General features: G+C 55.1%; 42 protein-coding genes, 3 tRNA genes, 2 rRNA genes and 1 pseudogene (2 of these 48 running past the window's edge). 21 read left to right on the forward strand and 27 right to left on the reverse strand.

Features of this window, described 5'->3' with window-relative positions; translation table 11 throughout:
* From K3729_14925 to K3729_14970, 10 genes and pseudogenes are all read left to right on the forward strand, one after another.
* Positions 1–2,260, forward strand: partial view of a hypothetical protein gene (locus tag K3729_14925; GenBank protein UWQ98706.1) — the 3' portion only. Its footprint begins 1,289 nt before the window's first position; the window shows 2,260 of its 3,549 coding nt (coding positions 1,290–3,549); the start codon falls outside the window, past its left edge; it ends in the stop codon at positions 2,258–2,260.
* 12 nt (positions 2,261–2,272) lie between these two features.
* Complete coding sequence (locus tag K3729_14930) at positions 2,273–3,007, forward strand: hypothetical protein (GenBank protein ID UWQ98707.1); 735 nt, start codon at positions 2,273–2,275, stop codon at positions 3,005–3,007.
* A gap of 176 nt (positions 3,008–3,183) precedes the next feature.
* A pseudogene (locus K3729_14935) lies at positions 3,184–4,567 on the forward strand (IS3 family transposase).
* 622 nt (positions 4,568–5,189) lie between these two features.
* A complete protein-coding gene (locus K3729_14940) occupies positions 5,190–6,704 on the forward strand; it encodes a choice-of-anchor L domain-containing protein (GenBank protein UWR01082.1) in 1,515 nt (504 codons plus the stop codon).
* Positions 6,705–6,864: 160 nt separating this feature from the next.
* Positions 6,865–7,713: a phosphate/phosphite/phosphonate ABC transporter substrate-binding protein gene (locus K3729_14945; protein ID UWQ98708.1), complete on the forward strand. Its 849-nt coding sequence runs from the start codon at positions 6,865–6,867 to the stop codon at positions 7,711–7,713.
* Positions 7,714–7,760: 47 nt separating this feature from the next.
* Positions 7,761–9,944, forward strand: coding sequence for a response regulator (locus tag K3729_14950; protein UWQ98709.1), 2,184 nt, complete (start codon positions 7,761–7,763; stop codon positions 9,942–9,944).
* Between the two features lie 234 nt (positions 9,945–10,178).
* On the forward strand, positions 10,179–10,868 hold the full coding sequence (locus tag K3729_14955; protein UWQ98710.1) for an SGNH/GDSL hydrolase family protein: 690 nt from the start codon (positions 10,179–10,181) through the stop codon (positions 10,866–10,868).
* Positions 10,869–12,079: 1,211 nt separating this feature from the next.
* On the forward strand, positions 12,080–14,440 hold the full coding sequence (locus tag K3729_14960) for a Hint domain-containing protein (protein ID UWR01083.1): 2,361 nt from the start codon (positions 12,080–12,082) through the stop codon (positions 14,438–14,440).
* 314 nt (positions 14,441–14,754) lie between these two features.
* The gene (locus tag K3729_14965; GenBank protein UWQ98711.1) at positions 14,755–16,050 is read left to right on the forward strand and encodes an ammonium transporter; all 1,296 of its coding nucleotides are present in this window, start codon (positions 14,755–14,757) and stop codon (positions 16,048–16,050) included.
* Between the two features lie 152 nt (positions 16,051–16,202).
* A complete protein-coding gene (locus tag K3729_14970) occupies positions 16,203–16,907 on the forward strand; it encodes a hypothetical protein (protein ID UWQ98712.1) in 705 nt (234 codons plus the stop codon).
* A 75-nt stretch (positions 16,908–16,982) separates the two neighbouring features.
* Here K3729_14970 and K3729_14975 read toward each other — a convergent pair whose 3' ends face one another.
* The 3 genes from K3729_14975 to K3729_14985 are packed head-to-tail and all read right to left on the reverse strand — an operon-like array spanning position 16,983 to position 19,553.
* On the reverse strand, positions 16,983–17,894 hold the full coding sequence (locus K3729_14975; GenBank protein UWQ98713.1) for a 2OG-Fe(II) oxygenase: 912 nt from the start codon (positions 17,892–17,894) through the stop codon (positions 16,983–16,985).
* Positions 17,895–17,910: 16 nt separating this feature from the next.
* Positions 17,911–18,714 (reverse strand): SDR family NAD(P)-dependent oxidoreductase, encoded by an 804-nt coding sequence (locus K3729_14980; protein UWQ98714.1) that lies wholly within the window; start codon positions 18,712–18,714, stop codon positions 17,911–17,913.
* A gap of 59 nt (positions 18,715–18,773) precedes the next feature.
* On the reverse strand, positions 18,774–19,553 hold the full coding sequence (locus K3729_14985; GenBank protein ID UWQ98715.1) for a hypothetical protein: 780 nt from the start codon (positions 19,551–19,553) through the stop codon (positions 18,774–18,776).
* Between the two features lie 96 nt (positions 19,554–19,649).
* Here K3729_14985 and K3729_14990 point away from each other — a divergent pair, with 96 nt between their 5' ends.
* The 5 genes from K3729_14990 (at position 19,650) to arsJ (ending at position 24,610) form a co-directional block, all read left to right on the forward strand.
* On the forward strand, positions 19,650–20,561 hold the full coding sequence (locus K3729_14990; protein UWQ98716.1) for a LysR family transcriptional regulator: 912 nt from the start codon (positions 19,650–19,652) through the stop codon (positions 20,559–20,561).
* A gap of 87 nt (positions 20,562–20,648) precedes the next feature.
* Positions 20,649–21,422, forward strand: a complete 774-nt coding sequence (locus K3729_14995; GenBank protein ID UWQ98717.1) for an L-iditol 2-dehydrogenase — start codon at positions 20,649–20,651, stop codon at positions 21,420–21,422.
* 88 nt (positions 21,423–21,510) lie between these two features.
* On the forward strand, positions 21,511–22,362 hold the full coding sequence (locus tag K3729_15000) for a helix-turn-helix domain-containing protein (protein ID UWQ98718.1): 852 nt from the start codon (positions 21,511–21,513) through the stop codon (positions 22,360–22,362).
* A complete protein-coding gene (locus K3729_15005) occupies positions 22,359–23,357 on the forward strand; it encodes an ArsJ-associated glyceraldehyde-3-phosphate dehydrogenase (protein ID UWQ98719.1) in 999 nt (332 codons plus the stop codon). Before K3729_15000 ends, K3729_15005 begins: the two co-directional genes overlap by 4 nt.
* Positions 23,354–24,610 (forward strand): organoarsenical effux MFS transporter ArsJ, encoded by a 1,257-nt coding sequence (gene arsJ / locus K3729_15010; protein UWQ98720.1) that lies wholly within the window; start codon positions 23,354–23,356, stop codon positions 24,608–24,610. The genes K3729_15005 and arsJ overlap by 4 nt, the downstream gene beginning before the upstream one ends.
* Here the strand turns inward: arsJ and K3729_15015 are convergent.
* The 17 genes from K3729_15015 to murA all read right to left on the reverse strand — a co-directional run bounded on the left by K3729_15015 (position 24,607) and on the right by murA (position 37,868).
* Positions 24,607–25,278 (reverse strand): aspartate/glutamate racemase family protein, encoded by a 672-nt coding sequence (locus K3729_15015; protein UWQ98721.1) that lies wholly within the window; start codon positions 25,276–25,278, stop codon positions 24,607–24,609. The genes arsJ and K3729_15015 overlap by 4 nt on opposite strands.
* Before the next feature lie 2 nt (positions 25,279–25,280).
* Complete coding sequence (locus K3729_15020; protein UWQ98722.1) at positions 25,281–26,582, reverse strand: TRAP transporter large permease subunit; 1,302 nt, start codon at positions 26,580–26,582, stop codon at positions 25,281–25,283.
* Positions 26,579–27,271: a TRAP transporter small permease gene (locus K3729_15025; GenBank protein UWQ98723.1), complete on the reverse strand. Its 693-nt coding sequence runs from the start codon at positions 27,269–27,271 to the stop codon at positions 26,579–26,581. Before K3729_15025 ends, K3729_15020 begins: the two co-directional genes overlap by 4 nt.
* Before the next feature lie 126 nt (positions 27,272–27,397).
* Positions 27,398–28,384 carry a TRAP transporter substrate-binding protein gene (locus K3729_15030; protein ID UWQ98724.1) on the reverse strand — a complete coding sequence of 329 codons (987 nt, stop codon included), beginning with the start codon at positions 28,382–28,384 and terminating at the stop codon, positions 27,398–27,400.
* A gap of 24 nt (positions 28,385–28,408) precedes the next feature.
* Positions 28,409–29,650, reverse strand: coding sequence for an FAD-dependent oxidoreductase (locus K3729_15035; GenBank protein UWQ98725.1), 1,242 nt, complete (start codon positions 29,648–29,650; stop codon positions 28,409–28,411).
* A gap of 182 nt (positions 29,651–29,832) precedes the next feature.
* Positions 29,833–30,213 (reverse strand): VOC family protein, encoded by a 381-nt coding sequence (locus K3729_15040; protein UWQ98726.1) that lies wholly within the window; start codon positions 30,211–30,213, stop codon positions 29,833–29,835.
* A gap of 73 nt (positions 30,214–30,286) precedes the next feature.
* The gene (locus K3729_15045) at positions 30,287–31,033 is read right to left on the reverse strand and encodes a helix-turn-helix transcriptional regulator (protein ID UWQ98727.1); all 747 of its coding nucleotides are present in this window, start codon (positions 31,031–31,033) and stop codon (positions 30,287–30,289) included.
* A gap of 277 nt (positions 31,034–31,310) precedes the next feature.
* A tRNA-Phe gene (locus K3729_15050) sits at positions 31,311–31,385 on the reverse strand.
* Positions 31,386–31,464: 79 nt separating this feature from the next.
* Positions 31,465–31,659, reverse strand: coding sequence for a DNA gyrase inhibitor YacG (yacG, locus tag K3729_15055; GenBank protein ID UWQ98728.1), 195 nt, complete (start codon positions 31,657–31,659; stop codon positions 31,465–31,467).
* Between the two features lies 1 nt (position 31,660).
* Positions 31,661–32,692, reverse strand: a complete 1,032-nt coding sequence (locus tag K3729_15060; GenBank protein UWQ98729.1) for a ribonuclease E/G — start codon at positions 32,690–32,692, stop codon at positions 31,661–31,663.
* Positions 32,689–33,285 carry a Maf family protein gene (locus K3729_15065; protein UWQ98730.1) on the reverse strand — a complete coding sequence of 199 codons (597 nt, stop codon included), beginning with the start codon at positions 33,283–33,285 and terminating at the stop codon, positions 32,689–32,691. The genes K3729_15060 and K3729_15065 overlap by 4 nt, the downstream gene beginning before the upstream one ends.
* A 5-nt stretch (positions 33,286–33,290) precedes the next feature.
* Positions 33,291–33,509, reverse strand: coding sequence for a translation initiation factor IF-1 (gene infA, locus K3729_15070; protein ID UWQ98731.1), 219 nt, complete (start codon positions 33,507–33,509; stop codon positions 33,291–33,293).
* Between the two features lie 222 nt (positions 33,510–33,731).
* Positions 33,732–34,208, reverse strand: coding sequence for a low molecular weight phosphatase family protein (locus K3729_15075; protein UWQ98732.1), 477 nt, complete (start codon positions 34,206–34,208; stop codon positions 33,732–33,734).
* Between the two features lies 1 nt (position 34,209).
* Entirely contained in the window at positions 34,210–34,689 is a 480-nt protein-coding gene (locus tag K3729_15080; protein UWQ98733.1) for a UPF0262 family protein, read from the reverse strand.
* Complete coding sequence (hisD, locus tag K3729_15085) at positions 34,686–35,996, reverse strand: histidinol dehydrogenase (GenBank protein ID UWQ98734.1); 1,311 nt, start codon at positions 35,994–35,996, stop codon at positions 34,686–34,688. Before hisD ends, K3729_15080 begins: the two co-directional genes overlap by 4 nt.
* Positions 35,997–36,120: 124 nt before the next feature.
* Positions 36,121–36,600 (reverse strand): DUF2948 family protein, encoded by a 480-nt coding sequence (locus tag K3729_15090; protein ID UWQ98735.1) that lies wholly within the window; start codon positions 36,598–36,600, stop codon positions 36,121–36,123.
* Complete coding sequence (gene murA / locus K3729_15095) at positions 36,597–37,868, reverse strand: UDP-N-acetylglucosamine 1-carboxyvinyltransferase (GenBank protein UWQ98736.1); 1,272 nt, start codon at positions 37,866–37,868, stop codon at positions 36,597–36,599. Before murA ends, K3729_15090 begins: the two co-directional genes overlap by 4 nt.
* A 239-nt stretch (positions 37,869–38,107) precedes the next feature.
* Here murA and K3729_15100 point away from each other — a divergent pair.
* A tRNA-Thr gene (locus K3729_15100) sits at positions 38,108–38,182 on the forward strand.
* A gap of 146 nt (positions 38,183–38,328) precedes the next feature.
* On the opposite strand, the gene K3729_15105 is transcribed toward K3729_15100, so the two are convergent.
* Positions 38,329–40,638, reverse strand: coding sequence for an RNA-binding transcriptional accessory protein (locus K3729_15105; protein ID UWQ98737.1), 2,310 nt, complete (start codon positions 40,636–40,638; stop codon positions 38,329–38,331).
* 185 nt (positions 40,639–40,823) lie between these two features.
* On the opposite strand from K3729_15105, the gene K3729_15110 reads away from it, so the two are divergent.
* Complete coding sequence (locus tag K3729_15110) at positions 40,824–42,035, forward strand: sodium:proton antiporter (protein UWQ98738.1); 1,212 nt, start codon at positions 40,824–40,826, stop codon at positions 42,033–42,035.
* A gap of 67 nt (positions 42,036–42,102) precedes the next feature.
* Here the strand turns inward: K3729_15110 and K3729_15115 are convergent.
* The 3 genes from K3729_15115 to K3729_15125 all read right to left on the reverse strand — a co-directional run bounded on the left by K3729_15115 (position 42,103) and on the right by K3729_15125 (position 44,474).
* Positions 42,103–42,179 (reverse strand) — tRNA-Met (locus K3729_15115).
* Positions 42,180–42,339: 160 nt separating this feature from the next.
* The gene (locus K3729_15120; protein ID UWQ98739.1) at positions 42,340–43,986 is read right to left on the reverse strand and encodes a sulfatase-like hydrolase/transferase; all 1,647 of its coding nucleotides are present in this window, start codon (positions 43,984–43,986) and stop codon (positions 42,340–42,342) included.
* Positions 43,983–44,474, reverse strand: coding sequence for a MarR family transcriptional regulator (locus K3729_15125; protein UWQ98740.1), 492 nt, complete (start codon positions 44,472–44,474; stop codon positions 43,983–43,985). Before K3729_15125 ends, K3729_15120 begins: the two co-directional genes overlap by 4 nt.
* 137 nt (positions 44,475–44,611) lie before the next feature.
* Between K3729_15125 and K3729_15130 the strand changes: the two genes are divergently transcribed.
* Positions 44,612–45,667: a C4-dicarboxylate ABC transporter substrate-binding protein gene (locus K3729_15130; protein ID UWQ98741.1), complete on the forward strand. Its 1,056-nt coding sequence runs from the start codon at positions 44,612–44,614 to the stop codon at positions 45,665–45,667.
* A 78-nt stretch (positions 45,668–45,745) separates the two neighbouring features.
* The gene (locus tag K3729_15135) at positions 45,746–48,028 is read left to right on the forward strand and encodes a TRAP transporter fused permease subunit (GenBank protein UWQ98742.1); all 2,283 of its coding nucleotides are present in this window, start codon (positions 45,746–45,748) and stop codon (positions 48,026–48,028) included.
* A 73-nt stretch (positions 48,029–48,101) separates the two neighbouring features.
* Here the strand turns inward: K3729_15135 and K3729_15140 are convergent, their stop codons facing one another.
* The gene (locus K3729_15140; protein ID UWQ98743.1) at positions 48,102–48,989 is read right to left on the reverse strand and encodes a MurR/RpiR family transcriptional regulator; all 888 of its coding nucleotides are present in this window, start codon (positions 48,987–48,989) and stop codon (positions 48,102–48,104) included.
* A gap of 340 nt (positions 48,990–49,329) precedes the next feature.
* On the opposite strand from K3729_15140, the gene K3729_15145 reads away from it, so the two are divergent.
* Both K3729_15145 and K3729_15150 read left to right on the forward strand, forming a co-directional pair.
* Positions 49,330–50,085 carry a 3-keto-5-aminohexanoate cleavage protein gene (locus tag K3729_15145; protein UWQ98744.1) on the forward strand — a complete coding sequence of 252 codons (756 nt, stop codon included), beginning with the start codon at positions 49,330–49,332 and terminating at the stop codon, positions 50,083–50,085.
* Positions 50,086–50,198: 113 nt separating this feature from the next.
* On the forward strand, positions 50,199–51,518 hold the full coding sequence (locus K3729_15150; GenBank protein UWQ98745.1) for an aspartate aminotransferase family protein: 1,320 nt from the start codon (positions 50,199–50,201) through the stop codon (positions 51,516–51,518).
* A 765-nt stretch (positions 51,519–52,283) separates the two neighbouring features.
* Here the strand turns inward: K3729_15150 and rrf are convergent.
* Positions 52,284–52,398: ribosomal RNA gene (gene rrf / locus K3729_15155) — 5S ribosomal RNA — on the reverse strand.
* Positions 52,399–52,527: 129 nt separating this feature from the next.
* Positions 52,528–54,486 (reverse strand): 23S ribosomal RNA (locus tag K3729_15160); it runs 881 nt beyond the window's last position.

Genomic DNA, 54,486 nt, shown 5'->3' on the forward strand with positions numbered 1-54,486 from the left:
CAGGGCAGAAGGCACCGCAACGGTGGATGATGAAATAATCACAGCGGATCGCGTGAACCCATCAACCGCAACGCCAGTAGACCTCTCTGAACTCGATTTCGAGAGCGAAGCAGAAACCGAAGCAGAGGCAGAAGCCGAGGTCGAAGCGGAGGTTGGTAACAATGCTGCCGCGGTAGCCGTCGTTGCAACGGGTGGCAGTGGCGCTGCAGGTATCGGTTCGGACGCCCGCGCCGCCGCAAGTACATCCGGGTCGGCGTCTACCTACGGACACAGCGGCTTTTTTCAACAGAACAACGATCTGACACAGATTGCAGGCCAATTGTCCGATCCAGATTTTGACCGCGCCGAAGAGGTCATTGCTGCCCGCGCGCTAGGTGACCTGAGCGAGGCCGAAGCAGAGGCAGAAGCGGAGGTTGAAAGTGAAGCAGAAGCGAGTGCGCCGGAGCTGGCATTTGGTAACAGCATCGCAGGGGCCGCAACAACGACCGGCGCGACCGGCGACAGCACCGCTGAAGCACAGGTCCAATTAGTGTCTGCCAGCGGACCCGATCAGCAAACGAGCGGGATCCAAATTGATGAGCGCGCCATTGATAATTTGACGCCAGATTTTGTTGGGCCGACCGCAAACAAATCGGCTGATGATGTCGAACCTGTCGAACTCGAGATTGAGGCAGAGGCAGAGGTTGAGGCAGAGGCAGAGGTCGGCGCAAACGCAGCCGCCGCAGGTGTTGCCGCAATCGCGACGCTTGGCCACACCTACGGGAATGAGACGAATCTCGGGGCCGCATCATCTTCTGCAACAAGCACGAGCGTGTTTGACGCACCCTCCGATAATTTCAACAATGCGGTCATTAGCGAACCTTCAGGCAGCGCAAATGGTCGCGTGTTTGAAGTCGAGGTTGAAGCAGAAGCCGAGGCAGAGGTCGGTATCGGCGCAGGTGCAGCCGCCGCATCAGCAGGCGCCGCAGGTTACGAGGGAATCAAAGCCGATAGCGCCGTTGGCGCCACGAAGAACGCAGCCGCCGCCGCCTCCGCCGCAGGTGCACGGGTCATGACCTACGTTGTTTTGCCGGAAAGCGGGTATGCAGGCACGATCGAGGCTTATGCCGCTGCATGGGACACGCAGGGTCGTGGAGTTTCTGCCGCAGTCGCTCTTGCTGGAACACCGCTGGGTGATGGTGAAGATAACGAATTTGAAATCGAGGCTGATGGTGATTTCTCGGTCGTGCTTGACTACACGCTCGAAACCGCCAGCTTTGACGCTGATGCAGTCCCGACGTTCCTGTTGTCGCCTGAGGCAGAGACATCTGAGGCCGGTGAAATGAGCGGTGGCGGTCAGGAAACTGGTGCGTCGGGTAGCGAGAAATCGGAAGCCGTGAGCGGTGTTGACGGCGAGGCAGAAGTCGAAGTCGAGGCAGAGGCAGAAGCCGGACTCGGTGTTGCAGCTGCGGCAGCAGGTGCCGCTGCAACTGGATTTGCCGCCACGACAAGCAGCAGCGCAGTGACATCGACCGACAAGCCCGCGATTATCGAAGCGGTCGCGATTGAGGGTGATGACGCCGCCAATACACTTGCCGGTACCGAGATCGCCGAGGTGTTCCTCGCGGGCGCAGGAGATGACGTAATTGATGCCAGCGCTGGTGATGACCTTGTTCTGGCAGGAGCTGGTAATGACACCATCACGGGTGGTGAAGGTAATGACGTTCTGCGCGGTGGCGACGGGAACGATCAAATCACGGATGCCTCCGGCTCGAACCTGCAAGCGGGCGAAGCCGGTGACGATATCATTGCAGCATACGGCACAGACGGTGTCCTGTCGGGCGGCGTTGGCAACGATTTGTTGTCTGGCGGAATTGGGTCTGACGCATTGCAGGGTGGCGCTGGTCAGGACATCTTGGTCGGTGATCTTAGTGGCCTTGTTGGTGGTAACGATGTGCTACTTGGAGGCACCGGGGACGACTTTATGGAAGGGGGGCTCGGCGCGGATACATTCGTGTTTACAACTGATGCCGGCAACGACGTAATTGCAAAACTTGATATTGATTTCGATGGGACCACCGCGAGCGCTGATGGTCGGGACTTCGATGTGAGCTCTGATGTTATTCAACTCGTCGGCTTCGATATTGCCACCGCCCAAGATGCATTGGATTTCGTAACAGACAGCGCTGATGGTGCCGTCTTTGCCGACGCCGACGCCAACGTGCTGTTGGTCGGGGTGCAAGCGGACCAACTGACAGCTGACAACTTTGACATTGTTTAAGGGAAAAAGATAATGAAAACCGTATACGCACTTACAACCCTCGGCTTTGTCGCGGCATGTTCCGATAGTGACCCGAAAACTTACACGCCATTAGACGGCGCGGGTACAACCACTCTGGCATCGACGGCCGCAGGAGCAACTCTCACGCTGGACCGAGACGCTGACTTGCTCACCGTCAACGGTGACGAAGGCCAAATTAGCGCAGACGGCGAAACGGTCCTTTTTGCATCGGGCGAAACGATGTCGCTCTTAGGAACCGACAACGATTACTCGCGTGGTTTCGCTCTAAGCGGCGCTGAGGCGAGCTTTGGCGCATTTGGAGAAAGCACGGCCCGCGCCGATGTACCGAGCGGAACCGCGTCATACAGCGGGGAAACGATTATAGTTGCCACATCGACGGACGGGGTTTTTGATCTCACCGGCACAGTTAGTGCAAATGTCGACTTTAGCGATGGTGACGCCACGATGATGTTCGAGGATTTAAATGGATCACGCGCGACGGGACTTTCTGCCCCCGATACAATCGATGATTTCGGAAGCATCGTAATCTCGGACATAAGTGTCGAAAATGCCGTACTTACCGGCGGTAGCTCAATGGTCATGTCTGGCGAGACCGATACATTTGATGATCTTGAAGGCGGCGTCAACGCATTGTTGTTCGGCCCTGAGGGTGAAGAATTGGGCGGGAGCATCGCGCTGTCCGGCAATGCAGCTACAGTCAGGGGCAGTTTTATAGCCGCACAGTAATCCTTGGATCTGTTGAAAAAAACGCCGTTACTCTATGTACCGCTTGCTCTTGCTTGCGAGGCGGGGCTCGTCGTGGAATTCAAAACCAAGTGTCTGACGTCAGCTCTTATGGGGCCAAATAGGGCGGTTTGCTAAGAGAGGGTTTGTTGCTCATCGTAACTACTGAGGAGTGGACGATGAGAAAGACAACGAAGACACTCGGCGAGAAGATCGTCAAAGACATCAAACGCGCCACGCGCAAGCATTATTCATCCGAAGAGAAGATCAGGATCGTGCTGGATGGCCTGCGCGGCGAGGACAGCATTGCCGAGCTGTGTCGTCGCGAAGGCATATCGCAGGGCATCTATTACAAGTGGTCGAAAGACTTCATGGAGGCCGGTAAGAAGCGGCTGGCTGGGGACACGGCGCGTACGGCAAATACTGACGAGGTGAAGGAACTGCGTCGCGAGGCAAAGGACCTCAAAGAGGTGGTTGCGGAGCAAACGCTCGAACTCCGCTTGCTCAAAAAAAGCATGTTCGGGGATGGGGACGACCGCGAATGAGGTATGCTGCATCAGAGAAGTTGGAGATCATCCGTTTGGTCGAGGAAAGCCATCTGTCGGCCCGCAGGACATTGGCCAAGCTGGGTATCCCCCGGACCACATTCTATCGCTGGTACGACCGGTATCTGCAGCGTGGCGAAGCTGGGCTGCAGGATCGATCTCCCAAGCCACAACACGTCTGGAACCGCGTGCCCGATGAAGTGAAGCGCAAGGTTGTCGACTTCGCCCTGAAGGAGACGGAGCTGTCACCACGCGAGTTGGCGGTGTCGCTTACGGATCAAGAAAGGTATTTTGTCTCGGAATCCACGGTGTATCGCGTGCTGAAAGCCCATGATCTGATCACCAGCCCTGCATTTATCGTGCTCAAGGCAGCCAGCGAGTTCAAAGACAAAACAACTGCGATCAACCAGCTTTGGCAAACAGACTTCACCTACATCAAGGTATTGGGCTGGGGCTGGTTCTACCTCAGCACGGTCCTCGACGATTACAGCCGCTACATCGTCTCCACTGCCCGGCAGGGTATTGCGCAGCAATGTCCCGAGAGGGATGGAAGCTTTGCACGAACATGCGGGCTGAAGACGTGACGGATACACTGGACCTCGCATTGCAGGCATCCGGCTGCGATCAGGTTCACGTCGTTCACAAGCCACGGCTACTGAGTGACAATGGCTCAAGTTATGTCTCAGGTGATCTGGCTGAATGGCTGCAGGACAAGGGCATGAAGCACTCGCGCGGTGCGCCGTATCATCCGCAAACCCAAGGCAAAATCGAACGCTGGCACCAAACCCTCAAGAACCGCATCTTGCTGGAAAACTACTTCTTGCCCGGCGATCTCGAACGCCAAATCGAAGCCTTCGTCGAACACTACAATCACCAGCGCTATCACGAGAGCATCAACAACGTCACACCTGCCGACGTCTACTTTGGCCGTGACAAAGCCATTCTAAAACAAAGGGAAAGGATCAAACGAAAGACGCTCGAAACGCGGCGCTTGCATCACCGCCAGCATGCCGCATAATCAAACAAACCAGATGAGCCAAACTCTCTCTTAGATTAGGCCGCCATTGGTTCCAAAAACTCTGACGACGGACACTTTGTCCGCACAGCAGACATTAATCAACTGACCACCTGGAACCAGTGGTGGCCTCCGACGAGGTGCAGTTCAGAGGCAGCGGCTGGCTGTAGGTGATGCCCCGGAACTAGATGGCGAACCCAGCGTACCGAACGATCAGGTGGTGTGTTGATCAAAATGCCCCGAAAAGTGCCCCGCGGGTTCAACGGGTGCCTGTGGGCGGGCCTCTGCCACTGTCCTAGAGCAACGCGTGGTCAGTCCCGTTCGCCCAGTGGTCTCGATCGTCTCGCTTGTTGTCCGCCCGCGTTCCGTCGGTCAGGTGGTCGAGGTTCATGCACAGGCGATGGCGCACGACCGAACGGGCATAGTCCACTTTCACACTGGATATCCATAAGGATAGCCGGGCCCTTCATTTGGGCCCCGCTCTCTCGAATGCGTGCTCGCACTATTCCTCCCATTGCTCGAAACGACGTGTTGGCTAGGGCAACATGGTAACCCGAGTATTAACGAGGAAAAGACATTGGCAGCTTCAGAATTGAATATTGATACCACCGCAACTGCGCTTGAGATGGCTGACACGATGTTTGGATCAGGTGTCACGGTCGTTTCGGCGACATACACTGGGGCGAACACAGCGTCGGGAATTTACACCGGTGGTGACGTGACCGCGCCAGTTCTTACTCCATCAGACAGCGGCGTCATTCTGTCGACTGGTTTGGCGACCGACATAACAAATAGCACCGGCGCTGAGAACGTATCGCCATCGACAAGTACCGACCACGCCTTGCCAGGAGATGCAGGGCTGACCTCAATTTCTGGTATCACCACTTTTGACGCTGCAATTCTCGAAAGCACGTTTATCCCAGATGGGGATGTTTTGACGATGCAGATAGTCTTCTCGTCTGAGGAGTATCTGGAGTACGTCAACTCTGGCGTCAATGACGCTGTCGGGATCTGGGTCAACGGCGTTAAAGCGGAATTGTCGATTACAGATGGCAACATTTCGATCGATGAGATCAACGATACTATGACGTCGAACCTGTTCTTGGACAACACGGGCGTCACGCCAGTTGCGAATACCGAAATGGACGGTTTGACGATCACGCTTTCCCTCAAAGCCCCAGTCAATCCGGACGAAGAAAACACTATCCGTATTGGGATCGCAGACGGTGGCGACGGCGTCTATGACAGTAATTTGCTCATTGTAGCGGATTCGTTGCAGACCAGCCTGATCGCGAATGACGATACTATTGAATTGTTTGGGACTAATTCAGGTACGATAGATGCGCTGGCAAATGACGAATCCGGAGATCCGTCTCTTACGATTACCGAAATCAATGGCCAGCCAATCGTACCGGGTGGGAGCATCGTGCTGGCCACCGGCGAAACTATTACCTTGAATGCCAACGGTACGCTCACTTTGGAGAGCGACGGCGCACTGGGCAGCGACAGCTTTTCGTACACAATTGCTGACTCAGCAGGCAACACTGACGTTGGATACATCACTGCCACAACCTCTGTTGCATGTTTTGTGGCGGGATCGCTGATTGATACGCCCTCTGGGCCTGTCAAGATTGAGCAGTTGGAAGTTGGTGACGAAGTACTGACCTCCGACAATGGTCCACAAGTTCTGCGATGGATCGGGTCGACGACGCGGTTGGCCAAAGGCAAAGACGCCCCAATTCGGTTCCGGAAAGGGGCACTTGGAAACCATAAGGAGATCGAGGTGTCCCCTAATCATCGGGTTTTGGTTCGTGATGGCTTTGCAGAACTGCTGTTTGGCAGTCTGGAAGTCTTTGTAAAAGCGAAACATCTCGTGAATGACGCAACCATCTGTCGGCGGGTTGATGACGCTTCGGTGACCTATGTGCATCTGCTCTTTGATCAGCATGAGATCGTCACTGTGAACGGGTTAGAAAGCGAGAGTTTTCACCCCGGTGCCGTTGGTATGGCGGGCTTTGATCCAGAAACTGCAGAAGAACTTCACCGCTTCTTTCCATGCTTAGATGCAATTAAAGGATACGGAAGCACTGCGCGTATGGACTTGCGAGCCCATGAAGCGCTGACACTCCTAAGCGCTTGAGCCAAAGAGGAAGCCCCGAGAACCTGCGTTCCTGATCCATATTCGATTGGCGTGATGCCTATACGGAAGAGAGTGTGATATACCCTAAATAAATACGAATTACCTCAAATTCTACGTTATCCCTGATCGGCACGTAGTTCGAATTGAATGGTGACGCAAAATGTTAAAGTTTACGAAATTACTCCAAAGCCTCGGCTTGGCTGCTTTCCTTGGCACGTTCGCGGTATCGAACGCGACCGCCCAAGAAACGTATACGTTCGGCGTTGTTCCTCAATTTGAAGCGCTACGGCTGAACATGATCTGGGCACCAATCCTAGAAGAATTGTCAGCAGAGACAGGCCACAATTTTGAAATGGTCGGAGCGCCGAGTATCCCTGAATTTGAAACAGGCTTCACCGATGGTGACTATGATTTTGCCTACATGAATCCTTTCCATTCCATCATGGCGATGGATTCCCAAGGCTACACGCCGCTGGTCAATGACGCTGGTCGTCGGCTTTTTGGTATTCTGACCGTCCCTGTCGATAGTCCGATCCAGTCGGTCGAAGATTTGAATGGGAAAGCAATCGCATTCCCTGCCCCGAATGCGCTTGGCGCATCGCTGTTAATGCGGTCGGAGTTGGACATTGTGTACGACATCGACTTTGAGGCGAGCTTTGTCGCGACGCATACATCTGCCTATTTGAACGCCATTTTACATGAAACAGACGCAGCGTCCGGTGTTATGGGAACATTTAACCGGCAGGAAGACGAAATTAAGGATAAGCTGAGAATACTGCACCGCACACAAGAAGTTGCCCCGCATCCTGTTGTTGCTCATCCACGTGTGCCGCTCGATGTGCAAGAGGCAGTGCGTGCCGCTTTTTTGAAGCTGGGTGAAAGTGAAGAAGGTCAATCGCTACTTGCTCAGATTCCGATCCGGCAAATTGCGGTTGCAACAGAGATTGACTTTGAACCGCTGCGCGATTTGAATTTGAACGATTATGTGGTGCTCGTGAGGGAAGATTAATGCCAAAAAAGTTTCGGCTGAATCTACGGGCCACAATTTTAGGGTCCATGTTTTTAGTTGGAGTGGCGTCAGGGCTGATATTTGCAAAGGTTTGGGTGCCGCGTTTGAATGCTTTGAGCGTCGCGGCCTTATCGCGTGAAGTTGACCGCCAATTAGACGTGATCGCTGACAGCTTAAAACCATTTGTACTAAACAACCAATTTGCCGCAATTCATGAAACCCTTAACTCGCTTTTGAAAAACAACGAAAATTGGATCGACATCACGTTACACGAATCCAATGGCCGTCAAATTTTTCCAATCGACGTTACCAGCGCACCCGAAAGTGATCAGTTTTGGTCCTCGTCAAAGGCCATCATGTTGCAAGACAAGGAGATTGGCGAACTTCATTTGACCGTGGACTTTTCGTCTGATCTGGAAATCTTGACGACAGAGGTGCGGAACATCGGGCTTATTGGCCTGACGCTTTTCTTGTTCACGATGTTGACGATCTGGATGCTGATCGAAAGCCTTGTGATCCGCCGGCTGAAAATTCTGGCAGATGCGTCACGTGAGCTTTCCGATGGCAATTATGCCGCTGTATTGCCACCCGAGGGTAAAGACGAAGTTGGGGCTCTTACTTCTGACTTTCGAAAGATGCGGGAAAATATTCATGCCAACGAAATTGAACTAAAAAATGCAATGCAAAAGGCACAGGACGCGACGATTGCCAAATCTCAGTTCCTTGCCACGATGTCGCACGAAATTCGGACGCCTTTGAACGGCGTTATTCCGGTGGTTGAACTGTTGTCCGCAACTGATCTAGATGAAAATCAAAAGCGATTGACCGATACAATCGAGATTTCCGGATCGGCACTTAAATCCATCATTGATGATATCCTGGACTTTTCCCGCCTAGATGCTGGTCGTATGTCTTTACGGTCAGAACCCTACGTCCTGACCGATCTGATCGAGAACGTCTGCGATATCTTGGGTCCAAGCACGTTAAAGCGGAACATTTCGATCCAAAGTTTTATTGACCCTGCCCTGAACGGTAAGTTGTTGGGAGATGGTGAACGCCTTCGTCAAGTTATTCTCAACCTTGCTGGGAATGCATCGAAATTCACCGAAATGGGCGGGATTGGTATTACGGCCGAGCAATTGATCCGCGCAGACGGCACAGAGCAGTTACATGTCGAAATTACCGATTCCGGGATTGGTATTTCCGCCGAAGATTTGGTGAATATTTTTGATCGGTTCACGCAGGTCGAAACCGGCGCTACCAAAAAATTTGGCGGTAGCGGTCTTGGCCTTTCCATCAGTCACATGTTGATCGACCAAATGGGCGGTGAAATCGGCGTAAACAGTCAGGTTGGTGTCGGCAGCACGTTTTGGTTCACGATCCCGATCGTCCATGTCAGCGACGTCGATGAAGTGCGTCCGATCAAGACCCTTGCAGCAAAATCCATTGCCCTGATTGACGCAGGAGCAAACAGCAATGAAGGGGAATTGATCGGGCGGACGTTATCTGCATTCGGCCATGACGTTTGCACCTTCGGTAGCGTTCAAGAGATGCACGCGCAGTGTTCGGTTGAGGCGCGCCAGCTAAACTACATCGTCTTAAATACCCCTGTCGGTGGTCATGACGTTCTTGCGTTGTGGATGGATGAACTGGCGAAGGGACCGTTTGCCACTATCGAAAAAATCGTGCTGTCCGCCCAGTCAGACCAAGACAAAAGTGCTGATAAGTCTGTTGCGCACAACAAATGGCTGATCAAACCGATCCATAGTTACGATTTGCTTGATTGCTTTGAGACGCATCACAAGAAGCCTGATCAGTGTCAGCGAACAAAGCAGATGCAATCGCCTGACAATACCTCTGATCATCGTCAGCTTCATATTCTGATCGCCGACGACAACACCATCAATCAGGAAGTTGCAGCCGCGATTCTGAAAACGTTTGGTCATCAGTGTGTCGTTGCGAACAATGGCCAAGAGGCGGTTGATAAAGTGATGCAAGACCAGTTCGACCTCGTCTTGATGGATATTCAGATGCCAACGATGGACGGGCTTGAGGCCACAAGTCTGATACGGGCGAGCGTAGAAAAGCCAGACGAAATTAACATTGTCGGCTTAAGCGCAAGTGCGACCGAAGATGACGCGCAACAGTGTTATGACGCCGGTATGGACAGCTTCATTTCGAAACCGCTGACGCGGGCGAAAATTAAGACTTTGGTCGATTCCATACCGTAAATTCAAGCCGTCGCGCAGTGCAGACAACACCGACAGATTTCAGATTCCAAACAGGCATTCCTTTAACCTCATGCTTTTCGTTTCAATTACTTGCAAGAACGCACTGGCGGGCATTAGCGTAAGGGCTAGGATTATGTACATTACACGTTTCCTGATCACATTAAGCATCAGGAAACTTGGCGTTCGTTTGAGTTAGTCGTTTTAGTGCCTCTTTTTCCATATCGGAGATTTCCAATGAAGCGTTCTATATTTCTGTTCGGCATTTTATTTATCGCATTGGTGGCGTGCACAGAAACCGTCACGCGCAATTCTAAATCGCGCATTTTGGCTATGGGAGATTCACTGCTTGCGACCAATTCATTGTCGGGCCAATCAGTCGCACAGGTGATCGAGGCCGCACTTGGTGAAGAAGTCATTGATCGTTCCGTTCGCGGTGCACGATTTCTATATGACTTACCAATCACCGGTGGGTTGGGGCTGAATGTGTCAAAGCAATATCAATCCGGCCCTTGGGATTGGGTCGTTCTAAACGGCGGCGGCAATGACCTTTGGTTGGGATGTGGATGCAACCGCTGTGAAGCAACGATGGCGCGGTTGATCGCGCCTTACGGGCCGCATGGTGAAATCCCGCGTGTTGTGAACAATCTCAGACGGAGCGGCATGCGCGTGATTTATGTCGGGTATTTACGGACACCGGGCGTCGAAACCCCGATTGATCACTGCCGTGATGAAGGCGCTGAGCTTGAACGGCGCATACGGAACATGGCGGCCGCTGACCCGGGGTTCTACTTTTTGTCGCTGGAAGATCTCGTGCCGAACGGGGATCGTACATTCCACACTCAAGATATGATCCACCCTTCTGCGAAAGCGAGTACAGCGATTGGCCGGCGAATTGCAGAGTTGATCAGAAGCGACGGGGCATGACGGCGGCAATCATTGCATCATCTCGAATTGCACACTGCAAATCGGAATAAAATGGCCGCTTTGCCAACCGACTTTTGGGCGCAAAGTCCACAAATCCGATCATGATCCGCTTGCGAATCTGACCCCGCGCCGCTGCGGTGGGAATGGTCTAGCCTAGCGTCCTAGCAGCGCCCCTACTCCCCGAAATCACCAATTTTGCCCCAGATTTGATACCGACGCATGGGACACTTATCCTTTTGCGCCGCCGCCTAACCTTCCGGCGGGTACGTCCGACCGTCAACGAAATGTTAACTAAGTGGCGAGGCAGAACCGGAGTTCAGCACCGCACCACCACGCCATCCGCGACCGCCTCGATTGTTGTGCTTGATGAAGATCATCAGCAAAAATTTGAGGAATTAGTTGGTAAAATGGCGACGACATTTTCATTGTTCTATCTCGGCACCGCGCCAGAAATCGATCTGATCGAAGGCAACCTGACGTCTGAAAACCATACCGCGCTCGACGGGCTCGTATTTGGCGGGGCAGACAATCTTATTTCGAGCAATCTTCAAACATTGTCGCCTGACGCGACCAGTTCATACACGGGCGGCACAAACGCTACAGCGTATGATGCGGACAATGCGACAACAAACGAAACGTTTGAGATTGATGGTGGTGCTGAGCAAACGCACGATACGACTATGCTCTACAGCGGGACCGTCATCCAATATGCCGACGGCACGACCGCGACCGTCGATGCGATCGTCATGCAGGACACTGACGGAAACCTGTATTTGCTGCCACCGACAACTGGGCCAAGCGCATATTCGGACGCCTTGGAAGCAAAACCGATTGAATCCGTGACGCTGGGCACTGCCACGCCTTCAGCGGGGACCGACACATACGGGATGACGGCCGACCGTTACCTGCTGGAATTCACTTACGTTGATACCGACGGCGACGGGAAAATCGATTCTGAAGATGCGGACGCTGATGGCGACGGCATTCTGAACGTTGACGAAGGCCTTACCGAAACCACACCAAGCACGGTGACAATCACCTTTGACGGTGACGATTGGTCAGGTGCGGAAAACACGTGGGAACTGAGAGACGCAAGCGGCACGGTCATCGCAAGCGGTAATCCAGCGAACTTTGTTGCCACCGTGACTGATGTCGATGTCACCGATTTGGGTAATTACACGTTCACTGTCTACGACAGCTTCGGCGACGGTATGAGCGGCGGCACCGATGGCAGTTTTCAGATTGCGGTCGACGGCACCCAGATTTACGATTCCGGGACCAACTTTAACTTTGGTACACAGTTCGACTACGCATTCCCGGTCGAGGCGGTTGTTACAGCGCGCGACACCGACGGAGACGGCATCGCAGATTATCTCGACTCGGATAGCGATAATGACGGCATCACGGACAACGTCGAAGCCCAGACGACGGCTGGCTACGTTGCGCCAACGGGTGTGGATAGTGACGGCGACGGTCTGGATAACGCATACGAAACCGGTGGCCTGACACCTGTTGATACAGACAATGACGGTACGGCCGATTTCATCGACACCGACAGCGACAACGACGGCATCGACGATGTTGTCGAGGCCGGTCATGGTGTCTCCCAAACCGCTATTGATGCGTCTGCTGATACAGATGGTGACGGCATTGCGGATGTCGTTGATGACGTGGTTGGTTTTGATGCCAACGACGCCGACGTTGACGCATCCGGTAACTTCACACTCGCAGATACAGACGGCGATACCCTTGCCGACGGCAGCAACGCGTCACCGAGCGGCACAGACTTCGATTACCGTGACGATAGCAGCGTCATTGATACGGACTCGGATGGTATTGAAGACAGCCTGGACGCTGACGACGACAACGATGGTATTCTGGATGTCAACGAAGGTGTGACCACAGGGCAGGTTTACTGGGACCATAACGACACCGAGAACGGCGTTAATGGAAGCTCTTACGCTGCGAATACCAACGGCGACGCCGGTTCGATCTTGAGCTCGACAAGCGCGATTTCGTTTGGTTCCGGATTTGTGCAACCCAACAGCACCTTTGAACATATCCTGCAGGGTTCGGATGCTACGACGCTCGACCAAGCGATTGATCAGAACGAATATGTCGAGGTTTCTTTCACCCTCGCCCAAGATGCATACCTAACCGAAATCCAGCACGGTATTATCCCGCAGGATTGGGGTGGCACGGCGGCTGGTGATTATAACGTCGCGCTTAGCGTTTCCAATGACGGCTTTGCGTCTTCGACAACGCTTTACGATGACGGCTATCAGAACAGCCCTCCCAACGGCTCTTACGGTATCAGTAACGTCACAATCGAACCTTACGCTTTGGAAGCTGGCGAGACGTATACGTTGCGTTTCTATCTGTTCGACGAACAGAACAACTATGCCACCGACAACACGCTGGCCTTCGATGATCTGTTCCTGACACTTGAAGGCGTTCAGGACAGCGATAACGACGGCATTGCCGATCATCTGGATCTGGACAGCGACAACGACGGCATCACTGACAACGTCGAAGCACAGACCACGGCTGGCTACGTCGCGCCGACTGGCGTGGATAATGATAATGATGGGGTCGACGACGCCTATGGCGCGGGTGGCCTGACGCCGGTCGACACCGACAGTGACGGTACTGCCGATGTTGTCGACACGGACAGCGATAATGACGGGATCAATGACGTCGTTGAGGCTGGCCATGGTGTCAGCCAAGCAGCCATTGATGGGTCTGCTGACACAGACGGTGACGGCATTGCGGATGTCGTGGACGATGTCGCGGGTTTTGACGCCAACGACGCCGACGTTGACGCGTCCGGTAACTTCACACTGGCCGACACCGATAGCGATACAGCCGCCAACGGTTCAGATGCGGTTCCGCTGACCAGCGATCTCGATTATCGCGACATCATCTGTTTTTCCCGTGGCACATTGATCATGACCGAACAGGGCGAAAAGGCTGTCGAAGAACTGTCCGAAGGTGACATGATCTTAACAGCAGATAACGGTCACCAGCAGTTACGCTGGATCGGCAGCCAGAAAGTGTCATCCAATCGTTTGGTAGACGAGCCTAACTTGCGTCCTATCCGCATCCGCAAAGGTGCGCTGGGTGACAACACACCGTCATGCGACCTTGTGGTATCCCCGCAGCACCGTGTTCTTGTGCGTTCCAAAATCGCAATGAGAATGTACGATCAACCCGAGGTGCTGGTCGCGGCCAAATTCCTTTTGGCAGTCGATGGCGTGTCAGAGGTGATGGATTGTGACGGTGTGGAATACTTCCACCTCTTGTTTGACCGTCATGAAGTGGTCCGGTCGAACGGCGCATGGACAGAAAGCCTTTTCACAGGGCCGCAGGCGCTCAAATCCGTCGGACCAGATGCGCGCGCGGAAATCATGGCATTGTTCCCCGAACTTGTCGCACCCGACTATGTGGCACAGTCCTGCCGCGAACTGGCATCAGGTCGCAAAGGGCGGCAGCTGGCATTCCGGCATCACAAGAACCAGATTGCGTTGGTTGACCGTAAAAATGGTAGAATGCGCACCGTCGTCGCGGCGTAGAGCCAGCAAACGCAGGCAGTTGGGGACCGAGTAACGAAAATTTCGGGATCAACCGTAGCGTGCCAGGCCGTGATCCGGTGGCGCAAAAGAACGCGGCGCTGGTTTTGCGGTCAGAAGTCGCGGTTCGCCATCCAAAACAAGATCATAACCAATCCCTCGTGGTTCGCCACGAGGGATCGTTGCGGTTGCAGACCGGGACATTTTCGGCGTCAAAATCAAGACCGCCGTTCTCAAATTGACCGTCTTTTTCGCATTTCGACATAAATTTGCCTGAAATTTAGACCATCCATGTTCCTGATCCATTTTTTAGAGAGTTGAAGATGAGAAAATCAGTTATCGGAGCCGCCCTATTGGCCGTCCTGTTCGCAGGACCCGCCGCGGCACAGCAGGCCTCTTCTGGCGTTTCACCCTTTGTCATGAATACTTTGTTCATCGTTTTCTGCGGCGTGCTTTGCATGTGGATGACCGCAGGTTTCGCGATGGTCGAAGCAGGGTTTGTACGTGAAAAGAACGTCGTTAATCAGTGCGCAAAGAACATCGGTCTTTTTGCGATTGCATCAACAGCCTTCGTTCTAAGCGGCTACGGCTTCATGTTCCCGAATGGTGGCTGGATCCTGTCCGGCATCTTGGGCTTTGAGGGCGCGATTGAGATCACAGATGTGGTCGAAAGCAATGCTGACTTCATCGGACGTGGCCACGCAGGCGCTGGCGATATCTTCTTCCAGTCCATGTTCTGCGTCGCGGTTGCGTCTATCGTGTCCGGCACAATTGCAGAGCGCATGAAACTTGCACCGTTCTTCATCTTCACAGCCATGCTGACCGCCGCCATCTATCCGATCCAAGCGTCTTGGACTTGGGGTGGTGGTTTCTTGGCGTCCGATCTTGGTTTTATTGACCTTGCAGGCAGTTCAGTTGTTCACGTCGTTGGCGGTGTAGCTGCTTTGACGGGTGCGCTGTTTGTCGGTGCGCGGACTGGTCGTTTTGTTGACGGTAAGAAGATGCCACTGGGCAACTATTCCATGCCGCTGGCCACAATCGGTGCGCTGATTTTGTGGATGGGCTGGTACGGTTTTAATGCCGGTTCTTACCTGAGCTTTTCAACAGATGCGGACGCCGCAAACGTGTCGCGTATCTTCCTGAACACAAACCTGGCCGCTGCTGGTGGTGTCATTGTCGCCGCTTTCGTTTCCTACTTCCGCGAGAGCCGTTTTGATCTGGGCTTTATGCTGAACGGCGCGCTTGCCGGTTTGGTATCAATCACTGCAGAACCACTGTTCCCATCCCCGTTCACGGCTTTCCTGATCGGTATGGCCGGCGGTTTGATCCTGTTCTGGGCCACACAACTGCTTGATTACTTCCAAGTCGATGACGTCGTTGGTGCCATTCCGGTTCACCTGTTCTGCGGTATCTGGGGCACCCTTGCAGTTGCGATTTCCAACCCTGATGCGACCGTTCTGGGACAATTGTCTTCGGTTCTGATCATCATCGTCTACGTTGCTGTGGCTACAAGCCTTGTGTGGTTCGCGCTGAAAGAGACCTTTGGTCTGCGGGTCACAACGGACACCGAAGATGCTGGTATCGACCAAAGCGATTACGTTCTTAGCAACTGATATCCCGCATTAACCCCTTACGAGTACGACCAAGGCAGGCCAAACACCCTTGCCTTGGTCAGGCGGTCACCCGTCACCTACGAGTTGCCTACAATATATTTAACCATTTTCGTCGCTGATTGTTGTCCAGCGACTTGTTCGGAGTAAAGCAGATGAAATTGCAGCTAATTAGTCTTGCGATGTCTCTTGCGGTCTTGGCCAGCGGATTGCAGGCCGAGGTGACGGTGAATGTCGATGGAACCGACATTCCGATGTCCACCCTATTGGAAAACTGCCAAAGCATGGTCGGCGAACCTGAAGCGAAAGTGTCTTGTTTTAATGCGCTTTCTGAGTTGCTGAAAAGCCAGTCCTCCGACACCCAAACAGATGAAACAGCGATCAATGAAGCATTAGACGGTCTGCGGACCATCGCGGCGTATCAAGATGGCGAAACCGGTCTGCTTATCGACGGCGCGGGCTGCGATATCCAGTTTGTTTATTACGCGAATTACTTTCATATCAGCCGCCGCAACGTGTCGACCATCGACCTGTTCAGTGCAAAATTCGACGCGTCGAAACTGCAATTTGACCAGATCAGCGAAGTGCGTGGCGCCTCTGCCCCGTTGCTGAACGCGCTGATGGACGACGGGGCGCAGGCCGCTTTGATCGGCGGGATGGGGCTGGATTCGAACGAAAACAACTTCTCAGCGAAATCAGCGCGGACAAGCATTGACGCCTATGCGATGGAGGTCGTCGCGGAACTGACACCGCAAGAAAGCCAAAGCTTTGACTTTGTTCTTGTGCACCCAGAACGCGCCCAAGACGGGTCCGATATCATGGCCGCATTCGAAGCATATGCGAGCGCCTGTCGCGGGTGATATGCATCATTGCGTCCGATGACAAAACTGGAATGAAAAAGCGCGCCGATGCGATATCGGCGCGCTTTTCGCATTTTAGAACGGTGCGAACCCGTCAGATTGGCTTGGTGTTTTGACCCAGCGGATATGCGGATCAATTGGCGTTGTTGATGCACCAAGCGGCGGGATTTGCCCCTGATCGCCATAGAGCCAAAGCACGAAGTTTGACCGTTCGCCTTGCGTGATGGGCATCGATTCATGCGCGACACTGCCATGGTGGATCAGCGCGGTCCCCGGTTCGAATGTCAGTTCGCTGACTTGGCGCGTTTCACGGTCGAAGAACCGTACACCTGAGCCAGAGAATTCTTCACCCGGTAGATTCAGGTTGATGTTCAATGTGACCGAGGACGCATCGGTATGGGCCCGCAAAGACGTATCAGCGTCCGCTTGCCATTGGATCGAAAAGCCGAAGGTTTGCGTGTCGTATCCCATCACATCAGGGAACAAGAGACGCGAAATCGGCCGCATGTAGCTATCCATCAACCCCTTGTAGAAGTCTTGGAAATTCGGTGCCGCCAGATATCCTTCGGATCGCGGGTCAAGCATCGCACCACCACGGTTCAACGAAATGCCATATGGTGGGCGTAACGGAATGCCCGCATCCGCGGTCGCAGTCATGTAGTTGCGCAGTGTCGACAGCTTTTCCGGATCAAAAAACTGGGTTTTATAAACGCCAGGGAAGACTTCGGTCCAAAGGTCCTGAACTGCGGCTTCCTGACTTGGGTCCGCCCAAGCCTGTTCCACTGCCGCGCGTAGTTTCGGATCGTAAAGGGATGCATCCAACTGGTTGGCTTTGCCGGCTTGGGTTTGTTCCCATTCCGCCCAAGCGTTTGCGAACACGTCCTGATTTTCGTCCCAAAACCGTTGGACCGTGAAATCGCGTTGCAGCATCTGCGCGCGGGATGGTCTTTCCACCGTGCGTGCCTGATCAAGTGCGAGGTTTGTCATTGTTTTATCTCTCTTTTCAAACGCCGTCGCTGGCGGCGAGCTGTGTTGTGATGTCTATGATGCCTGCCATGACGGCAGCGCTGTGCTGCGCATCAAGTGCCGCCGCATGAGGTAGCGCAAAGCGCTGGGCGTCGTTGTCAAAATATTTGCCAGAGGCATCGGCAAAGGACGCGCCAAGTGCGGCTTCTTTCAGAATGTCCGCGCCGATTTGCAGGTCATTGCCCGCCACGCCAAATCCTTCTTTGACCATTTTGGAAGCCAGCAGCGATCCGGGGTTCACCGCAACAATTACCGGTCCATCCGGACGGGTTGTCGCCAGTTCGCGTGTCCAAATCGTGATCGCCAGTTTGCTTTGCGCATAGGCGCCCATGTCGTCCAGCTTCGTGCGGCCATACATGGCATCGTTATCAACCGGTGCTTGAGCGGCTGACGATAGGTTCACGACGCGCCCGTCTTTCGGCAGCAAATCCAACAGATCAGTTGTCAGGACGTAAGGCGCGAACGTGTTCACCATAAAACGCACGTCGTAGCCGTCAGGGGTCATCACGTCTTTGGCTTTCAACACACCCGCGTTGTTGATGATCACATCAATCTGGTCGTGGTTCGTGCGAATATCATTGGCCAACGCCTGCACATCACCGATACGCGACAGGTCAGCCGCATATGTTTCGTTTTTGCCGCCCACCTTCTGTGCTGCCGCTTCGAGTTTGGTGGTGCTGCGGCCGTGCAGCAGGATCGTGTGGCCTTCGGCAGCCAGTGTTTGCGCGGTCAACAGGCCGATGCCGTCAGTGGCCCCTGTGATAAGAATAGTCTTGGTCATGATCGTTCCTTTCAATGCAGCGCATCACGCAACTGCATGTTTTTGTTCGGTTTCGAATTTTAGTAGCGCACCAATGTGCGGCTCTCGATGCTTTTGCGGATCGTGTGAATTGTCGGATCTTCGACCATATCCAAGGCACTGTGCCCGACGGACGGTCGCCCGCGATTGTCAAAGATGTTGAAATAGGCCACGTCGTCCGGCGTCATTTTGGACATGTAAATCCATTCGTGATCATCGTTTGCAGCCAAGCCCATGATCTGCCCTTTTCGGTCAGGGTAGATCAGGTCGAGCAGTATCCAGTCATCATCCGCCACGCTTTCAGGCAGGATGAAGCCCAACGGCGCAGAGTTGATGGCTGCGCCAACGGGCCGCCAAACGTTGATGAAGGCGTAGTGCCCAGCGCTCCAGTCGGCGGCGCGGTCTTCGCCCAAGATATCAACTAACCGTTGCTTGGCACCGTGCAGGCTATAGTCGCTGTGCACGTTGCGTGCCGGTTTACGGTCGGCGTCGGGGTCGTCCACACGCACCGTGTGATCGAAAATGATGACCTCTTTCGCGGCGACTTCGGTCGTCAGAAGTTCCGTCAATTCAGCATCGTATGCGGGCCGCCAGTCGACGCTGTCGTCAAATGACCGCACAACCGATGGGTAGTTGGTGAAGCCGACCGACGCATCGTCGAAAGTTGCATCAACGCCAACTGCGCGTTCGTCAAAAACAGTCACCTGCGTTGGTGCGAGTTCCGGCGAAATTAGGTTACCCACGATCCCACCTGCGTCCAGTTCAAACGCCTGCCGTTCCGGTTTGTGGACATGATAGTTTACTGTCGCTGTCTGGGTCATGGGATATTCCTTTGTGCGTCTTGACCTTTGACATACCCTTTCTAAAAAATATAAAAACTAGCGTTAAATGAATTCACTATTCAGGAAATGAATATAATGGACACACAAAGCCTGCGTCTGTTTGTGCTTGCCAGTGAGACCCTGAACATCAGCGCAGCAGGTCGTACGCTGGGGATGGCGCCCGCTGTGGCGAGTACACGCATTGCCAAACTGGAACGTTTCTTGGGAGTGGAGTTGTTGCACCGATCAACCCGCAAGGTGTCTTTGTCCGTCGAAGGACACGATTTCCTGCCCTACGCCCGCGAGATGATCGCCCAAGAAGAAGCCGCCGTCGCGGCCCTTGGGAAAGGTCAGGCGCAGATCAGCGGCACATTGCGTTTTACCGCACCCAGTACATTTGCGCAGATCTATATCGCCCCGCTGCTGCCCCAATTCATGGACCAACACCCCGACCTGACGCTGGATTTGCACCTGTCAGACGCGCAATTCGACTTGATCGAAGGCAGCTACGATCTGGCCCTGCGCAACGCGGTTCTGGCCGACAGTAGCTTGACTGCGCGCAAGTTGGCTGACGATGCGCGCGTTTTGTGCGCCTCTCCTGCATATCTGGACCGGTACGGCGTGCCGCAAAATGCGGACGACCTTGTGGCGCATCGATTGATCGCGTTTCAAAACCTCGATCCTAAAGGGTTGATCGCGGCGGATGGCACGCAGGCTGAATTCGAACCGAAACGCGCCGCACACCGTTTGGTTCTGAACGACGGCTTGACCCAAAAGCGGGCCACGCTGGATGGTGCCGGGATATCGATCAATTCGATGTGGCTTGTGCACGACGCGATCGCGGATGGCACATTGGTGCGCGTGCTGCCCGACTACGAAGTCGCACGAAAACCCGCGCTTTGGCTGATCTATCCGAAAAGCAATATCGTCTCGACCAAGGTCCGCGTGTTTATGGATTTCCTGATCAAGCATATCGGGAACGCGCCCGTCTGGCGCATTGATCAATAGCGCTGCGATAGTGTTTGCCCGATCCCGTTTCGCGTGGTTACATCGATCACGCGAAACGCGCTGGCGACCAACAAGGTATATAAATTCATGACACGACTTACTGGAAAATCTGCTCTGATTACGGGGGCCGGACGCGGTATTGGGCGCGGCTTTGCGGAAAGCTATATCGCGGAAGGTGCGACCGTCGGGATTGCTGATATCGACTACGATCTGGCAAGCCAGACTGCGAAAGAGCTGGGCGATGCCGCCTACCCCGTTCAGATTGATGTCAGCCAGCAAGACAGTATTGATGCCGCGATTGCGCGTGTCGTGGATCACGCGGGAAAGCTGGATATCCTTGTGAACAATGCTGCCCTGTTTGATGCCAGCGAAACCGTCGACATCACGCGGGCGACCTACGACAAGCTTTATGCCGTGAACGTGGCGGGGACGTTGTTCACGATGCAGGCTGCGGCTGCGCAGATGATCAAACAGGGACATGGCGGCAAGATCATCAACATGGCGTCGCAGGCAGGACGACGGGGTGAACCGTTGGTGCTGGTCTATTGTTCGACCAAGGCGGCCGTGATTTCGATGACGCAGTCGGCTGGGCTTGATCTGATCCGCCACGGGATCAACGTGAATGCAATCGCCCCCGGCGTTGTGGACGGCGCGCATTGGGAACACGTGGATTCGATGTTCGCCAAACTGGAAGGTAAACCGCTTGGCCAGAAAAAAGCCGAGGTCGCGGCGAGCGTGCCTGCTGGTCGGTTCGCCGTGCCCGATGATCTTGCGCCAATGGCTGTTTTTCTTGCCTCATCAGATTCAGATTATGTCGTGTCACAAACCTATAACGTTGATGGTGGACAATGGATGAGCTGATAGACGCCCGTCTGTCAGTGTAAACCAACCTCCGCTGAAGGCGTTGAAACTGCTTGACCGAATCTTTATTTCTAATATTCATGAAATTATGGAAGATGTATTAATCACGCGCCTCTCGACCTTAAGCCATCCGCAACGGATGGCCGTCTTTCGTCTGCTGATGCGGCGTTGTCCGGACGCCCTGCCCGCAGGTGAGATTGCCGACGTTTTGCAGCTGAAAGCCAGCACTGCATCCGTTTATCTGTCTGCCCTGACGCAATCAGGTTTGATCACGCAACAGCGGCGCGGCACGAGTTTGCTGTATGCCGTGAACCTTGATGCCGCCCGTGACGTTGTGTCTGGCCTGTTTATGGATTGTTGTCGCGGTCGCGCGGATCTGTGCCCGCCCGGATTTCCGCAAACGGATGCAGACCAGCCGCGCCCCGATGACCAGAAATTCAACGTTCTTTTTGTCTGCACGGGTAATTCTGCACGTTCGATCATTGCCGAAACCATTCTGCGCGATATCGCAGGTGATCGGTTTAACGCCTATTCTGCAGGCACGGCCCATCGGTCGGACCTGAACCCGATTGCGGTCGAAATGTTGAACGGCAAGGGCCATGACACCACACAGTTACGGTCCAAGAACGTGTGGGTTTATCAGGGTGATGACGCGCCGCAGATGGATTTTGTGTTTACCGTTTGTGACCACGCCGCGAATGAAGATTGCCCAACCTGGCCAGGCCAGCCTGTGTCCGGTCACTGGGGCATGCCTGATCCCGTGAAGGCCGTAGGAACGGACGCGGAAAAACGGCTCGCTTTTCATGAAACCTATGGCGCGCTGCACCATCGGCTGCGCGCGTTCACATCACTATCGTTCGCGTCTTTGGATCGCGGATCATTGCAAAAAACTGTCGATCAGATCGGCGCTGACATTATCAAACAGGACGAAAACCAATGACCACATATGCATTGAACGGCCTCGGCCGGATCGGGAAACTGGCGCTGCGCCCTTTGTTGGAAAGCGGTGCAAAGATCGCGTTTATCAACGACGCTGTGGGTGATCCCGAAATGCACGCCCATCTGTTGGAATTCGATTCGGTTCACGGACGGTGGCCTGCGGAATTTGCAGCAAATGACCAATCGATCACGATTGACGGCCAGACGATCCCCGTGACCAAGACCCGCAATCTGGACGAGTTGCCGCTAGATGGCGTTGACGTCATGATCGACTGCACCGGCGCGTTCAAGACAGAAGCCGCGCTCGCCCCCTATTTCGCTGCTGGCATCAAGAAGGTGGTTGTATCGGCCCCCGTGAAAGACGGCCCGACCGCAAATGTTGTCTACGGCGTAAACGACGATATCTACGATCCCGCGCAGCACGATATCGTCACCGCAGCAAGCTGCACGACGAACTGCTTGGCCCCTGTCGTCAAAGTTCTTCTTGATGGGATCGGCATCAAACACGGATCGATCACAACGATCCACGACGTGACCAACACGCAGACCATTGTGGACCGCCCCGCAAAAGATTTGCGCCGCGCGCGATCTGCCCTGACGAACCTGATCCCCACGACAACCGGATCGGCCACGGCGATTACGCTGATCTATCCGGAATTGAAGGGTAAACTGAACGGCCATGCTGTGCGCGTCCCGCTGTTGAACGCATCGATCACGGATTGCGTATTCGAAATGGCCCGCGAGACAACCGTCGAAGAAGTGAACGGCCTTTTCAAAGCCGCCTCAGAAGGCCCACTAAAAGGTATTCTGGGGTATGAGACTCGCCCGCTCGTGTCGTCCGATTACACCAATGACAAACGCAGCAGCATCGTTGATGCGCCATCAACGATGGTTGTGAACGGCACGCAGTTGAAGGTCTACGCGTGGTACGACAACGAATATGGCTATGCGCACCGTTTGGTGGACGTAGCGTTGATGGTGGGCGGCAAGCTATGACACGTCCCGCGGGGTTTGCGGCCTACGTCACGGTCACTGCGGCCTATTGGGCCTTTATGTTGACCGATGGCGCGTTGCGGATGCTGGTGCTTTTGCACTTTCACACCATCGGATTTTCACCTGTTCAACTGGCCTACCTGTTCGTCCTGTACGAAATTGCAGGCGTGGTGACGAACCTGTCCGCAGGCTGGATTGCCGCGCGGTTCGGTTTGACGTCGACGCTATATGCGGGTCTGTCGTTGCAGGTGATTGCCTTGCTCGCGCTAACGCAGCTTGATCCCGCTTGGACCATCACCGCATCCGTGGTCTTCGTGATGTTGGTGCAAGGACTGTCTGGCGTTGCCAAAGACCTTGCGAAGATGAGTTCGAAAAGTGCCGTCAAAATTCTTGCCCCGACTGAAGGCGCTGGGCTTTTCCGCTGGGTCGCGGTGTTGACCGGATCAAAGAACGCGGTGAAAGGATGCGGTTTTTTGCTGGGCGCTGTTGTGCTTGGGGTGTTCGGGTTCATTCCGTCCGTTTTGACTATGGCCGCGATCCTGTTCTTGATCTTGGTTGTGGTGGTGCTGACAATGCCCAAGGGGCTGCCCGTGGGCCGCAAGGACGCGAAGTTTTCCGAGGTTATGTCCAAGAACAGCAATATTAACTGGCTCAGCGCCGCCCGCGTCTTTCTGTTTGGTGCACGCGACGTTTGGTTCGTGGTCGGCATACCGATCTATTTCTATGCCGTGCTGTCCGATGGCAGCGAAGCCGGAAACCGCGCCGCGTTCTTTATGATCGGGTCGTTTATGGCGGTCTGGACGATCCTGTATGGGATTGTGCAAGGCGCGGCCCCCCGCATCCTGAAAGCCGCATCACGGTCCGAGACGGATATGCTGGGTTTGGCGCGACGCTGGGTCGGGTTTTTGGCCGTTGTTCCAGTTGTCTTGGCCGCTGTCGTCTGGATGCCGCCAAGCCCCGTGTTGACGATAGGCGTTGTGCTGGGGTTGCTTGTTTTTGGGGCCATCTTTGCCGTGAATTCCGCGCTGCATTCTTATCTCATCCTCAGTTTCACCGACACGGGGCGGGTCACAATGGACGTCGGGTTTTACTATATGGCGAATGCGGCGGGCCGATTGATTGGCACGGTTCTGTCAGGGCTGACCTATCAGATCGGCGGCTTGTCCCTGTGTCTGGGAACGGCGGCGGTCATGATCCTGCTGAGCATGCTCTGTGCGGGGCAATTGCGCCCGCGCCCAGCTCCACAAATGGCTTAACCTAAGAAATCCGGATGCACGGTGTTTGGGCGGACATTTTCGATCAAGCTCAGTATGTCCATCACCGGAAGCCCAAAGGCGGCCACCAGCGCCGCCTTGTAGGGCGGCAGATTGGTGCATTCGAGCAGGATATGTTTGTGGTGCGGAGTTAAGGCCCTGCGCACGGTTTCCACGACTTCAACACGTGCCACATCAGGATCAAGATTAGGCTGATCGCCCGCGATCACCTGCCGCAGATGCGAATCCTTTGGCAAGCCAACGATGCCGGTTGCATGATCCGCGAACGCGCCTAGATGGGCGGGCGTCAAACTGCCCGCATCGAATGTCAGTATCAGGATCTCGGCGGGTGCGTAACGCTGTGCCAAATCGTGCAGGCCGACCAATGCGGAACTGATAAATGGTTTGCGCGTCAGACCAGCAAGATGGTCCTGCCAGAATGATAGAAAACCGCAGGACGTGACGATGACGTCGCCTTTTGCGTGCTGAATGGCCTCCGCAAATGGCGCGATGTTGATCTGGTCGGGTTTGTCCGTGACGACACCCGCGACCGTCGCTTGGGGGATGCGGATAATTTCTGCCATCGCCGTGTAGGTCTGCGGACATCCCACATCGCCCGGTATGCGCGGAAAATGCGTGTCGAGCTGTAGGATCGTGACAGCGGGCCGCATATCTATTGCCTGATATTGTTGGGCAGCCATGTCGCCAATTGTGGGAACGCGACGAGGATCACAACCATCAACAACATCAGGCCAACCATCGGGATAGCAGTTTTCGAGATATAGCCGATTTCGTGCCGCGTCATGCCTTGCAAGACGAACAGGTTGAACCCGATGGGCGGCGTGACCTGCGCCATTTCCACGACCACAACAATGAAAATGCCGAACCAGATGACATCGATGCCTGCTTGGCGGATCATCGGTTCCACGATCGCCATCGTCAGAACAACCGATGAAATACCATCAAGGAACATGCCGAGGACGACGTAGAATAAGGTCAGTGCCGCGATCAGGGTGATGGGCGATAGCTGCATTTCGTCAATCCAAGCGGCCAAGGCACGTGGCAGGCCGGTAAAGCCCATCGAAAGTGACAGGAACGCGGCTCCCATCAGAATGAGCGCGATCATGGCAGAGGTGCGTGTGGCCCCCATCAGGCTTTCGATGAATGCGCTAAGTGTCAGGGATCGTTGGAACATCGCAAGGATGAGCGATCCGAGAACACCGACCGCCGCCGCCTCTGTTGCTGTTGCCCAACCGAAATACATCGACCCGATGACCGCGAAGACGAGGCAGAGCACGGGGATCAGGAAACGGCTTTCGGCGAGCATTTCACCAAAGCGCATCGCGGGTTCTGGCGCTGGGCGTTGGTCCGGTTTCACGAAATGCCAGACCATGATGTAGGACATGAATAGGCCCGCCAGCACGAGACCCGGCAGGATGCCCGCCATGAAGAGTTTGATGATGCTTTCGTTGATTGAGACGCCGTAGACGATCAGCGTCAGCGACGGCGGGATCATCAGGCCAAGCGTTGCCGCCCCCGCCAATGTGCCCACAATCATGTATTCTGGGTAGCCGCGTTTGCGCAGTTCGGGGATCGACATTTTGCCGACGGTGGTCAGCGTTGCCGCCGAAGACCCTGAAACCGCTGCGAAAATTGTGCAGCCCGCAATGTTGGTATGCAACAGGCCACCCGGCAGGAACCGCATCCATGGGGCAAGGCCGCGGAACATGTCTTGGGATAATCGTGTGCGGTACAGGATTTCGCCCATCCAGATAAACAGCGGCAGTGCGGTCAGGGTCCAACTGCTGGCCCCTGTCCAGATCGTGGTGATCATTGCGTCGCCTGCAGGGCGGGTCGTGAACAGTTCCATCCCGACCCAAGCGACGCCCATCAACGCGAGGCCAATCCAGATGGATGATCCTAGTAAGGTGAAGAGAACAAAGAGAAAAACGATGGTGGCGTAGGCTTCGGTCATTCGACTGCCTCCGAAACGATGGGGTTCACGCCGGTGACTAGCATCCGGTAAAGCGTGTCCCAAAGGGCGACTGCCAACAGGACGGTGCCGATGGACATGGCCAATTGTGGGATCCAGACGGGCGTGTAGACCAACGTGCTATCGCCCGCCGCGGCACCTGCAAAATCCAGTTGGAACAACGAGACGAGCCATTGCGGGATTTGGTCTTGCCCTTGTGTCCGGTCATTCAGCATTTCAGAGAATTGGTTGGTTTTGATGGCAAAGCGGGCGAAATACGTGGCGATAACCGCGGCCCCGAAGACAGCAAAGACATCAAGCCACCGCTTCAGAAAGTCGTTCAAATTCAGAATGATAGACACCCGAATATGCGCCCCACGCGTCATGGCGTGGCTCAACGCAAAGAACGATGTCGCCGCCATTGCGTAGCCCGCAAATTCGGTTGTTCCGGGCAAAGCGACGCTGGTCCATCGCGCGATCATTTGCGCGACGATCAGCAAAAGGATCGTGACCATGAAGACCGCAGCGACGGCGCCGCTGGCAAAATAAACACCGTCTAGGAAACGCCAGATCGGGCGCAAGGGCCGTTCCAATCTTGGTCCCGCGATCAGGCAGAAGACGCCGATCAGACTGGGAACAACAAACAGCCAAGCCCAAAGAGGCAGCCCCATTACAGGTGACCAGTCGCGCATGGTGGGGGCCCTTTTTGCCGGAAATCACAAAGTCACAATGCGTGCACAACGCGTGCACAACCCGTGCACCGCGATGTCAGCAAAATGGACGGCTCTTGGCGACGTATCGCCAAGAGCATTTTGGTCTTAATTGGCGTTATACGCGTCGAGGATCGCCTGACCGTCAGCGCCTGCTGTCTCCAGCCATTCGGCGGTCATTTTTGCGCCGATTGCTTCGAGTTCGGCCAGAAAATCCGGGCCTGCGTCTTCGACAGTCATGCCGTTCTTGGCCAGTTCTTCGAAGTAGAAATCGGACAGCTCTGCCGATTTCGCAGCACAGCTTGCCGCGGTTTCATCGGCCGCCTTTTGAATGCCTGCCTGTACGTCTGCATCAAGCCCATCCCATGCTTGGGTGTTCACCATGACGTAGTTGCGCGGCAACCATGCGTTGACTTTGTAGTAGTGCGACAGGTGTTCCCAGACTTTGCGGTCGTAGCCTGTAGAGCCGGACGAAATGAACGCGGACGCGACGCCTGTGGCCAAAGCTTGGCTGAGTTCAGCCGCTTCGATTTGTACGGGAATCATACCCAATTCTTCGGCGAAGGTTGCTGTCGCGGAGTTGTAGGATCGGAATTTTATGCCTTGGGTGTCGGCGGATGATGCCACCTCTTTGTTGAAGTAGAACCCCTGCCCCGGCCATGGGCATGTGTACAGCGCCACGAGGTTCAGATCGGCCAGTTGTGCGTTCACGGTGTCGCGCGCGGCTTCCCAGAGTTTGGCATTGTCGTCGTAGCTTGTCGCGATGAATGGCAGGTTGTCCCAGCCCAGAAGCGGTGCTTCGTTCGCGTGTGCGGACATAAACCGTTCGCCAATTGGCACCTGACCTGTTTGCACAGCACGTTTGATGTCGCCGCCACCGAACAATGATCCACCGGCATGGACAGTGATATCAATCGCGCCATTGGTGTATTCGCGGACCTTATCCGCGAAGATAACGCCATGTTCCGAATGGAAATTGGTGGCCGCGTAGGCCATCGGCATGTCCCATGATTGGGCATGGCCATCAGCATAAGAAATGGTACCAGCGATTGTGCAAACGGCAGCCACGCAGGTTGTGGTCAAGATAGACTTCATTCGTATTCTCCCGGTCGGCGGACGCTACTGCGCCGCGTGTTTTCGCGGATCAAACGGTGCCAAATCTATGTTCGGTTTCTTTCCATCAATGAGATCCGCGATAATCCGACCCGTTTTGGGACCACCTGTCAAGCCAACGTGTTGGTGACCGAAGGCTGAATAGCTTTTCCCGCCTGCGTTGTTTGCCCCAATCACAGGTAAACTGTCGGCGGGTGCAGGCCGGTGCCCCATCCATTCGATCAGGTCGTCATAGGTGAGATCGGGAAAGATGGCTTTGACCTGACGTTTGAGCAGCGCGAAGGGCGCGTCGCTTGGTCCATTCTTCAGCCCGCCAAATTCGACTACGCCTGCCGCACGCAGGCGGCCTTCCATCGGGGTGATCACAAATTTGCCGCTGGCCACCATCATCGGGGATTTCGGCATCTGCGACGGATTGGTCATTTCGATGTGATATCCGCGTTCGCTTTCGAAGGGGACTTTGACCCCGAGTTTGTGCGCGATGGTCTTTGACCATGGGCCCAGCGCAAAGACGATCCGATCGGCGGTCATGTCGCCGTTCGCCGTTTTCAGATGCGTGATTTCCCCATTTTCCACGGCGATATCCGTGATGTTCTGGATGAGGAGTTTGCCGCCTTGGTCGACAAAATGATCGGCCAACGTTTTCACATAGGCCCCCGGATCGCTGATCCGACCGTGCCCTTTGCACCGTACGACGACCGCGAAGGCATTGCCGTAGGCCGGATCATATTGCGCATAGGTTTCGCCATCGATGACGTCGTAGGCGAAACCTGCTGCTGTGCGTTTGTCCCAGCTGTATTTATCCGCCGCGAACGCCGCTTGTGTCGAATAACCGAAGCAATAGTCGTCCGCGCTGATGTACTTTTCCGCGCCAGTCCCACGGGCAAGCGCCATATGCTGATCTACGGAATCGTGCAGCAATGTCGACATCGCCGCGCCATAGTGATCGACGTGCTTGTCCGTGGTGTAGGTCAGGTATTTCACCAAAAACGGGATCAGTTTCGGCAGGTAGCGCCATTTCAGGAAAAGGGGCGCATCCTTGTCCAACAGCATGCCCGGTGCTTTCCACATCAGGCCCGGCGTTGTGACCGGAATGACAGCGCCCGCAGCCAGAACGCCTGCGTTGCCGTGGCTTGTCCCGCTCGCGGGACCCGCCTTGTCGACAATCGTGACGTCATGCCCAGCGCGTTGCAACCAAATCGCGCAAGACACGCCAACGATGCCAGCACCAGCTACAATAATCTGCATTCTCAATACCCTTGTCCAAACGCCGATGCGGTCGCTTCACTCATTAGATTGAAGTGTTCACTGCAGAACCACGTTTTAGCAAGGTTGATTGCAGCCCAAATGATCTTGGGTCTGCAAAAAAGGGACACGAGCAGGCAAGACAACTGCCCGTGTCCAAAGATGCGCTTGGGAGGTAGCGCGTTTTATTTCATCGAATTCAGGCCGAACATGTTGCCTTCAGTATCCTGACAAAGCGTCACGAAACCAAATTCACCAATCGAGAATTTCGGGCGGATCACGATACCGCCTGCTGCCGCGACGCGTTCTTGTTCAACGGCCACATCTTCTGCCATGAAGTAGATGATTGTGCCGCCGATTCCCGGCTTGCCGTGATCTGATTTTGTCAGCGCGCCAGCGGCACCGTAAACGGTCATGTCGCCTTGGAAGGCCATCATCTGCGTTTCGCCTGTCGGGTCGCCCATCGGCTCTAGCTTCTGGCCCAGAACGGTTTCGTAAAACGCGACTGCGCGGTCCAAATCGTCTACAAAAATGTCAAACCATCCAACTGCATTCATTTTGGTCATTTCCTAGTCCTTCAGGTTATTTTGCATTTACCCCATCACATTAGGATGCGGCTATTGATCTGTATTGTAGATATCAGACATCGAACTTTCTGGCGTAGCGGGCGGGCGTGTACCCTGTGGCCTTGCGGAACGAATGGATAAAGTGTGATTGGTCGGCGTAGTTATCCGCTGTGTCTGTGGTTAACGCCTGTTGCAATCGCAGTACTTTGAGAAAATCGTGCGGCGCAAAGCCTGTTGTCCGTTTGAGCGTCCGTTGCAACTGGCGTGGCGACAAATCGGACGATACGGCCATGTCTGTCACCGTGTTGATGTCTTCGATGTCGCGGAAAATCTTTTGCGTGACCGCATTTGGCACCACATGCTTGGCCGTGATCAGCGTTTCGACCAAGTTAGACAGGATCGCACACTGGGTTGCAGGCGTTTGCCCGACTAAACGTTGGCTATAGTCCAACAGCGGCAGTTTCCCTTCGTAGGATGTGTTGACCTGCCCATATCCGGATTGTTCGCGATCGAACTGAAAGACGCCGGGTAGAAACCGGATGTTCAGGAAATGGAATTGACGCCCCAAGTTAAATTCCTCGGACGTCGCCCGCAGCGTTGTGACCCCCGTGACGTGCGGATCAAGCTGATCAAACACGATGTAGATGCAGGCATCCGGTAAGGCATGGAAACGATAGTCTTCTTCCAGAACGCCGTTTGTTTTCAATTCGATGAAGCGGTGCACAACATCGCTCAGATGCGCTGGAGGCTGCGTTTCGGTGAACGTGACCGCGTCAACGCGCTTCGCTTTTGCGTTACCTTTCGGATCGTATGTATCCATATTGACGGTCCAACTCTTTAACTTGGCGCCAAGGTAATATTCGCGGGAGCTGAACCATATCCCCACAGATGAGGGGGTTCGTTTGTGGTCATTCCGGTTAAGCGGCGTCATGTGGGGATGGATCGGGATAGGATGCGTTCAACGCAGTATTTACGCCGCGTCAGCTTCAGAACCGTAAACTCGAATGCTCTAAAAGTACCCTAAAAAGGAAAGCGGCCCAAACAAAACCTGTGCTGCGCTAGCAATGATTACAACAGTACATACCTGGAAGTTTAAATGGTGCCCAGGGGCGGAATCGAACCACCGACACGAGGATTTTCAATCCACTGCTCTACCCCTGAGCTACCCGGGCACCGGGATGACATCGTCATCGGGTAGGCGCGTTTTAGGCGGAACACACAGGGGTGTCCAGTGCCATTTTGCAAAGTTTTCTAATGCAGTCGTTCGGGGCCGTTTTTTGCCGCATCATCAAGGGCTTCTGCCAAGTTTTCTGCGTCATCTTCGTCCTGCGACGGGATCGCGTAGCTGCCTGACAGCCACTTTGCCAAATCAATGTCTGCGCAGCGTTTCGAACAGAAGGGCCGAAACTTTGCGTCGGTTTCGCGATCACAGATTGGGCAAGCCATCTTAAACGCCCTCCGGTAGCGTCCGTGTTAGCGTCAGACGTTCGCGTTTGCGCTGCAATTCGAACAGGCCCATTTGCGTCCAGCCGACCATGGACGTTTCGATCGGGTCCGCCTTGAGCGCTGCCCGAAGCGATTGTTCGACCTGTTTGCGGTGTGCTTTGGACATTGGGGCGAAATCGACGGTGATTTGGCCGCCTAGCCCGCGCAGGCGCAGCGCCCGTGGCAATGCCCGACAGGCCGCCAAGTTCGCCTTAAGCGCCGCGGCGTGGGATGTGTCGCCGCCTGTGTTGACGTCAACCGCCACAAGCGCCCGTGTGGGTTCGACAAACATCGTGCCTTCGCCGATTGTAACCATGGGGTCGGACAGGCCATCGATCTGGTCGAGCACGCCGAGGTGTTCAAAACTGCCTGCATCCGTGACGACATCCGCGCGGCCCGTCCATTCGCGCCATGCGACGGTGTGAGGGCCGTCGCCTTCGGTCAATGCCTCTGGTTCGGTCCCTTCGCCTTCGGCCATAATGGCGTCGGCAAGCGTGTTCATGGCTTCGATATCTTCAAGGATTTCAGCCACATCTGCAGCAGCGCAGCAGGACCGGATGATCAACCCGTGTTCGGTATCATGGGCCCCGTGTGCCAGTTCTAGCAGACGGTCGCGTTGTTCTTCTTCGATCTGACGGGACACGTTGATGCCCGGTTTGCCGGGTGTTACGATCACATAGCGGCTCTTGAACAGGACACGATCGGTCACGGGAACGGCTTTGCCGCCTTCAGCGTAGCCCGTGACCTGCACGAGCATAGGCTGGCCGGGGCGCAGCCCTTTGGAATAGCGTAAGAACGCCTTTTCGCCGTCGGGGAGGCGCAGCATCATGCCACCCTGCCCCTTGAGCGGACGATCACAAATCGCGCGAAAAATCGCACCGGGGCGCGGCGCGTCTAGATCATCGATCAGCAGATCGTCGAGTTTACCGTCGATCATGTAGGCTGCTGCTTCGCGGTCACCGATGTGATCCAGAACAATTGTACGCCCGTTCATGATGCGTCTCCAAATAGGGGAAATCCTGCGGCTGTCAGCAGGCCAGCGGTTTCGGGCAAAGGCAGCCCCATGACCGCGTGAAATGATCCGTTGATCCACGGGATAAAGGCGGATGCGGGGCCTTGGATGCCGTAGCCGCCTGCCTTGCCCTGCCAATCGCCGGTGCCGAGATACCAGTTTACTTCGGTATTCGAGAGCCGTTTCATCGATACGGTCGTCTGCACGTCTTTGCACCAGACACGGTCACCGCGTTTCACAGCAACAGATGTGATCACCTTATGACGGCGGCCGGACATCGCGTGCAGGAACGTCGCCGCCTCTGCTGCATCGGCGGGTTTGCCCATGATGCGGCGGCCAAGTGCGACGGTTGTGTCCGCGCACAGCACGACTTCGTCTTCCGTGATGACAACCGCTTCGGCCTTTTCGCGGGCGATGCGGTTCACATAATCACGCGGCAGTTCCGCGCGGTGCGGGTCTTCGTCAATATCGGGGGGGCGTACGTCGGATGGCGTCAGACCAAGCTGCGCCAAAAGCTCCAGTCGCCGGGGCGAACCAGAGCCTAAAATCAGCCGTAGGCCGGAATTCACCGGCATAACGGTCACTTGAATCGATAGTTGATCCGACCCTTAGTCAGATCGTACGGGGTCATTTCGACCTGTACTTTGTCGCCAGCCAGAACACGGATGCGGTTTTTGCGCATCTTACCTGCCGTATGTGCGATGATCTCATGGCCGTTTTCCAGCTCGACCCGAAATGTCGCGTTTGGCAAGAGTTCCTTCACGACGCCGGGAAATTCGAGCAGTTCTTCCTTGGCCATGGTCTCTCCTGAGTAGTTTATACGGGGTTATGTCCCGTGGTGGGGTACATGCGCCCCCTTCCGAGAAATATCAAGTGTAAAGGCGTGTTTACATTTGATCACACTGCATTTTACCGCGTGTTCCGCGAAATTTTGGGCTGATTTTTTGTCGAATACGGCGATCATTGTGGTTTCGTCGATTTTCAGGGGTTTAGCGACGGTGCGCGATTCCCAAGCCGGTTGTCAGGTTTCGACGCCAGCGCCCCAACGTGCTGTCAGTTTTTCAACGATTTGGTCGCGGGCCTGACGGTAATTCACAAGCTGGGCATCGCGGCTGTCGCCCAACCCCGTGGGATCAATGATTGGCCAGTATTCGACTTCGAGGTGGTAGAATTGCGTGAGATCAAGCGCCCGTCGCTGGCTTGCGGGTGACAGCGCCAAGACAAGATCAAACGACGATAGATCATCGCCCCATTGTTCCATCTCGTCAAAGCTGCGGGACCGGTGGCGCGACAGTTCCACCCCCAGTTCCTGACACACAGCAATCGCGAAACCGTCAATCTCAAGATCATTTTTCACGCCAACGGACTGAATGTAACATTCTGTTCCGTATAGTTTTTTCATGATCCCTTCGGCCATGGGTGACCGGACTGCGTTATGATCGCAGCAAAAGAGGACCGACTGGGGGAGATCTTCGTATGTCTTGGCCCCGTCCGTCATCTTAACCACCAAAATGCAAAACGCAGATCAAGGTGAACAGGCGGCGGGCGGTGTCGATGTCGACCTCGGCTTTTCCTTCGAGCCGTTCTTGAAGCACCCGCGCCCCTTCATTGTGGATACCGCGCCGCGCCATGTCGATGGTTTCGATCTGGCTTGGCGGCAGGGTTTTCACGGCTTCGAAATAGCTTTCGCAAATTTGGAAGTAATCCTTCACAACCTGCCGGAATGGCCCGAGTGAAAGGTGAAATTCGCCTGCTTCGTCTTGAGTTTCGGTGGAGATTGCGAAAACCAACCGACGATCCCGGATCGACAGGCCCAGCCGGTAAGGCCCTTCAGGCACGGCGCGATCATCTCGCGATGCAGGGATAAAACTGTTGTCTTCCAACAGATCAAAAAGCGCGACTTTGCGTTCTTGTTCAATCTCTGGTGTTGGGGGCGGCAGCGCGCTGTCGTCTAGATCAATATGTGAAATGCGGTTCATGATGGGTCCCCATTCAGGCGGTCCAAACGGGCGCGCACTGACAGACCGTGCGCCTCCAAACTTTCGGATTGCGCCAGCCGTTCCGCCGACGGGCCGATAGCGGCCAAAGCTTCGGGCGACATGCGTGCAAGCGTTGTGCGCTTCACAAAATCCATGACGGATAACCCGCTGGAGAATCGTGCAGACCGTGCTGTTGGCAACACGTGGTTTGGTCCACCGATGTAGTCGCCAATGGCTTCTGGCGTCCAAGCACCGATGAAAATTGCGCCCGCGTGCGTGATTTTCGCGGCCAGCGCATCTGCGTCCGCGACGCAGAGTTCGAGGTGCTCTGGTGCGATCCGGTCGGATAGCGTCACCGCCTCGTCCAAGTCAGAGACTGTGATCACGGCCCCAAAATCACGCCAGCTGGCGCGTGCGATATCTCGGCGTTCCAGCGTTTCAAGGCGCTTTTCAACGGCATCCGCGACAGCCTGACCAAAATCCGCGTCATCGGTGATCAGTAGTGATTGTGCGCTTTCGTCGTGTTCTGCTTGGGACAAAAGGTCGAGGGCGATCCAATCGGGGTCGTTGTCCTTATCCGCGATGACAAGGATTTCAGACGGGCCCGCGATCATATCAATGCCGACTTTGCCGAAAACACGGCGTTTGGCTGCCGCAACAAATGCGTTGCCCGGACCAGTGATTTTATCAACGGGCGCAATGCTTTGCGTGCCATAAGCCAAAGCTGCAATGGCCTGCGCACCACCGACACGGTAAATTTCGTCGACACCTGCGATTTGGGCGGCCAGCAGTACAAGCGGGTTTACCAAACCATCTGGCGTCGGCACTGTGATCGCCAGACGCTGCACGCCTGCAACCTTCGCCGGGATCGCGTTCATCAAAACGGATGACGGATAGGTCGCCAAACCACCCGGCACATAAAGTCCCGCAGCAGACACAGGTGTCCAGCGCCAGCCAAGCGTCGCACCCGCGTCATCCGTCCACATCTGATCATCGGGCAATTGGCGTGCGTGATAGGCGCGAATGCGGTCTGCAGCTAATTCGAGTGCGGCGCGGTCTTCGTCAGATACCTTCGCGCATTCAGCCGCGATTTCAGCCTCAGAGAACCGTAAAGTGTCTGCCGTGACGTCAAAACGGTCGAATTTCGCAGTCAGTTCCAGTACAGCCGCATCACCGCGCGCCCGCACGTCTGCAATGATGTCCGCCACGATATGATCCACATCAGGCGAATCCTCGCGTTTTGCCCCTAAAAGGGCAACAAACTGGGCTTCGAAATCGGCATCTGAACTGGAAAGAAACTGTGGCATCGGGTACTCCTTACGCCTGTCTTACAGCGCTCACGCGGTACCATCAATGCGACAGGGTTGCTTCTTTTGGTCTTAAATACCTCTGCCGGAGGCATCCGAATTTTCTAGAAAATTCGTGACCCGATCACAGGTTGTGATCAGGTACCTTTTTTGAGGGCGCAACATATGGCCGCGTCACGTCACGCAAAACGACTTCGAGCGCTTCGACGTCAATCGCAACCGCACCGTCGCCCGCAAGCGTTAGTTCGATGCGTCCCATGCCATCTTCGCCCGCCGTAAACGCCATAGAAAGCAGTGAATACACCATGTCCGCATCGCGTGGATCGACACCTTGCGATTTGACCGCCTGCACGTCTTCGATCACCAAAACGGACTGCACACGTTCATAGTCGCGTTTGCGCAGGGCTGCTTTGTCCGCATCTTCCCAGCGAAAACGGTTCAACAGGATCGCAAAGCGGCGTGCCTTGCGGTCCCATTTCATTTCAGCGGCCGGAAATACGGCGTCTTGCACCAAAGCGGCAAGTACCGCCAAGTCTTCGGCATCGAGCGCCTTCAGCCGTAGGGGTGCTTCGCCGCCATCTTCAAAACGTGCGTCTTCGGTCATATGCCTTGTACCCGTTCAATTTGTGCGCCAACGCCGCCCAGCTTTTCTTCGACGTGTTCATAGCCGCGATCAAGGTGGTAGACGCGGTTCACAACGGTTTCACCTTCCGCCGCAAGCCCAGCCAAGATCAAGGAAACAGAGGCCCGCAGATCGGTTGCCATCACAGGCGCACCTTTCATTTTGGCCACGCCTTTGACAGTCGCAGTGCCGCCTTGCACGTCAATGTCTGCGCCCATGCGGATCAATTCGGGCGCATGCATGAAGCGGTTTTCAAAGATCTTTTCTTCCAGCACCGATGTTCCTTCAGCGATACACAGCATCGCCATCATCTGCGCCTGCAGGTCGGTCGGGAAACCCGGGAATGGTTCGGTCGTCACATCAACCGCTTTCGGGCGATCCCCGCGACGGCGGACTTTCAGGCCGTTGGCCGTCTCGGTCACATCGATGCCAGCTGCATCCAGTTTTTCAGCGAAAGCTGCGACCAAGGACATTTTCCCGCCAAGACATTCGACCTCGCCACCTGTGAACACAGGGGCCAGCATATAGGTGCCCAGTTCGATCCGGTCCGTGACGACGGGGTGCGTTGCCGCCCCGAGACGGTCCACGCCTTGGATCGTAATTGTGGATGTGCCGTCGCCATCGATCTGTGCACCCATCCGGCGCAGACAATCCGCCAGATCAACGATTTCCGGTTCGCGCGCCGCGTTGTTGATGACCGTGGTCCCTTTCGCAAGGGTCGCCGCCATCATGATGTTTTCGGTTGCCCCGACGGATGCAAACGGGAAATCAATGACCGCACCTTGCAGACGGCCACCCATGGCTTTTGCATGCAGATAGCCGTCACGCAGGTCAATCTCTGCGCCCATTTTGGTCAGACCGTCAGTGTGGATGTCCATCGGGCGCGCACCAATCGCACAGCCACCGGGCAGCGACACGATCGCATGGCCTTCACGGGCCAACAAAGGCCCCAGAACGAGGTTGGAGGCCCGCATTTTACGCACGATGTCGTAATCAGCGGTCGTGTTGATCGCGCCGTGTGTGGACATGACCTGTACTTTGCCGTCCTGCAATGCGGTTACTTCGGCACCCAGCGATTGCAGCAGCTGCGTCATGGTTTTGATGTCTGACAGACGTGGCGCATTGGTCAGCGTCAGCGGTTCTTCGGACAGCAAGGTCGCTGGCATCAACGTCAGTGCGGCGTTTTTCGCGCCTGCGATCTGAATTTGACCGCTGAGTTCGCGCCCGCCTTTTACAACAATTGAATCCATCTACCCGCCTACTCTTTCTTTTCAGTCTTGTCCGACGCCGCGCGTGCTTTTGCCTGCGCTTTGCGTTTGCCCATATTCGCCTTCAGCGCCGCCTTTAGCCGGTCTTCCCGAGTTTGCGGAGCCTTGGTTTTTTTGCTTGTGTCTTGCGTCATATACGACGTGTTATCAAGCTGTGCAAAAAGCGTCTAGTGAGGGCTTGCACCGCAATGCGAATACGTCTAATTCCCAGCCTCACGGATGCTGTGGTAGCTCAGTGGTAGAGCACACCCTTGGTAAGGGTGAGGTCGGGAGTTCAATCCTCCCTCACAGCACCATCCTTCAAACAGATTTTTTTGTCTTGCGAACCTACGTGTTGATCATGTCGTTGATCGCCTGGGGTCTATGATTTTGCCAACAAAAAAGGCCGCGCAACACATATGGCGTGTCGCGCGGCCTGTTTGGTGCGGGCGTGATGAACGCCCTACCCCTTGGGATTTTTCATCGCGGCTGCCAGAGCTGATCCAAATGCGCCTTGGCTAGTGGTTTTTGGTGCCGCTGACGTTTTATGCACTGTCCGCGGTCCTTTGGGTTTGTCGCGATTGTCGCGCGGGGCTGGTTTCGCACCACCGTCTTTGCGCATGCTGAGCCCGATGCGTTTGCGCGGCACGTCGACTTCTGTCACGCGGACCCGCACCACATCGCCTGCTTTGACGACCTCGTGCGGGTCTTTGACGAACTTGTCCGCAAGCTGGCTGACGTGGACCAGTCCGTCCTGATGCACACCGATATCAACAAACGCGCCAAAGGCTGCGACGTTAGTGACGGTGCCTTCGAGTGACATGCCTGCCTTGAGGTCCGTGATGCTGTCGACGCCTTCCGCGAAGGTCGCGGTTTTGAAGGTTGGACGCGGGTCGCGGCCCGGTTTTTCCAGTTCTGTCAGGATGTCGCGCACCGTTGGCAGGCCAAAGCTGTCGTCGACGAATTGCTCGGCCCGCAGGCCTTTTAACGCCGCACCGTCCCCCATGATCTGCCGGATATCGCGCCCGCAGGCTGCCACGATTTTGCGGGCAACTCCGTATGCTTCGGGGTGGACGGACGACGCATCAAGCGGTTCGTCCCCGCCCGTGATCCGTAGGAAACCTGCGCATTGCTCGTAAGCTTTTGGTCCCAAACCGGGGACTTTGAGCAGTGCTTTGCGGCTTGGAAACGGTCCATTGGCATCGCGATGTGCGACGACTGCTTGCGCCAGCGACGTGCCGAGGCCAGCAATATGCGACAAGAGCGGTGCGGACGCCATGTTCAGATCGACGCCGACCGCGTTCACTGCATCCTCGACCACGACGGCCAGAGATTGCGCCAATTGGCGTTGATCCACGTCGTGCTGGTATTGGCCGACGCCAATGGCTTGCGGGTCGATCTTGACCAATTCGGCTAACGGGTCCTGCAGCCGCCGCGCGATGGACACAGCCCCGCGTAGGGAAACGTCAATATCAGGGAATTCGAGCGACGCGAGTTCAGAGGCCGAATAAACGGACGCCCCTGCCTCTGACACGATCACGGATGTAGGGCGCGTCACACTGGAAGGCAGGCGTTTGATCACGTCCGCGACAAGCCGTTCGGATTCGCGGCTGGCCGTGCCATTGCCGACTGCGATCAGCGCGATCCCGTGTTTCTGGATCATGTGGGTCAGGGTTTCTTCGGCCCCGCGCAGATCATTTTTCGGCTGGAATGGATAGATCGTTGCCGTGTCGAGCAGTTTGCCCGTTTCATCAACAACCGCAATTTTGCACCCCGTCCGAATACCCGGATCGAGGCCCAGCGTCGCACGTGGCCCCGCAGGTGCCGCCAGCAAAAGATCACGTAGGTTGCGCGCGAAAACGTCGATGGCTGCAGCATGTGCCGACCGGCGCATTTCGGCCATCAGGTCCATGAACATCGCAAGGCTCAGCTTCACCCGCCATGCCCAGTTGGCCACGCCTTGCAGCCACAGATCACCGGGTGCATCGCCGCGAATACCGATTTCGGCTGCGACGATGTTCAGGATACGCGGCAGGCCTTCTTCGGGTTCGGGGCTGATATCGAGGGTGACAATTTCTTCTTTCGTCGCACGTAGGATCGCAAGGGCGCGGTGCGACGGGATTGTGGCCCATTTTTCGGAATGGGCGAAATAGTCGGAGAACTTTGCGCCAGCTTCTTCTTTACCTGCAATGACGCAGGCGTTGATCATCGCTTCTTGCTGCATAACCTCGCGCAAACGACCGACAAGGCCCGCGTTTTCACCCAGTTCTTCGACCAGAATATCGCGGGCGCCATTCAGCGCTGCTTTGGAATCCGCCACTTCGTCCGACAGGTATCCTTCGGCCAATGCGACGGGTTCTGCGTTGCGGTCGTCCATGATGGCGCGCAACAGCGGTTCTAACCCGTTTTCACGGGCGATCATCGCTTTAGTCCGGCGTTTGGGTTTGTAGGGCAGATACAGATCTTCGAGCACGGCTTTGGTATCGGCCTTTGCAATGTCGCGGGCCAGCGCGTCGGTCATTTTACCTTGCGAGGTGATCTGATCGGCAATCGACGCACGGCGCTTTTCAAGATCGCGCAAGTAGTCCAGACGTTCCGCCAAACGGCGCAGCTGCGCATCATCAAGTCCGCCTGTCGCCTCTTTACGGTAACGGGCCACGAAGGGCACAGTATCCCCGCCGTCCAACATGGCCACGGTGGCCGTAACCTGATCGGGCCTCGCGCCAATGTCGCTGGCAATATTGCGGGCAATGCGGTCTGCGACAGCGGTCATGAGAGGCTCCATCTACTCGTTTGGAAAATCGTGATAGCGCCCCTGTCCGGCAGGGCCAAGACCAAGTTGCAGCTTATCCACCGAGAATTTCGGCCGGGCGGATCGTCTAGATTGCATGACATGCCTTGCAGCCTGAAACCACGCGTAGTTAGCTTGATCAAAGGTAGATTGCTTAAGGGGTGAAAATGACACTTGATCCAGAAATCGTCTTGCTTGGCGTCCTGATCTGTATTTTCGCCTATTCCTTGCTGACCAAAGCGATTGCGCGTTCAATTATCACGCTCCCCATCATTTTCATGGTGGTTGGGTATCTTGCGGCAGGCCCGATTGCGCTGATGGCCGAACCCGAATTGCTTGATGACGGAAAGCGGTTGCTGGCAGAAATCACGTTGGTTCTGGTCCTGTTTTCAGACGCCAGCCATGTGCGTACCCAGAAATTAAGACGCAGCTTTGGCATCCCCCTACGCATGCTTGTGATCGGTCTGCCGCTGACCATCGCGTTGGGCACCGTTGTAGCTTACGGACTGAACCCAAGCAGCGGTATGGCGATGGCATTGCTCACCGCAGCGGTGCTGACCCCAACTGACGCGGCATTTGGCCAGACAGTTTTATCAAGCGATTCCGTGCCCGAGAATTTACAGCAGACCATCAATGTTGAAAGCGGTCTGAACGACGGACTTGTGCTGCCGTTTGTCTTGTTAGGCGGGATCCTTGCGTCGGCAGGCATGCAAGGCGCGAACACAGATGGGTTGGTCGTTTCGGCGTTGCTACAGATCACGTTCGGCCCGTTGGTCGGGGTCGGTATCGGCTGGACCGCAGCAAAGGCGATGGGGCTCGCGCAGAGACAGGATGTCATGGCCGAAGCGGCTGGTGGCGTTGCGTTTGTTATGGTCGCGTTCTCGGCCTATTTGTTGTCCGAATTAGTCGGAGGGAACGGGTTTATCGCTGCTTTCACCGCTGGCATGGTTTTCGGAAACACCTACAAATACCCCCTGCATTTCATCAGCGAATTCATGGAAGGCATCGGCCAACTTCTGACGATGTTTGCGTTTTTGGCATTTGGTGCGCTTTTGCTGCCGGACGGCTTTGCGCATATGACGTGGAACGCGGTTATACTGGCGTTTCTTTTTCTGACGCTTGTCAGGATGTTACCCATCATGGTTTCGCTTTGGGGCACACACCTGCATGTGAGCGAGAAGTTGTTTTTGGGATGGTTCGGGCCGCGTGGGTTGGCGTCAATTTTGTTCACGCTGATCATGATCGACGAATTCGACTTTCCGGGTGAAGATGAACTGCTGGCGTGTGTGTCGATGACCGTGTTCATGTCCATCATTCTACACGGGATGTCGGCCGCGCCACTGGCGAAATGGATCGGAAAAACCGTTCCAAATGAATGAGGTTTAGGCTGAGTGGTGACCAGAAACGACAAAACCCCACCGTTTTACGGGTGGGGTTTGTAGGACTTGGTTGCGGGAGTAGGATTTGAACCTACGACCTTCAGGTTATGAGCCTGACGAGCTACCGGGCTGCTCCATCCCGCGCCAAGTTCGCATCAGATACTGCGAGTGGCTGGCGACCGCAAGGGGCGTTTTCGCACTTTTGTCATGTTTTTCGATTATTACGTAAAGTCAGCCTTATTCGGTGAAAACTATCCTCGTGGCCACGAGGGTTCGGTGGACTAATCTAGGTAATACCAAGCAGTTATCGTGGGCCCTGTGGTTTCAGGTCAGCGAACGCGATGCCTGTTGTGGCTTCGTATTCTTCGGCGTCCCAGAATCCGATCAGGATGCCGGCCTTTGCTGCCGTCTTTTGCCCTGCCAGAACTGCCGGCGTTGCCGTGATGCGCGTATGATGCTGGGTCGCCCATTTCAGCAAAGCCGCTTCCATCCGTTTGCGCGTCTCGATGTGGGCGATGTCCTGTGACGTCCCGAGATCGATCAGTTCTTGTGGATCTGCTTCGAGATCAAACAGGATCGGATCAAAGCCTTCGCACCGAATATATTTCCAACGTCCATCGAAGATCATCGTGGTGTGTGCGTCTTCTTGGGGGACGTCCAAGGTACGGGCCATTTCGGACCAGTGGTAATCGTGTTCGCTGATGACATAACCACGCGCGAAACCGTCTGTGCCATGCAGGATCGGCGTCAAATCACGCCCTTCGATGATGTGTGGCTTCGGTTCGCACCCCAAGGCGTTCATAAAGGTCGGCGCGAGGTCGATCATTTCGATCAGGTCATCTGACACCAAGCCGCGCGTCGCATCCGCATCCTTGCGCGGGTCCGCGATGATCATGGGGACTTTGACGGCCATTTCGTGATAGAAGTCCTTATCCCCCATCCAGTGATCCCCCATATAGTCGCCGTGATCAGAACAGACTGCGATGATCGTGTTATCGCTGAACCCTTTTTCATCCATCCAAGCAAACAACCGCCCCAGATTGTCATCGAGCTGTTTGATCAGCCCCATATAGGCCGGGATCACGTGCGTGCGCACATGATCGCGTGAAAAGCTTTTGCAGACGCGCGCATCAAGGTAGGCCGCCATTAACGGATGTTCGGTCTGCCGTTCTGCATCGCTGCGCACCGGATCAATGATGTGCCCTTCGTCATACATGTCGTGGTACGGCGCGGGCACGATGTAGGGCCAGTGCGGTTTGATATAGCTTAGGTGGCACATCCAAGGTCGCCCGTCAGCCGCAGCGTCTTCCATGAACGCCATAGCGCGGTCGGTCATATAGGCCGTTTCGGAATGTTCTTCCGGCACGTTTGCCGCAAGGCGTGAATTCTCAAGCAACCACGCCGAAAGCTGTTCTCCATCGTCGTCGAGCCCCGAATTTGCGAAATCTTCCCACGGATTATCGCTTTGGTAGCCATGTGACACGAGGTAGTCATCGTAGGCCGACCAATTCTGGCGCGGACTGTCGGGGTGCAAACCGTCGTCCCTTTCAAACGGTTCGAACCCGCATTCAGACCTGCGCACGCCGATTTCGCTAGCCGGATCAATGCCCAGCCAAGCCATACCTTCTTTGTCCGCAATCATGTGGGTTTTACCGACCAAAACAGCTCGTGCGCCTGCGTCGCGCAAATGATCACCTAAGGTCGGCTCCCCAACCCGCAAAGGCATGCCGTTCCATGTGGATCCATGGCTGCGCACGTATCGCCCTGTGTAGGCCGACATCCGCGATGGTCCGCAAACGGGCGATTGCACGTAGGCATTGGTGAACCGGACGCCCCGCTGTGCGAGCGCATCAATGTGGGGTGTGTGCAGGTGTGGGTGACCGTAGCAGCTAAGGTAGTCAAAGCGCAGTTGGTCGGCCATGATCCATAGGACATTGGGGCGATCGTTCATCCTGACTCCAGATTCGGCTGGTTAAGGTGAGCTTCGTAACGGTCGATCAAGCGCAGGAAGGTTGCGATTTCGTCTTGGTCAAAGCTTTCGTTGAGACCTTCCCGACGCTTTTGCATGATCGGTGCCGCATTGGCGTAGGCCTGTGCACCTGCCGCAGTCATATTGACCAACGATTGCCGTTTATCATCGGGGTTCGGGACCGTTTCGACATAGCCCTTGTCACGCATCGCAGGCAGAGCCCGACTGACCAAGGAATGATCGGTGCGCTGGATTGACGCCATGTCTTGCACGCTAAGTGGTCCGGCCTCGTGCAGATCCCAAAGAATGCGCCATTGGGTAATCGACAGACCGCCCGCGGACAGCAAAAGCCGTTGTGCCTGCGTGCGCGATGCGGTGGCCGCCGCTTGCAAGCGCCCGAACAGGTTTGCATCCTGCGTGGCCTTGCGTGCTGCCAGTCGTTGCGCGCGTGATTTCGACTTTTCATCCATCTGCGTCTCCTACGGGCTCATTCAACAGCAAAAAATATTACGTGACAAGTCACGTAATATTTGCAAACCTTTCCTTGCTTCTGGTTATCCGAAGCGAAGGCTGCTTGACCCAATGCAGCCACTAGGGAGGAGAAAATATGTTCAAGGCATCCATTATGGCTGCGGTCATTGCCGCTTTGCCTGCTGTTACAGTCGCACAAGCAAACCTAACAGCGGAAACCACATCGCCGGGATCAACACCCCATTATATTGACACAACGCTTGCCGCCGTTCTGGAATCTGCCGGCGTGGCCAGCTTGCAAATTACCGAAGGCGCCACACTGACCAATTCGGTGCAAGCTGTTGCTGAAGGCCAATTGGATATGGCACCCGCGCCGCTTATCCTGCCGTTCCTGATGTCACGTGGGATTGGCCCCTATTCCGGCGTCGGTGAAGAAAAAGGTGCCGAATTAGCCGGAAACCTGCGCGCGCTGTTCTTTACCGCCGCGTCTGCGCAGATCTTTGGTCATTATGATAGCGGCGCAATCACGGACATCACACAACTTGACGGACTGCGCATCTGGAACGGACCGCCTCGCGGTGCTGCGCTGACATCCGGACGTGCGGCGGTTCAACTGCTTTCCGGTTTGACCGAAGGCGAAGGATATGAAGGCATTCAATCGCCTTGGCCTGATACGGTGTCCAGCATCACGGGTGGTGGTGCCGATGGATGGACTATTCCCGAAGGGCTGCCATCTGGACGACAGATTGCGATTTCTGCCGCCGGTGCGATTACCATTTACGATATGCCATCTGATTTGCTGAACAGCGAATTGGGCCAGCAGATTATGAATGCGCCCGGTCATGCCGCGTATTCTGTGCCTGTAGACGAATATCGGGCTGCTTATGAAGGTAACGATATTACCATTGTCACAGATGACGACACGTTTGACAGCTTTGCCACGGCGTTCGCGCAGATCGTCCCGGCGTCAATGGATGACGAACTGGCCTATCAGGTCACAAAAGCATTCCTTGAAGGCCAAGAACGGTTTGAAACAGGATCGCCGCGCGGTCCTTACCTGTTCCTGAGCTTTGGTAACATCGACGGAACCAGCCAAGGTGTCTGTGGTGCCGTCAAGATGTTGATGCACCCCGGTGCGATCCGCGCTTACGAAGAAGCCGGTCACACCGTCGCGGATTGCGTACGTCCCTAAGTCAAACACGGGGGCCGGATCACGGCCCCCCGATTGTTCCTCACCGGAACTTGAAAGAGACGGAACATGGAAACTGCTATGCCCCGAGGCCGACGTGCGGCGCTGGTGCTTGCCTTTTTGCTCGTGATCATTGGCATGCTCAACACCATGCCGGAAATCGCTGGGCTGCAGGACTGGATGCGCGACGTCACCGGCCTGCGTTATTTCCGTGTTTCAGGGTTTCCCACCGAATATCTGTATCCACCGCTATTTGTCTTGATGATGGTGATCGTCACGCTGGACGCTAGCGTCTATCGGGCGTGGCGCAACGACAAGCCACAGCGTGCTTGGCTTGGGGCCTGTCTAGATGGCGGGCTGATCCTTGCTGCTGTGCTTGGAGCATTGGGGTTTCTCGTTGAAATTGATTCCATTTGCTTGATCGACCAAATCACAGGCGAACGTGCACGGCTGATCGCGGATGCGGCAGAACGATCCGCTGGTGTGATCCCCGGTATGACCTTCGAGGCCGAAGTTCCAGCGTGTCAGGCGCGCTTCGGGGTCTGGATCATTCCGCTGCTGTTCACGATCATCACGCTGTTTTTTCTCTACAATATCCGCGTCTGGGGATTGCCGCTTGTGGCAGTCGCCAGCGTTGTTGTGCTGTACACCATATCCACCGCGCTGATTTGGGTGTTTGACCTGAGCGATAATAACTTTCTGCTGACGAAGCTCGGGGCAGACGGAGGTGATCCGCTTGCCGCAGCGATCCAAAAAGCGACGAACGTTTTCATCACACCTGATGGTTTCATGGGCCGGTTCATGGACATCATCGTCAATCAGGTTTTCCCATATGTCATCTTGGGCGCACTTTTTGGCACATCGGCAGGTGGCACGTCGCTGATCAAACTGGCCGTCCGGTTGACGCGAAACCTGCGGGGTGGTCCGGCCCATGCAGCGATTGTGTCTTCGGCCATGTTTGGCACGATCACAGGCGGGCCTGTAACCAACGTATTGTCCACGGGGCGACTGACGATCCCGATGATGCGACGCAACGGGTTTTCACCGCAATTTGCGGGCGGAGTCGAAGCCGCGGCATCGTCGGGCGGACAGATCATGCCACCGGTGATGGGGGTCGCGGCCTTCGTCCTCGTGGCGATTACGGCGGTGCCATACACCAAAGTCATCACGGCAGCATTCATTCCCGCGATGGCGTTCTTCTTTTCGATCTTTCTGGCCGTTGTGTTTCAAGCCCGCCGCGAGAAGGTGCAGGCCATGCGCACGATTCCAGACGATCTGGTGATGGAGCGGCAAGATTGGCTGAACCTTGTTGTCATTTTCCTTCCGATCCTGACGATCCTGTTCCTGCTGCTGGGAAACAAAGATGCATTCGCACAAAGCGCGTTGGCAGGCATGCTGCCCGCTGGTGTCGCACAGACGATCACCAATTCGACGGGGGATGCCATTTCTGCCGGATGGTGGGCCGTCATCGTACTGTTGCCGCTTTTGTTTCTTGACCCAGCAACACGGGCGAAACCGTCCAAAGTTCTTACCTCTCTTGGAGAAGGCGGGGTTCTTGTTTCACGGTTGTTTTTGCTCTTGTTCGCGGTTTCCATCATCTCTGCGTTTTTGAACGAAAGCGGGCTGACGGGCGAATTGACGCGCGCTGTCACAGCGTGGCTGGAAACGGCACAGGTCTTGCGCATTGCTGGCTATGAAATCCCGATTGTCGGAGGGGTCTACCTGATGCTTGCGCTAACCTGCGCAATGTTCTGCGCAATCCTTTTGGGTATGGGGATGCCGACAGTTCCCGCCTACGTGAATGTCGCGCTTTTGCTGGGGCCACTTTTGGCCAACCTTGGGGTCAGCTTTTTCACGGCGAATATGTTTGTGTTCTATTTTGCGGTCGCGTCAGCGATTACGCCACCAGTCGCTATCGCTGCCTTTGCCGCCGCGTCGATCACGCGGACCGAACCGATGCGGACCAGCATTGCGGCCGTGCGCGTGGGCATCGTCATGTTCACGATCCCCTTCGTCTTTGCGTGGTACCCCGAATTGCTGCTGATCGAAGAGGCCGTGACGATTACGAGCGACACGGGCCGTCGCGTTCTGATCCAAGGTTATTCCGGGCAGGTCGATTGGGTCGGCCTGGCGGGCGTGTGCCTGCGACTGGTGCTTGTGCTTTATCTTGTCGCGTCCGCACTTGCGCGTTTCGATTATGGACCGATTGGACGTGCTGAAGCCGGATTACGTTTGTTCATTGCAGTTCTGGTGTTGTGGAAAACTGCCCCAGTGATGTGGATCGGCATAGCGGCAGCGGCGATGATACTTGTTGGCCATATGATGTGGCATCGGAACAAACGTATGGGTGAAAATATTGGCTAGCGGTGCGCCGATCAGATCAAGTTGCCGGCGTTTTCTTTAGCGTCGCGAATGATCTGCGTGATCCGGCCGAAAACTAATGTTTTTTCCTAGGACCCCAATATGCGTCGTGCCTTTGGCGTAGGTCTTCGTAATTCTTGATCCGAAGCTTCGCGTCGTTTCCTCCGGCCTCGACGAGCATCGCGAGCAGGCCTTCCATCACGGCCATTGCGCCGACGTAGCAGCCGAAATGATGCGTTGAAACAACCGAAACGATGAGGTTTTCGTGCGGTGTGAATTCCGACGAAACGATTTCGCTGTCGGACAAGATTATCAACTTCACGCCGCGTTCATTTGCGAATTTGCACGCATCAATCGTCTCTTTTGAATAGGGCGTGAAGGTGATTGCAACGAGGACGTCTTCGGGGCCCGCATCGTTCAGTTCATCAATCGCGCTGTTCATGTGTCTTGGAATTAATTGCAATGATGGCAATGCCATACGGCCAACATAGTGAAAGTAATAAGCAAGCCCGTAGCTGGCGCGAACGGCTGTGAGATACGTGTTTCGCGCGCCCAACAGCATCTCGACAACCCGCTCCAGTTGACCTGTTGTCTGGAGTTCCAAAGACCGGTGAACCACCCCGATTGAATTGGCCGCCGCTTCGGCCTGAGCCGCGCCTTTCGCACCCGACGATTGCAAGTTGGTTAACCATTCTGGCAAATCGGTAACTTGCGTGGACGCGACCAATGCGTGCCGGAACGGTTCGCGCAGGTCTTCGAAGCTATCGAAATTAAGGTGTTTGGCCATCCGTACGAGTGTGTAAGTTGACACGCCCGATTTGCGCGCTGTTTCGCGAATTGGGTCCAGCCCAAAGTCGGCAGGATGATCAACGATGTACTTTGCAACCGTCTGAAGGCGTGGAGACAGGTCAGGCAGTTCGCCCTTAAGCATTGATATTGTTTTGGATTTCAGCGTTGGATCCACAGCGATCATCCCTCACATAACTGCGGCCATACAATAACATTTGTGATTTTTAGATACAATTGACAGGCTCTGTAATTTGAACATTCTTGCAGCAAGATTTGGTTTCAAAATAGATCGTGTCCCAATGCCTGAATTCCCTTCGCTCGCATCTATTTTCGTTATGGGCAGTGCTTTCCCCCTGCTCTACTGTGCAACGATGTTGGTCGCCGATGCCGTCGTTACGGAATCCGGCAGGCTGACAAAGGCCTTCCCGTATTCGGGTGATCTGTGCCCACAACGGGGCCAAAAACCCACACGGTCATTTGTCGCCCCGAACGTTTCGCGGATGCGGAGACACTAGATGCTAAAGCCTTTCATCATGGTGGCCCCGACAGGCGCACGTCGCATGAAATCTGATCATGCGGATTTACCGATGACGATGGACGAAATTTTTAAGACGGCGATCAGTTGCCACGCATCAGGGGCCGACGCGTTGCACCTGCATATTCGCGATGATGATGGTCGACATTCGTTGGATGCCGGTCGGTACCTTGAAACGATCGCAGAGCTGGACCGCCTGTTGCCCAACATGCCTGTTCAGATCACGACCGAAGCAGGCGGGATTTTCGATGTATCCGCGCAATTGCGCTGCTTGCAGACTGTAAAACCCAAATGGGCATCAATTTCAGTCCGTGAAATCGACCGATCACCTGATTTGGCTGATGCTGTTTATGGCGCATGTGCGGACGCTGAAACGGAGGTCCAGCATATCCTTTACGGCCCAGATGATGTTTCGCTTTACATGCAGCGCCGCGCCGAAGGCATTATCCGACAGCACCAAGCCGATGTGATTTACGTCCTTGGCAGGTACAGCAAAAACCAGACGTCACGCGCCGAAGATTTGCAACAATTTCTGACCGCTGAACATGACGCTGACAGTTGGATGGTTTGCGCGTTTGGGCCTTTTGAGCATGCATGTTTGGTTGATGCAGCCCAACGTGGTGGTGCGCTACGGGTCGGATTTGAAAACAGCATAACCGGCGAAGACGGACATACTCACAAGGATAACGCAGCCTCTGTTTCCTCTTTGCGCCAGAAATTGACGGGGGCGGCATGATCACGACCCGTCTGCGCAGCAGTTTATCGGTCCAAACGCCTACCGTTCTTCCGAGGCGCGCAATCTATGACGCCTTAGCCAACGCTTCATACTAGATCATAAAGGTCGCACCCATGTCCCACATCTTCCCACGCCATTGTCACGCTGATATTCCCACCGCTGTTGGTGGCGACGGTTGTTTCCTGATCGACGCGTCTGGCAAACGCTACTTTGACGGGTCAGGCGGGGCAGCGGTGTCTTGCCTTGGACATTCAAACGAACGGGTCATTGCCGCCATCAAAGACCAAGCCGAAACGCTGGCCTATGCGCATACGGGGTTCTTCACCACCGCACCTGCCGAAGAGCTGGCCGATCTATTGATTGCACATGCGCCCGGTGATCTGGATCGCGTCTATCTTGTCTCTGGCGGGTCGGAAGCGGTCGAAGCTGCGTTAAAGCTCGCGCGTCAGTTCCACATTGAAAACGGCGAACCTAGCCGCAAACATGTGATTGCGCGCAGGCAAAGCTATCACGGCAATACGCTTGGCGCGTTGGCCGCCGGTGGCAACGCATGGCGCCGCCAACAGTTTTCACCGCTTTTGATCGACGTCAGCCACATCGCACCTTGTTATGAATACGCGGAACGGGCGGCGGATGAAACGCTGTTTGATTACGGCCAACGAGTCGCGAATGAATTGGAAGAAGAGATCCAACGCCTTGGCCCAGAAAACGTCATGGCATTTATAGCTGAACCTGTTGTCGGGGCGACGCTCGGGGCGGTTCCCCCTGTGGAGGGCTATTTCAAAAGGATCCGCGAGATTTGCGACGCGCACGGTGTGCTGCTGATCCTTGATGAGGTGATGTGTGGCATGGGCAGAACGGGTCATTTATTTGCCTGCGACGCTGACGGTATTGGACCGGACATTCTGTGCATCGCCAAAGGTTTAGGTGCTGGATATCAACCCATCGGCGCGATGTTGTGCACGTCGCATATTTATGATGCCGTGGCCAACGGCACCGGATTCTTCCAGCACGGACACACCTATCTGGGACACCCTATCGCCGCTGCCGTCGGTTGTGCGGTTCTCAAGGAAATTCTCGAAAATGATCTGGTCGCGCAGGTGCTGTCGCGCGGCGCATTTTTGGGCACGCAGCTTCATCACATATTTGGACAACATCCGAATGTCGGTGACATTAGAGGGCGTGGGCTGTTTTGGGGCATTGAACTGGTCGAGAACCGAGATAGCAAAACCTCATTTGATCCAAGTCGCGGGATTGCAGGTAAGATCAAAAAAGCAGCGTTTGCAGAAGGGCTTGCGTGCTACCCGATGCCAGGCACGCGAGATGGTCGCATCGGCGACCACGTCATGCTCGCCCCGCCATTTGTTGCATCTGAAGCTGAGTTAAAAGGAGCGTTGGAAAGCCTTGAGCGTGCGCTGATTAGGGCGCTTTAGCGCAGCGCTTGCATGCCACCTGCTCGGATATTTTGTGCGGGCGACCATTTAGGGTACATTTCTGCAGGATCTCTAGCAGGTCCAATTAGACACGATGCCTAATTTCACCCAATAGGGGATCCCATGCAGCGCTTACGCTGTGGCTTTGCCGTCTGTATTTATTTGCTATTTTTTGTGTTTATCGTCGAGAGATAGGGTTGGCTTCTTATTAGATTTGGCAGTGACTTACTCTCCCACGCCTTAAGACGCAGTACTATCCGCCGACCGACAGGCGTTTGCTTGCCAAACGCCGTAAGGGGGCGCAGCGGCACTTAACTTCCGCGTTCGGGATGGGATCGGGTGTTTTGTCCCTTTCAAAAAACCACTGTGTTTTTTGAAGGCGTAGCAAGGTTACTTTGCTTGCAAAGTGACAGCTACTCAGACGTTATGACCACTGCCATGTTTTCGGGCTTGATTGTTGGATTGGTATTTTTATCGTTGAGAGATACTTTTTTGACGTTGCTCATTAGATTTGGCAGTGACTTACTCTCCCACGCCTTAAGACGCCGTATCATCAGCGCAGCCGCCTCTATTGGGCCCACGTTCGGTATTGGATTTTGTGTTCAGTCCCCTTCAAAAAAGCATTGTGTTTTTTGAAGTCGTCTCAAGTTTGTTTTGCTTGCAAGGTGAGTGCGACTCGGACGTGATGCCGATTGGCTTGCTATCAGGTTTGATTATTGGGGGGAGTGGTTTCATCGTCGAGAGATACGGTTGGCTTCTTATTAGATTTGGCAGTGACTTACTCTCCCACGCCTTAAGACGCAGTACCATCAGCGCAGCGGCACTTAACTGCCGAGTTCGGGATGGGATCGGGTGTTTTGCTCGCGCTATGACCACCAAATCAAAAAAGAAGCCAACGATCAGGCTGATATCCTATGCGGGATTTCTGCTTGTTCCGTATCAGATATACTGATGGTTGTGTGTGTATGTATCATGATTTTAATTCAGTAAAGTCAGACTATTACTGGATCAAATCAAGCCTATCGGACCATTAGTACCAGTCAACTGAACGCATTGCTGCGCTTACATCTCTGGCCTATCGACGAGGTGGTCTACCTCGGTCCTCAGGGATACCTTGTTTTGAGGGGGGCTTCCCGCTTAGATGCCTTCAGCGGTTATCCTGTCCGATCATAGCTACCCTGCACTGCCGTTGGCACGACAACAGGTCCACCAGTGGATCGTTCACCCCGGTCCTCTCGTACTAGGGGCAACTCCTCTCAAGTATCCTACACCCACGGAAGATAGGGACCGAACTGTCTCACGACGTTCTAAACCCAGCTCACGTACCTCTTTAAACGGCGAACAGCCGTACCCTTGGGACCTGCTCCAGCCCCAGGATGAGATGAGCCGACATCGAGGTGCCAAACGGTGCCGTCGATATGGACTCTTGGGCACCATCAGCCTGTTATCCCCAGCGTACCTTTTATCCGTTGAGCGATGGCCCTTCCACTCGGGACCACCGGATCACTATGGCCGTCTTTCGACTCTGCTCGACTTGTCAGTCTCGCAGTCAGGCTGGCTTCTGCCATTGCACTCAACGAGCGATTTCCGACCGCTCTGAGCCAACCTTCGCGCGCCTCCGTTACAATTTGGGAGGCGACCGCCCCAGTCAAACTACCCACCACGCAGGGTCCCGGATCCGGATAACGGACCGCGGTTAGACATCAAACAGAATAAGGGTGGTATCTCAAGGGAGGCTCCACCGAGACTAGCGTCCCGGTTTCAAAGCCTACCACCTATCCTGCACATACTGTGTCTGATGCCAATGCGAAGCTATAGTAAAGGTGCATGGGGTCTTTCCGTCTAACCGCGGGGAGCCTGCATCTTGACAGGCAATTCAATTTCGCTGAGTCCACATTTGAGACAGCGGGGAAGTCGTTACGCCATTCGTGCAGGTCGGAACTTACCCGACAAGGAATTTCGCTACCTTAGGACCGTTATAGTTACGGCCGCCGTTTACCTGGGCTTCAATTCGGAGCTTGCACTCCTCCTTTTAACCTTCAGGCACCGGGCAGGCGTCAGACCCTATACGTCGTCTTGCGACTTCGCAGAGCCCTGTGTTTTTAGTAAACAGTCGCCACCCCCTGGTTTGTGCCCCCGGCAAAAACTTGCGTTCTCACCGGGCCTCCTTCTCGCGAACTTACGGAGGTATTTTGCCGAGTTCCTTAAATGTGGTTCTCTCAAGCGCCTTGGTATTCTCTACCAGTCCACCTGTGTTGGTTTAGGGTACGATCTCATGGAGGGCTATTTCCAGGAACCTCTCAACGGCCTCCCCAATCCGATAAGGGGAAACAATCTTCGAGATCCGTCACATCCTCCTGGCCCAGGAATATTAACCTGGTTCCCATCGACTACGCCTTTCGGCCTCGCCTTAGGGGTCGGCTTACCCTGCTCAGATTAGCTTTAAGCAGGAACCCTTGGACTTTCGGCGAGGGAGTCTCTCACTCCCTTTGTCGCTACTCATGTCATCATTCTCACTAGTGATCTCTCCACCGGATCCCTCACAGGCCGGCTTCACAGAAAGCACCATAACGATCACAACACCCAAAGGTGCTGATATCGTCAGGTACTATGTCACACTACGCTCTGCTACCATGCACTATGTGCATCCTAGACTTCGGCTCATGGCTTGAGCCCCGTTACATCTTCGCCGCAGGACAACTTATTTAGACCAGTGAGCTGTTACGCTATCTTTAAAGGATGGCTGCTTCTAAGCCAACCTCCTGGTTGTTTTGGTCGTCCCACCTGCTTTCCCACTTAGCCATGAATTAGGGGCCTTAGTCGTAGGTCAGGGTTGTTTCCCTCTCCACAACGGACGTTAGCACCCGCTGTGTGTCTGCCGGATATTACTCCTCGGTATTCGGAGTTTGGTTAGGATCAGTAAGACGGTGAGTCCCCATTACCCATCCAGTGCTCTACCCCCGAGGGT

The organism is Rhodobacteraceae bacterium S2214, assembly GCA_025141675.1.
Lineage (GTDB): Bacteria > Pseudomonadota > Alphaproteobacteria > Rhodobacterales > Rhodobacteraceae > Yoonia.

Coding starts and splice junctions, on each gene's coding strand:
- K3729_14930 (UWQ98707.1), top strand. CDS start 2,273: ATGAAAACCGTATACGCACTTACAACCCTCGGCTTTGTCGCGGCATGT.
- K3729_14940 (UWR01082.1), top strand. CDS start 5,190: ATGGCTGACACGATGTTTGGATCAGGTGTCACGGTCGTTTCGGCGACA.
- K3729_14945 (UWQ98708.1), top strand. CDS start 6,865: ATGTTAAAGTTTACGAAATTACTCCAAAGCCTCGGCTTGGCTGCTTTC.
- K3729_14950 (UWQ98709.1), top strand. CDS start 7,761: ATGTTTTTAGTTGGAGTGGCGTCAGGGCTGATATTTGCAAAGGTTTGG.
- K3729_14955 (UWQ98710.1), top strand. CDS start 10,179: ATGAAGCGTTCTATATTTCTGTTCGGCATTTTATTTATCGCATTGGTG.
- K3729_14960 (UWR01083.1), top strand. CDS start 12,080: ATGAGCGGCGGCACCGATGGCAGTTTTCAGATTGCGGTCGACGGCACC.
- K3729_14970 (UWQ98712.1), top strand. CDS start 16,203: ATGAAATTGCAGCTAATTAGTCTTGCGATGTCTCTTGCGGTCTTGGCC.
- K3729_14975 (UWQ98713.1), bottom strand. CDS start 17,894: ATGACAAACCTCGCACTTGATCAGGCACGCACGGTGGAAAGACCATCC.
- K3729_14980 (UWQ98714.1), bottom strand. CDS start 18,714: ATGACCAAGACTATTCTTATCACAGGGGCCACTGACGGCATCGGCCTG.
- K3729_14985 (UWQ98715.1), bottom strand. CDS start 19,553: ATGACCCAGACAGCGACAGTAAACTATCATGTCCACAAACCGGAACGG.
- K3729_14990 (UWQ98716.1), top strand. CDS start 19,650: ATGGACACACAAAGCCTGCGTCTGTTTGTGCTTGCCAGTGAGACCCTG.
- K3729_14995 (UWQ98717.1), top strand. CDS start 20,649: ATGACACGACTTACTGGAAAATCTGCTCTGATTACGGGGGCCGGACGC.
- K3729_15000 (UWQ98718.1), top strand. CDS start 21,511: ATGGAAGATGTATTAATCACGCGCCTCTCGACCTTAAGCCATCCGCAA.
- K3729_15005 (UWQ98719.1), top strand. CDS start 22,359: ATGACCACATATGCATTGAACGGCCTCGGCCGGATCGGGAAACTGGCG.
- arsJ (UWQ98720.1), top strand. CDS start 23,354: ATGACACGTCCCGCGGGGTTTGCGGCCTACGTCACGGTCACTGCGGCC.
- K3729_15015 (UWQ98721.1), bottom strand. CDS start 25,278: ATGCGGCCCGCTGTCACGATCCTACAGCTCGACACGCATTTTCCGCGC.
- K3729_15020 (UWQ98722.1), bottom strand. CDS start 26,582: ATGACCGAAGCCTACGCCACCATCGTTTTTCTCTTTGTTCTCTTCACC.
- K3729_15025 (UWQ98723.1), bottom strand. CDS start 27,271: ATGCGCGACTGGTCACCTGTAATGGGGCTGCCTCTTTGGGCTTGGCTG.
- K3729_15030 (UWQ98724.1), bottom strand. CDS start 28,384: ATGAAGTCTATCTTGACCACAACCTGCGTGGCTGCCGTTTGCACAATC.
- K3729_15035 (UWQ98725.1), bottom strand. CDS start 29,650: ATGCAGATTATTGTAGCTGGTGCTGGCATCGTTGGCGTGTCTTGCGCG.
- K3729_15040 (UWQ98726.1), bottom strand. CDS start 30,213: ATGACCAAAATGAATGCAGTTGGATGGTTTGACATTTTTGTAGACGAT.
- K3729_15045 (UWQ98727.1), bottom strand. CDS start 31,033: ATGGATACATACGATCCGAAAGGTAACGCAAAAGCGAAGCGCGTTGAC.
- yacG (UWQ98728.1), bottom strand. CDS start 31,659: ATGGCTTGCCCAATCTGTGATCGCGAAACCGACGCAAAGTTTCGGCCC.
- K3729_15060 (UWQ98729.1), bottom strand. CDS start 32,692: ATGAACGGGCGTACAATTGTTCTGGATCACATCGGTGACCGCGAAGCA.
- K3729_15065 (UWQ98730.1), bottom strand. CDS start 33,285: ATGCCGGTGAATTCCGGCCTACGGCTGATTTTAGGCTCTGGTTCGCCC.
- infA (UWQ98731.1), bottom strand. CDS start 33,509: ATGGCCAAGGAAGAACTGCTCGAATTTCCCGGCGTCGTGAAGGAACTC.
- K3729_15075 (UWQ98732.1), bottom strand. CDS start 34,208: ATGACGGACGGGGCCAAGACATACGAAGATCTCCCCCAGTCGGTCCTC.
- K3729_15080 (UWQ98733.1), bottom strand. CDS start 34,689: ATGAACCGCATTTCACATATTGATCTAGACGACAGCGCGCTGCCGCCC.
- hisD (UWQ98734.1), bottom strand. CDS start 35,996: ATGCCACAGTTTCTTTCCAGTTCAGATGCCGATTTCGAAGCCCAGTTT.
- K3729_15090 (UWQ98735.1), bottom strand. CDS start 36,600: ATGACCGAAGACGCACGTTTTGAAGATGGCGGCGAAGCACCCCTACGG.
- murA (UWQ98736.1), bottom strand. CDS start 37,868: ATGGATTCAATTGTTGTAAAAGGCGGGCGCGAACTCAGCGGTCAAATT.
- K3729_15105 (UWQ98737.1), bottom strand. CDS start 40,638: ATGACCGCTGTCGCAGACCGCATTGCCCGCAATATTGCCAGCGACATT.
- K3729_15110 (UWQ98738.1), top strand. CDS start 40,824: ATGACACTTGATCCAGAAATCGTCTTGCTTGGCGTCCTGATCTGTATT.
- K3729_15120 (UWQ98739.1), bottom strand. CDS start 43,986: ATGAACGATCGCCCCAATGTCCTATGGATCATGGCCGACCAACTGCGC.
- K3729_15125 (UWQ98740.1), bottom strand. CDS start 44,474: ATGGATGAAAAGTCGAAATCACGCGCGCAACGACTGGCAGCACGCAAG.
- K3729_15130 (UWQ98741.1), top strand. CDS start 44,612: ATGTTCAAGGCATCCATTATGGCTGCGGTCATTGCCGCTTTGCCTGCT.
- K3729_15135 (UWQ98742.1), top strand. CDS start 45,746: ATGCCCCGAGGCCGACGTGCGGCGCTGGTGCTTGCCTTTTTGCTCGTG.
- K3729_15145 (UWQ98744.1), top strand. CDS start 49,330: ATGCTAAAGCCTTTCATCATGGTGGCCCCGACAGGCGCACGTCGCATG.
- K3729_15150 (UWQ98745.1), top strand. CDS start 50,199: ATGTCCCACATCTTCCCACGCCATTGTCACGCTGATATTCCCACCGCT.